Origin of the sequence: Sphingobacterium sp. JUb20 (assembly GCF_004342035.1) — a bacterium.
Lineage (GTDB): Bacteria > Bacteroidota > Bacteroidia > Sphingobacteriales > Sphingobacteriaceae > Sphingobacterium > Sphingobacterium anhuiense.
Window position 1 is genome coordinate 1 of the sequence record NZ_SLYV01000018.1, and the last position, 57,671, is coordinate 57,671.

At 36.4% G+C, this 57,671-nt stretch carries 50 protein-coding genes, 1 tRNA gene and 1 riboswitch (1 of these 52 running past the window's edge); of the genes, 29 read left to right on the plus strand and 22 right to left on the minus strand.

From position 1 onward, the window contains the following. Positions 1-137: 137 nt before the first annotated feature. Complete coding sequence (locus EDF66_RS23365; RefSeq protein WP_132845468.1) at positions 138-1,364, minus strand: NAD(P)/FAD-dependent oxidoreductase; 1,227 nt, start codon at positions 1,362-1,364, stop codon at positions 138-140. 141 nt (positions 1,365-1,505) lie between these two features. Between EDF66_RS23365 and EDF66_RS23370 the strand changes: the two genes are divergently transcribed. After that, complete coding sequence (locus EDF66_RS23370; protein WP_132768442.1) at positions 1,506-1,832, plus strand: hypothetical protein; 327 nt, start codon at positions 1,506-1,508, stop codon at positions 1,830-1,832. A 77-nt stretch (positions 1,833-1,909) separates the two neighbouring features. Here EDF66_RS23370 and EDF66_RS23375 read toward each other — a convergent pair whose 3' ends face one another. The 3 genes from EDF66_RS23375 to EDF66_RS23385 all read right to left on the minus strand — a co-directional run bounded on the left by EDF66_RS23375 (position 1,910) and on the right by EDF66_RS23385 (position 6,532). Next, on the minus strand, positions 1,910-4,519 hold the full coding sequence (locus EDF66_RS23375; protein ID WP_132845470.1) for a hypothetical protein: 2,610 nt from the start codon (positions 4,517-4,519) through the stop codon (positions 1,910-1,912). A gap of 257 nt (positions 4,520-4,776) precedes the next feature. Further along, positions 4,777-5,994 (minus strand): DEAD/DEAH box helicase, encoded by a 1,218-nt coding sequence (locus EDF66_RS23380; protein WP_132845471.1) that lies wholly within the window; start codon positions 5,992-5,994, stop codon positions 4,777-4,779. 238 nt (positions 5,995-6,232) lie between these two features. After that, positions 6,233-6,532: a DUF2892 domain-containing protein gene (locus EDF66_RS23385; protein WP_021189673.1), complete on the minus strand. Its 300-nt coding sequence runs from the start codon at positions 6,530-6,532 to the stop codon at positions 6,233-6,235. Between the two features lie 106 nt (positions 6,533-6,638). On the opposite strand from EDF66_RS23385, the gene EDF66_RS23390 reads away from it, so the two are divergent. Beyond that, entirely contained in the window at positions 6,639-7,427 is a 789-nt protein-coding gene (locus EDF66_RS23390; protein WP_132845472.1) for a sulfite exporter TauE/SafE family protein, read from the plus strand. A 63-nt stretch (positions 7,428-7,490) separates the two neighbouring features. Then, positions 7,491-8,333: an ATP cone domain-containing protein gene (locus EDF66_RS23395; protein WP_132845474.1), complete on the plus strand. Its 843-nt coding sequence runs from the start codon at positions 7,491-7,493 to the stop codon at positions 8,331-8,333. Between the two features lie 179 nt (positions 8,334-8,512). Here EDF66_RS23395 and ispE read toward each other — a convergent pair whose 3' ends face one another. The 6 genes from ispE to EDF66_RS23425 form a co-directional block, all read right to left on the minus strand. Continuing rightward, positions 8,513-9,328 carry a 4-(cytidine 5'-diphospho)-2-C-methyl-D-erythritol kinase gene (ispE, locus tag EDF66_RS23400; RefSeq protein ID WP_132845476.1) on the minus strand — a complete coding sequence of 272 codons (816 nt, stop codon included), beginning with the start codon at positions 9,326-9,328 and terminating at the stop codon, positions 8,513-8,515. Positions 9,329-9,373: 45 nt separating this feature from the next. Then, on the minus strand, positions 9,374-9,787 hold the full coding sequence (locus EDF66_RS23405; protein ID WP_243656124.1) for an NUDIX hydrolase: 414 nt from the start codon (positions 9,785-9,787) through the stop codon (positions 9,374-9,376). 96 nt (positions 9,788-9,883) lie between these two features. Further along, positions 9,884-10,612, minus strand: a complete 729-nt coding sequence (locus tag EDF66_RS23410) for a menaquinone biosynthetic enzyme MqnA/MqnD family protein (protein ID WP_132845478.1) — start codon at positions 10,610-10,612, stop codon at positions 9,884-9,886. After that, on the minus strand, positions 10,605-11,231 hold the full coding sequence (locus tag EDF66_RS23415; RefSeq protein ID WP_021189679.1) for a histidine phosphatase family protein: 627 nt from the start codon (positions 11,229-11,231) through the stop codon (positions 10,605-10,607). Before EDF66_RS23415 ends, EDF66_RS23410 begins: the two co-directional genes overlap by 8 nt. Positions 11,232-11,239: 8 nt before the next feature. Then, a complete protein-coding gene (gene mqnE, locus EDF66_RS23420; protein ID WP_132845479.1) occupies positions 11,240-12,439 on the minus strand; it encodes an aminofutalosine synthase MqnE in 1,200 nt (399 codons plus the stop codon). Between the two features lie 98 nt (positions 12,440-12,537). After that, positions 12,538-14,361 (minus strand): ABC transporter ATP-binding protein, encoded by a 1,824-nt coding sequence (locus EDF66_RS23425; RefSeq protein WP_132845481.1) that lies wholly within the window; start codon positions 14,359-14,361, stop codon positions 12,538-12,540. Between the two features lie 192 nt (positions 14,362-14,553). On the opposite strand from EDF66_RS23425, the gene EDF66_RS23430 reads away from it, so the two are divergent. The 4 genes from EDF66_RS23430 (at position 14,554) to EDF66_RS23445 (ending at position 19,853) form a co-directional block, all read left to right on the plus strand. Then, a complete protein-coding gene (locus EDF66_RS23430) occupies positions 14,554-15,723 on the plus strand; it encodes a pyridoxal phosphate-dependent aminotransferase (RefSeq protein WP_021189681.1) in 1,170 nt (389 codons plus the stop codon). A 12-nt stretch (positions 15,724-15,735) separates the two neighbouring features. Continuing rightward, positions 15,736-16,578, plus strand: a complete 843-nt coding sequence (locus tag EDF66_RS23435; RefSeq protein ID WP_243656125.1) for a prephenate dehydrogenase — start codon at positions 15,736-15,738, stop codon at positions 16,576-16,578. 403 nt (positions 16,579-16,981) lie between these two features. Continuing rightward, positions 16,982-17,096: riboswitch (SAM riboswitch) on the plus strand. Between the two features lie 228 nt (positions 17,097-17,324). Beyond that, positions 17,325-18,632: an O-acetylhomoserine aminocarboxypropyltransferase/cysteine synthase family protein gene (locus tag EDF66_RS23440; RefSeq protein ID WP_132845483.1), complete on the plus strand. Its 1,308-nt coding sequence runs from the start codon at positions 17,325-17,327 to the stop codon at positions 18,630-18,632. Between the two features lie 39 nt (positions 18,633-18,671). Then, entirely contained in the window at positions 18,672-19,853 is a 1,182-nt protein-coding gene (locus tag EDF66_RS23445; protein ID WP_132845484.1) for a homoserine dehydrogenase, read from the plus strand. Between the two features lie 595 nt (positions 19,854-20,448). Here EDF66_RS23445 and radC read toward each other — a convergent pair. Further along, positions 20,449-21,138 (minus strand): RadC family protein, encoded by a 690-nt coding sequence (gene radC / locus EDF66_RS23455; RefSeq protein ID WP_132845486.1) that lies wholly within the window; start codon positions 21,136-21,138, stop codon positions 20,449-20,451. A 188-nt stretch (positions 21,139-21,326) separates the two neighbouring features. Between radC and EDF66_RS23460 the strand changes: the two genes are divergently transcribed. Together EDF66_RS23460 and EDF66_RS23465 are read left to right on the plus strand one after the other, a co-directional pair. Continuing rightward, positions 21,327-21,785, plus strand: coding sequence for a peptidylprolyl isomerase (locus EDF66_RS23460; protein WP_132845487.1), 459 nt, complete (start codon positions 21,327-21,329; stop codon positions 21,783-21,785). A gap of 23 nt (positions 21,786-21,808) precedes the next feature. After that, positions 21,809-22,210 carry a DUF5606 domain-containing protein gene (locus tag EDF66_RS23465; RefSeq protein WP_132768468.1) on the plus strand — a complete coding sequence of 134 codons (402 nt, stop codon included), beginning with the start codon at positions 21,809-21,811 and terminating at the stop codon, positions 22,208-22,210. Positions 22,211-22,278: 68 nt separating this feature from the next. Here the strand turns inward: EDF66_RS23465 and EDF66_RS23470 are convergent, their stop codons facing one another. After that, entirely contained in the window at positions 22,279-23,319 is a 1,041-nt protein-coding gene (locus EDF66_RS23470; RefSeq protein WP_132845489.1) for a quinone-dependent dihydroorotate dehydrogenase, read from the minus strand. A 51-nt stretch (positions 23,320-23,370) separates the two neighbouring features. Here EDF66_RS23470 and EDF66_RS23475 point away from each other — a divergent pair, with 51 nt between their 5' ends. From EDF66_RS23475 to EDF66_RS23485, 3 genes are all read left to right on the plus strand, one after another. Beyond that, positions 23,371-25,287, plus strand: a complete 1,917-nt coding sequence (locus tag EDF66_RS23475; RefSeq protein ID WP_132845490.1) for an ABC-F family ATP-binding cassette domain-containing protein — start codon at positions 23,371-23,373, stop codon at positions 25,285-25,287. 71 nt (positions 25,288-25,358) lie between these two features. Continuing rightward, positions 25,359-26,171, plus strand: coding sequence for an SDR family NAD(P)-dependent oxidoreductase (locus tag EDF66_RS23480; protein WP_165902509.1), 813 nt, complete (start codon positions 25,359-25,361; stop codon positions 26,169-26,171). A 10-nt stretch (positions 26,172-26,181) separates the two neighbouring features. Further along, positions 26,182-27,582 carry an AMP-binding protein gene (locus EDF66_RS23485; RefSeq protein ID WP_132845492.1) on the plus strand — a complete coding sequence of 467 codons (1,401 nt, stop codon included), beginning with the start codon at positions 26,182-26,184 and terminating at the stop codon, positions 27,580-27,582. Positions 27,583-27,678: 96 nt separating this feature from the next. Here the strand turns inward: EDF66_RS23485 and EDF66_RS23490 are convergent, their stop codons facing one another. From EDF66_RS23490 to EDF66_RS23500, 3 genes are read right to left on the minus strand one after another with little or no spacing between them, the layout of a single operon-like run. Continuing rightward, a complete protein-coding gene (locus EDF66_RS23490) occupies positions 27,679-28,335 on the minus strand; it encodes an MgtC/SapB family protein (protein ID WP_021190497.1) in 657 nt (218 codons plus the stop codon). A gap of 14 nt (positions 28,336-28,349) precedes the next feature. Next, positions 28,350-30,725: an endonuclease MutS2 gene (locus EDF66_RS23495; protein ID WP_132845494.1), complete on the minus strand. Its 2,376-nt coding sequence runs from the start codon at positions 30,723-30,725 to the stop codon at positions 28,350-28,352. Between the two features lie 14 nt (positions 30,726-30,739). Next, complete coding sequence (locus tag EDF66_RS23500; protein ID WP_165902510.1) at positions 30,740-31,534, minus strand: DUF4296 domain-containing protein; 795 nt, start codon at positions 31,532-31,534, stop codon at positions 30,740-30,742. Between the two features lie 73 nt (positions 31,535-31,607). Between EDF66_RS23500 and EDF66_RS23505 the strand changes: the two genes are divergently transcribed. The 8 genes from EDF66_RS23505 (at position 31,608) to EDF66_RS23540 (ending at position 38,625) form a co-directional block, all read left to right on the plus strand. Then, positions 31,608-32,300, plus strand: coding sequence for a YggS family pyridoxal phosphate-dependent enzyme (locus EDF66_RS23505; protein ID WP_132845497.1), 693 nt, complete (start codon positions 31,608-31,610; stop codon positions 32,298-32,300). Beyond that, positions 32,293-32,745, plus strand: coding sequence for a GNAT family N-acetyltransferase (locus tag EDF66_RS23510; protein WP_132845499.1), 453 nt, complete (start codon positions 32,293-32,295; stop codon positions 32,743-32,745). Before EDF66_RS23505 ends, EDF66_RS23510 begins: the two co-directional genes overlap by 8 nt. 24 nt (positions 32,746-32,769) lie before the next feature. Continuing rightward, positions 32,770-33,570 carry a DUF3298 and DUF4163 domain-containing protein gene (locus EDF66_RS23515; protein ID WP_132845501.1) on the plus strand — a complete coding sequence of 267 codons (801 nt, stop codon included), beginning with the start codon at positions 32,770-32,772 and terminating at the stop codon, positions 33,568-33,570. 27 nt (positions 33,571-33,597) lie between these two features. Beyond that, positions 33,598-34,860 (plus strand): aspartate kinase, encoded by a 1,263-nt coding sequence (locus EDF66_RS23520; RefSeq protein ID WP_132845503.1) that lies wholly within the window; start codon positions 33,598-33,600, stop codon positions 34,858-34,860. Continuing rightward, a complete protein-coding gene (locus tag EDF66_RS23525; protein ID WP_132845505.1) occupies positions 34,861-36,042 on the plus strand; it encodes a class I SAM-dependent methyltransferase in 1,182 nt (393 codons plus the stop codon). A 53-nt stretch (positions 36,043-36,095) separates the two neighbouring features. Beyond that, on the plus strand, positions 36,096-37,088 hold the full coding sequence (locus EDF66_RS23530) for an LLM class flavin-dependent oxidoreductase (RefSeq protein ID WP_021190491.1): 993 nt from the start codon (positions 36,096-36,098) through the stop codon (positions 37,086-37,088). 62 nt (positions 37,089-37,150) lie between these two features. Continuing rightward, entirely contained in the window at positions 37,151-37,966 is an 816-nt protein-coding gene (locus EDF66_RS23535; RefSeq protein ID WP_132845506.1) for a hypothetical protein, read from the plus strand. Positions 37,967-38,082: 116 nt separating this feature from the next. Continuing rightward, positions 38,083-38,625: a DUF1345 domain-containing protein gene (locus tag EDF66_RS23540; protein ID WP_243656126.1), complete on the plus strand. Its 543-nt coding sequence runs from the start codon at positions 38,083-38,085 to the stop codon at positions 38,623-38,625. A 167-nt stretch (positions 38,626-38,792) separates the two neighbouring features. Here EDF66_RS23540 and EDF66_RS23545 read toward each other — a convergent pair whose 3' ends face one another. The 4 genes from EDF66_RS23545 to EDF66_RS23560 form a co-directional block, all read right to left on the minus strand. Continuing rightward, the gene (locus EDF66_RS23545; RefSeq protein ID WP_183912819.1) at positions 38,793-40,103 is read right to left on the minus strand and encodes an ammonium transporter; all 1,311 of its coding nucleotides are present in this window, start codon (positions 40,101-40,103) and stop codon (positions 38,793-38,795) included. A gap of 248 nt (positions 40,104-40,351) precedes the next feature. Then, positions 40,352-40,675: a thioredoxin gene (gene trxA, locus EDF66_RS23550; RefSeq protein WP_021190487.1), complete on the minus strand. Its 324-nt coding sequence runs from the start codon at positions 40,673-40,675 to the stop codon at positions 40,352-40,354. Positions 40,676-40,784: 109 nt separating this feature from the next. Then, complete coding sequence (dnaE, locus tag EDF66_RS23555) at positions 40,785-45,209, minus strand: DNA polymerase III subunit alpha (protein WP_132845510.1); 4,425 nt, start codon at positions 45,207-45,209, stop codon at positions 40,785-40,787. A gap of 226 nt (positions 45,210-45,435) precedes the next feature. After that, positions 45,436-46,887 (minus strand): PLP-dependent aminotransferase family protein, encoded by a 1,452-nt coding sequence (locus EDF66_RS23560; protein ID WP_132845512.1) that lies wholly within the window; start codon positions 46,885-46,887, stop codon positions 45,436-45,438. A gap of 86 nt (positions 46,888-46,973) precedes the next feature. Between EDF66_RS23560 and EDF66_RS23565 the strand changes: the two genes are divergently transcribed. The 3 genes from EDF66_RS23565 (at position 46,974) to EDF66_RS23575 (ending at position 48,957) form a co-directional block, all read left to right on the plus strand. Continuing rightward, positions 46,974-47,420 (plus strand): GNAT family N-acetyltransferase, encoded by a 447-nt coding sequence (locus EDF66_RS23565; RefSeq protein WP_021190484.1) that lies wholly within the window; start codon positions 46,974-46,976, stop codon positions 47,418-47,420. 85 nt (positions 47,421-47,505) lie between these two features. Then, the gene (locus EDF66_RS23570; protein ID WP_132845514.1) at positions 47,506-48,210 is read left to right on the plus strand and encodes an AAA family ATPase; all 705 of its coding nucleotides are present in this window, start codon (positions 47,506-47,508) and stop codon (positions 48,208-48,210) included. A gap of 12 nt (positions 48,211-48,222) precedes the next feature. After that, positions 48,223-48,957, plus strand: a complete 735-nt coding sequence (locus EDF66_RS23575; RefSeq protein ID WP_132845515.1) for a YggS family pyridoxal phosphate-dependent enzyme — start codon at positions 48,223-48,225, stop codon at positions 48,955-48,957. A 55-nt stretch (positions 48,958-49,012) separates the two neighbouring features. On the opposite strand, the gene EDF66_RS23580 is transcribed toward EDF66_RS23575, so the two are convergent. Together EDF66_RS23580 and EDF66_RS23585 are read right to left on the minus strand one after the other, a co-directional pair. Beyond that, complete coding sequence (locus EDF66_RS23580; RefSeq protein WP_206368298.1) at positions 49,013-49,534, minus strand: OmpA family protein; 522 nt, start codon at positions 49,532-49,534, stop codon at positions 49,013-49,015. 143 nt (positions 49,535-49,677) lie between these two features. Then, positions 49,678-51,861 (minus strand): glucoamylase family protein, encoded by a 2,184-nt coding sequence (locus EDF66_RS23585; protein ID WP_165902511.1) that lies wholly within the window; start codon positions 51,859-51,861, stop codon positions 49,678-49,680. A 160-nt stretch (positions 51,862-52,021) separates the two neighbouring features. Here EDF66_RS23585 and EDF66_RS23590 point away from each other — a divergent pair, with 160 nt between their 5' ends. From EDF66_RS23590 to EDF66_RS23605, 4 genes are all read left to right on the plus strand, one after another. Continuing rightward, positions 52,022-52,975 carry an acetyl-CoA carboxylase carboxyltransferase subunit alpha gene (locus EDF66_RS23590; RefSeq protein ID WP_132845519.1) on the plus strand — a complete coding sequence of 318 codons (954 nt, stop codon included), beginning with the start codon at positions 52,022-52,024 and terminating at the stop codon, positions 52,973-52,975. Between the two features lie 219 nt (positions 52,976-53,194). Next, a tRNA-Lys gene (locus EDF66_RS23595) sits at positions 53,195-53,267 on the plus strand. Between the two features lie 360 nt (positions 53,268-53,627). Continuing rightward, positions 53,628-54,440 (plus strand): EamA family transporter, encoded by an 813-nt coding sequence (locus EDF66_RS23600; protein ID WP_243656127.1) that lies wholly within the window; start codon positions 53,628-53,630, stop codon positions 54,438-54,440. 216 nt (positions 54,441-54,656) lie between these two features. Next, positions 54,657-55,151 (plus strand): SRPBCC domain-containing protein, encoded by a 495-nt coding sequence (locus EDF66_RS23605; RefSeq protein WP_132845521.1) that lies wholly within the window; start codon positions 54,657-54,659, stop codon positions 55,149-55,151. Positions 55,152-55,250: 99 nt separating this feature from the next. On the opposite strand, the gene EDF66_RS23610 is transcribed toward EDF66_RS23605, so the two are convergent. After that, positions 55,251-55,874, minus strand: coding sequence for a hypothetical protein (locus EDF66_RS23610; protein ID WP_132845523.1), 624 nt, complete (start codon positions 55,872-55,874; stop codon positions 55,251-55,253). A 176-nt stretch (positions 55,875-56,050) separates the two neighbouring features. Between EDF66_RS23610 and EDF66_RS23615 the strand changes: the two genes are divergently transcribed. Both EDF66_RS23615 and EDF66_RS23620 read left to right on the plus strand, forming a co-directional pair. Beyond that, the gene (locus tag EDF66_RS23615; RefSeq protein ID WP_132845524.1) at positions 56,051-57,118 is read left to right on the plus strand and encodes a 2,3-butanediol dehydrogenase; all 1,068 of its coding nucleotides are present in this window, start codon (positions 56,051-56,053) and stop codon (positions 57,116-57,118) included. Positions 57,119-57,626: 508 nt separating this feature from the next. After that, positions 57,627-57,671: the 5' portion of a DoxX family protein gene (locus tag EDF66_RS23620; protein WP_021191581.1), read on the plus strand. 324 nt of this gene lie beyond the right edge of the window; the window shows 45 of its 369 coding nt (coding positions 1-45); the start codon lies at positions 57,627-57,629; its stop codon lies off the right edge, out of view.

The window sequence follows — 57,671 nt, forward strand, 5'->3', positions numbered from 1 at the left end:
CGGATTAATTTAAATGGAATGAGCCCGGTGGAATACCGAGCTCATTATATCAAAAACACTGCGTAAATTAGTCCAGCTTTTTGGGGTCAGTCCAATTTCCGATAAGCCTTTTATTATTATTTAAATCTCAAACCAAACTATAAATCTCCATCGTTTGTTAATCTTCCAAACCCAAATATATCCGTACGGTCGTCTTTCTTTCCCAAAATTATATTTCGGATCACCTGTGCGGCAATCATACTAAATGTAATACCATTTCCGCCATATCCCAATGCATAAAGCATTCTTTTTTTACCGGGCCAGCTACCGATAAATGGCAAACCATCTGCTGTAGAAGAGAAAGTACCACACCACGCCATATTGACATCGATAGCAATATCCGGATATAATTTATTGAATTTCTTGACCAGTTTTTTAACTTTTCCCTTTAACAAACGGTCCCGTTTATCAGGGTCTCTAAATTCCTCGTCTTCCCCTCCCATCATGATACGATTATCTGCGGTTGTACGCATATAGAAATAAGGTTCCGCAGTTTCCCATATTAAACTTCTTTCTTTCCAAAATTGACCTGTATGAATAGGCTTAGAAACTAAAGCATAGGTTGAATTAAGATTCATAACCTGTTTTGGCAAAAATTGACCCGCCTCAAATCCTGCGGCAATGATCACATATTTACAGCGAATCTTAAACCCATTATTCGTCACTAGTTCATACCCATTTTTCACTTCATGATAATGATCGATCTGAACTGGAGAAAAAATTGGAAGTTGATGTTTTTTTTGATGATACTTAAGAATACCGGTCGCAGACTTATAAGTATCCATTTGTGCAGATGTATCATTATATAATGCGCCAAGACCTGCAATTCCATATTCCTTCTTTAATGCTTTCCTATTTAATAAACGAACAGGAAGGTCATGTTTCACCCTCGCCTCATATTCATCTTTAATACTACTCCATCCTGCTTGATCACTTGCCAGATAACATGTTGAGACACGTTTAAAATCACCCTTCACACCTGTTTTCTCAAATACTTGCTCGATATCTGTAATGGACCTTAAACTTGCACGATAAGCGCCAACTGCACGAGCTTCACCGATGTCCTTAATCATTTCATGAAGAGGAACATCAATTTCATATTGCAACTGTGCTGTACTAGCAACTGTACTGCCATTTGATACGATTCTTTTATCAAAAATAGCACACTTTATACCGTGTTCACAGAGCTCGTGCGCAACTAGTGTTCCTGTAATACCAGAACCAATAATTGCCACATCAATTTCATAATCATTTTCTAAGGGATTGTTATAATCGTAAAGCGCATTTTTAATAATCCAAAAAGGTAATCCTGCGTATAAATCCATAAATTGTATTTACAAATACAACATTGGGTTTGGCAATTTGTTTTTTCTTAAAAGAAAAACAACACCAACAAATGAAAATAATAATTCGTATTTCCTAAAATTCAATTAGATTTGAAGGATCATTAACAGTAAATCACAGACATGAATTATCTCTATTTCTTATTATTTTGGATTTGTCAGATCGTTTCAACTATTATTTTTAAATATGGCGGAATTCACCCAAAATACCACTGGTCAGCATTAGTTGCGGGTAATATAATTCTAATCACTGCAAGCTGGTTTCTCATTCAATTATTCAAAACATTTCCACAGCCGATTGTAATTGCCTTGTGTTCAGGGGGCACATTTTTAACAGTTCAGCTGGCGATGGCTCTTGTTTTTAAACAACCTTTGACCTGGATGCAGATCCTTGGTTCTACAATCATTGTAATAGGAATGGTGCTGGTGACCTTTGGTGGAAAAGAATAAGCAGTCTAAACCGATATTCTCCATAAATTGTATCAAACTCAGTGTTTTGCAATCGATGGAGAATATTTTAAGTAATTTTAAAAGCGAAGACCAATACTTAAATAAGGACGAAATCCTTCTTTTGAAAAACCTCCAACAGCCTGAATAACTAAAAGATCAGCAGGAATAAAATAAAAGCCACCGCCATACCCCATGTGCCAGCGACTAGAGGATTCGTTTTTCATCCAAACTCTACCCACATCGTGAAAACCAATAAGTCCTACAGTGCCAGGAACCAAATAGGAATCATAACTAAAAACTTTAAAACGTAACTCAAAATTATTATAGAGCATAGTTTGTCCACTGAAACGTTTCGAGTTAAAGCCACGAAGGCTATTTTCACCTCCTAAGTGCGCATATTGAAAGATTAATGGATTACCGATCAATGTTTCAAATCCAGTGCGATTGGCAAGAGTTATCCAGTCGCTTTCATTAGTCTTATAAAAGTTGAAAATAGATCTTAATCTTATAAATTGATTATCATTGCTATTTAGCTGTGACTTTGCCTCAATCAGATTATCCCAGAAAATACCTTTTTTGGCATTATCTTTTTGATCACGACTATCGTATTGAACAGATCCTAGAATTCCTGTAAAGAAAAACTTACCAAACACAGGTATAGCTGGATTTTCTGCGGCATACTTTTCAAAAAAATGTCCCTCATTAGCTTCTTCATGGCTCATAATAAATTCTGAAGAAGAACCCATCTTCCATTTCCAGTTTTCAGCAAATTCTCTCTTCAATAAAAAGTTGGCATAAATAACGTCATATCGGTTTCTATAATATTGAATCCCACGTTCTTTACGCTGTTCATAATCTGTATTATTTCCCAAACCAAAAAAGTTTTCTTGGTTTTTAGGTCCATCAGATTCCAATTGAATCAAGAGATCATTTTTATTCCATATCGATTTAATATCGGCATTGTATTTAAAACTAAAGGACTTGCGTCCAGTTGTATAATGCGCCCAAAATTCTTGTTTAAAAGCATAAGGTTCTTTTCGAAAGCCCTGTTTTTCGATCAAATAACCAGCCCCGAACAAAAGGCCTTTATCTACTCCATATTGTAAAGAAGCCAACACACCGGTGCGATCATATTTGAAACTATTTCGATCATAACGATGCACTAAGGTATCATTTGACAATTTTAGATTTATAAAAGGCGTGTTCTTAAAATTAGGTTGAACTTCCTTATCATCATAAATATAAACAAGTTTACCATTCTCAAAATTAGGGTCTATGCGGTAATCATCCTTCCCCTTACCCCCTATCAACCGAAGCTTTATTTTCGATTTATTTTGACCACGAATATCATATACATCTGAACCATCAAGCCCATAAATCCGTAATTCTTTTGTCTCCTTCGGAAGGAATGTTCTTTTAACAAGTTTCCTTCCTTCAGATCCATCTTTCTTTTTATTTCTGATTTCTAGCTCAAGCGAACCGTCAGTATGATAGTTAAAATAGAAAAACTCATTCTTAGCTGAAGTGGCGATATCAACGTTCTTTGCTAGATCACCATAATAATCTAAAGCAGTAGACATCAGATTATCTCTTCTAGCACGTATATGACCTTTAAGCTGTTCTCCACCCAATCGTACAATAGTATCTGGCATCTGTGCTATTGCTTCATCTATGACGGCATCAGTAACAACCGTTTGTACAAATTTGATCTCCTCTTTCCAATCCTTTCTATCCAAATGGTTTAAGAAATAACGGTCAAAATGTCTTTCATTAAAATTCCACTGACCGACATTGCGAATATGATCACCAAAAGGTTGCAAGTGCGCTTTCAGCCACTGCATGGATAGTAATACCGGAAGTATACCCGATGTTTTATAATACACTTTATCACGGTCTCTTGGTACTGGACTATACACTTTCTTATCGTCAATCTTTTTAGAATCCCATCGCCAATTATCCTCATGACGATCCCAATCTCCTAAAATGAAATCAAGTAGTCTTGCACGCAATGTTAAACGCTGATCCACTTGAATATCATTATCTTCCTCCAACTTTCTTTGCGCTTTAAGTGTATTGTCAGTTTTCGCATCTTCATCCTCCAAAGGTACTCTTGGCTCAAACATATAAGCTCTATTTTTAAATACAGCACGGTGTTCTTCTAAACCAGGATCATCACCAACAAAGACCAGTTCTGGACTAGCATGTGGGATTTTTAATACACGATTAAAAGTCGGTACAGTTAGCGCTCCAAATGGATGAGCAATCGAAATCTGATCCTGAACAATATCCTTTGCAATCGTATTTCTCAAATGTTCAGGCAGACTCCTTTCCGGAAATTTATTAATAGACCTCAAAACCCATTCTCTACCCGTACTGTCTCTTAAACGTAGCGATTGTGTTTGCATACCTCCACCAAGCTTGACAACAGTAAGACCGCCAAGTTCCTTTTGAAGATGCATGACCCGCATTTTAACCGGCGTATTGTATAGTTCACGATAAGAATCACCTAACCAGAAACGATGCAACTTACTCACTTGATCATATGTAGGATCAATCATGGCAACCGCCGAATCACCTTCCATTTTAAATGACGACTGCCCACATACATGAGATACATTAGTGATGAACAATAGTGTACTTACAATGCTGTAGACATGCTTTTTAAGATGAAGGTTTTGATTATTCATACGGTAATAATTAATACGAGGTCAATTTTGAAACTAAAATACAGTAAAAAATTTAATTGCACTTCTGCTTTTCAATAGAAGTCAACAAAAATCATCACATTTGGTTGTAAGAATAGTGTTATGGGACTTGCCTTATACTTTTTCTTTTACAAATTACAATATAACTGCAGCACTGCACTTTGGATGTTTTGCCATAAAAATGCCCCCAGAAAGCATCTAACTCTTCGGGGGCAAACCTAAATATCAAATTCTTTTAATTAATCTTTCTTAACGAATTTCTTGAATTTTTTCTTTTTAGAAGGTTTCTTCTTTTGATCAGAATAACGTGTTGGATCATAAACCGGTCCTGCAGAAAAACCTTCAGGTAAATCCAATTTTTCTATGCTTGAACCGATAAGCTCTTCAATTTTTGCAAACCGCGGCTGATCTTTCTGGTTCACAAATGTAATAGCTGTTCCTGTTGTCGCCGCTCGTGCTGTACGGCCGACGCGGTGGATATAATCTTCAGGGTCTGGAGGTACATCATAATTGATAACCAAACTGATACCGACGATATCAATACCTCTGGAAATAACATCTGTACCAATTAATACATTTATCTGCTTCGCTTTGAAACGATTCATGATATCTTCACGTTGTGCTTGCTCCAAATCAGAGTGGAATGCTTCTACTGCGATACCGCTTTTATACAGATCAGTACTCAACCGTTTGACAAACTCCTTTTTGGAAGCAAAAATAATCGTACTCGTATAAGTTGGATTAGTAAGAATATGCTGTATCAATGCCGTCTTTTGGTCATCATAAACCATATAAACTTGCTGATTAATTCCTTCAGAAGGTTTTGATAAGGCAATATTAATCTCGGTCGGATCATGTAAGATCTGCTTAGCCAATGTCCTGATTTTACCTGGCATCGTCGCTGAAAATAAAAGATTCTGTCTCTTTTTTGGCAAAAAGCTGATGATCTTCATAATATCTTCATGAAATCCCATATCGAGCATACGGTCTGCTTCATCCAATATGAAATGTTTTACTTTATTAAAATGAAGTTTTCCTGATGCTAAATGCGCTATTAAACGTCCAGGAGTAGCAACAATAATATTTGCTCCTTCCTTAATTGCTGTCCGTTGCTGTTCATAATCCATGCCATTTCCACCACCATAAACAGCAATTGAAGTTGCCCCCGTGAAATAGCCAAGCCCCATGATTTGCTGATCAATTTGCAAAGCGAGCTCTCTGGTAGGAACTAAAATTAAAGTATTTATATAATCGGATTGTTCTTCAGCTATTTTATGTAAAACAGGCAATAAATAAGAAGCTGTCTTCCCTGTGCCAGTCTGCGCGCAAGCGATCAGATCTTTATGTTGCAACACAACAGGTATGGCCTGTTCCTGTATGGGTGTTGCATCTTCATATCCCATGCTATCTAAGCCTTCTTCCAATGAAGGTGCTAAACCAAATTCTGTGAATTTCAATATTTTTTTCTTTTACTGTAAAAATCAGGATAATGTAGGCTTTTTTTTCTAATTTACCGCATAGAAAATCCAAAAGATTGATTTTTTACTGGAAAATTCATCAATTAGCTGGGAATTATTAAATTAATTTAATGCTAAATAAATAATTGAAAAAATCTACGTAAGGTAATGAATTAAAAAAGGTCCAATACGTTACATATTAGACCCCCTCTGTATAAACCTAAATTAGAAATGCGAATTAGTCTTTTTTCACAAAATAGCGATGCTCAATAACTTCTACACGTTCTACATCGTCTTCAATGGCTTTTTTTATTGCACATTTTCCAGTTATACCACGGTAAACTAAAGCACCACCCAAAGATAATCCAGAAAGTGCCGTTAGTGGATGTTTAATCAAATACCGAACACCTGCACCTAATATAAAACCTCCAGCCACAACAGAAAGGATACGTTCTGAAGTCTCAATAGTACCATTCTCACATTCTTCGTCTATTTTACTTTTTACTTTGCTTATTACTTTATCTACTATCGCGCCCATATGTATAAAATTTATAAGTTCTTCTGTAATTAATAACAAGCAGTACACTATTTTGTTTTTGTTTACTAATAATTATTCCGTTCTTTGGCCACACAATGTTGCAACGATGGAAATTATAGGGTACACTTTGTCTATTTTCATCGGTATCACCCTCGGATTAATCGGTGCTGGTGGTTCCATATTGACAGTACCAGTCTTAGTCTACCTATTCCATATACATCCTACATTAGCAACGTCCTATTCCCTATTTATTGTTGGAAGTACAAGTTTCATAGGAAGTTTCATCAAAACAAAGGAAAAATGTGTAAATTTCCGGGCAACATTATACTTCGGAATTTCCTCTGTTATCGTTGTACTTTTAGTCCGTAAAGTTTTACTGGTCCATATACCCGAAGTTATTCTAGAGATCAACCATTATCAGCTTACAAAATCAACATTAACCATGATCTCATTTGCTACATTGATGCTCGGATCTTCGTGGAGTATGATAAAAAACAAGAAAATTCAATCTAGCCCTCACCATCCAGTTAAACAACATACCATTAAGATGATTGCATGGGGCATTGGAATTGGACTTGTAACCGGTTTTTTAGGTGCTGGAGGAGGATTTCTGATCATACCGGCCTTAGTTATATTGCTCCATATGCCTATACGTATAGCAATAGGCACATCATTATCAATCATTACGATCAATTCTCTTATTGGTTTTCTAGGCGATATCGATCATATAACGATAGACTGGCATTTTCTGTTCAAGTTGCTTACCATAACAACCTTGGGTGTTGGAATAGGAAATCAACTTCAGAAAAAAATTCAAACAGATCATCTAAAGCCCATATTCGGCTGGTTTATATTTATTGTTGGTATTTATATTTTAATTAAAGAACTCTTTTAGCTACATTTAATAGCAATGGCAAGTAAATTGCAGGAGTACATTAAACTGTAACCATAATCTAATATGCTGGTAAAAAAATACTCTGGAGAACTAGTTCCATTTAATAGTGACAGCTTACGTCATTCTTTAACGCGATCTGGTGCCAACAATGAACAAGTTGAAAAAGTTTATACACAAATCAAAGAAAAACTATTTGACGGGATAAGCACAAGAGAGCTATATCAGTTAGCTTTTGAAGCACTAAAATCGCAAAGAAATTCTTTTGCAGCTCGATATAGCCTAAAAAAAGCACTTCGTGAATTAGGTCCTGAAGGTTTTTATTTCGAAAAATGGATCGCACGCTTATTTCAAGAATATGGTTTTGAAAGTACCACAGGACAAACAATCCAAGGCCACGCAGTTTCTCACGAGATAGACGTTGTCGCATCGAAAGGAAACGAGATGTTGGCCATAGAGTGCAAATTTCGAAATGATATAGATGCGAAAATTTCAGTGACAACTCCCATGTATTTCTTATCCCGATTTAAAGATATCAGTGATATATCCTATCATTTCTTCGGTCAAAATAAAAAATTCACGCAAGGATGGCTCGTTACCAATGCCTATTTAACTTCAGACTCCAAAGACTTTGGTAAGTACTATAACGTCAATTTTCTTTCATGGGACTATCCAATAGACAATAGCATAAAAAAAAGAGTGGATAAAGCTGTTTTTTATCCTGTAACCTGTCTCACAACCCTTACAGATGTAGAAGAGAAAACTTTATTACAGAACCAGATCATACTCGTGAAAGATATTATCAATAATAAAGAAGCACTCAAGTCGCTAAAATTAGACTCCGAAAAGTTAAGGTTAGTACTTGAAGAGGCTAGAGAATTAATTGACTATAAACTTGAAGAAGAGTAAAAGCAAAGCTTTAGTACGCACCTACTTAGCCTTCAAAACCAAAATAAAGTTCTTATTGTCGCCTTATTCTTTAAGAAATAAAGCGACAATAAGATATAAAATAATCTACTTTCAATAATCTACTAACAGAAAAAAATCAACACATTTCTTCCAATTCCATTAAGAAAATTAGATAACACTTATGATAGATCAATCGGATAATAAATATCACCATAAATTTTTAAATCATCCAGCACAACAGGATTTTCAAATATTCCAAACACAGAAGAACCTGAGCCCGACATCGCGGCATATAATGCGCCAGATGAATACATTGCATCTTTAAGTTCCTTAATTTTAGGAAATTGCTCGAATATAGTTAGTTCAAAATCATTGTTCAGATAATACTTCCATTCCTGGATTGGCAACTGAATAATGGACCTTAAATCAAACTCAGGAGTTTTGGCAACAACTCCGCTATAAGCCTCAACGGTAGATATGTGAATATTAGGATTCACTATAACAATATAGTATGCGCTCAAATTGACCTCAATAGGAGCAAAATCAGTCCCAATACCAGTTGCATACACCGGTTTATTTTCAATAAAAAATGGACAGTCTGCGCCCAGCTGCTTTGCATAATTTTCCAGTTGTACAACAGATAGTTGCAGCTCAAATTGATCATTTAGCATTTTAAGCACATAAGCTGCATCTGCAGATCCACCACCCATGCCAGCTCCGATTGGTATTCTTTTTAATAAATGAATAGCAACCGAAGGAATATCAAAATCTTGTTGAATTAAATGATATGCACGCTCACATAAATTCATACCCTTTCCAGGGATCACAATACCCTCCGACGAAAAAGTTGTACTACCGGAACTTAGTGGAACAATTTCAACAGCGTCATACAGGTTAACGGGGTAAAAGATCGTCTCTAAATCATGATAACCATCAGGTCGCTTACCTACAATATGAAGACCCAAGTTTATTTTAGCATTTGGAAAAGATAGCATAAAAGATATTTAATAAAGATCAGTGATAAAATTATGGATTCTATGTTAATATTCAAAAGTACCTGCTAACCAGATAGGAACTGTAAATTCTTCAATGAGATGTGCTAATTTATAATTTTTATAATTATCTACGGTCAACCAAGTTGCTTCTTCAAGCTCTGCCTGTGGTATTATAACTAATTTTTCCTTAAACTCAATTCTAAAAACGTCACCTCTAACGAGCGTATCAGCTTCATTAACTGCTTCGGTTTCATGAAAGCCCATATATTCTAAATCTCGTGATAAAATATCCAGATCTAATTCTTCTTTTAGCTCGCGAATAAGGGCTTGAGAAGATAGCTCACCTTTTTCAATTTTACCACCAGGCATCATAAAATAGGATGAGCCTTTTTTTCTTACAACCAAAAGCCTATTATCAGCATCAACAATCATTGCACCTGCTAAATAAATCTTATTCATAGTTTCTCGTTTTAAGATGCCATAAGTGGCATCATGTTATAAAGTAAAAAGCGACTATTTCCATAATCGCTTTTTATATATTCATTTCTAACACTATTATGTATCTAAACCTTTTAAAAGTGTTAAATATCTTTCAATAGCTTCTCGCTTTTTAGCTGTAAGATGATAGTTCAAACTTGATGTAAGATAATGATGGTAATCAAAATCTTTATATTCTGGCAATCCTGGAATCACAGCTTCAGGATGCGAAACTCCCAGTTTTAAAGCTTCATTAAATGAAGTGATAAATGCTTCCGGTAACTGCTTTTTACTGACCCAAACTGCGAACGCAAAAGGAAGACCTGTAAATTCTTTCCAGGTAAGTCCAAGATCGTAAACATAAGGGACTTCATTCTTTTTGCCAAATGTTCGGTCTCCTATCAAGACATAAGCATCCGCCTCATCTATATTGGCAACAAGTTTAACTTGACGCTTCCAGTGATGCTTTAACAACACGCGTGCTAAACCATTAGAAGTGCGTGATTGCTGATCCAGATATAATGTCTGGATTTCTTCAATCGGTTTATGGGAAAAAATAAAAACCGAATCAACAGCCCCATCTGTACCGATACAGTATTCGGTGATGATATGCGCTTGAGGAAGACTTAATAACGCCGCTATGGGAATAATCCCCAAATCAGCTTTATCATCAATTACTTTCTGGGCACATACACTCGGATTATCCAAGCTCAATTCGATCTGATCTAAAACTGCAGATTGTCTAATCCCATTTAAAAACGGCAATGTATTCGTATACGAAACTGCCGATACTCTCACTTTATCCATTTGTCAATACCTCTAGATGTTTCGTATTATAATAGTCAATGATTTCAAATTGATCATTATCATACGTTAATTTATATAAGGCAGTGTTTGTATGAGGAAATTCATCCATTTTTGAGGCATCTACACCTGTCAATAGGCAAAGAATAATACGTAAGGCACGACCGTGCATACAGACAAGTACGGTTTCTTCATGCTCTTGTTTAACCATATGTGCTATGGCATCACTTTGACGTAACATCAATGCATTAGGAGATTCCCCCTCATCTACACTGACATCCAATTCACCATTTTTCCATGCTGATACCAGCGCATTGAATCCACTCATGATAGATTCGTCTTGCTCTTTACCTTCGTAGATTCCCCAACTAATTTCATCTAAGCCCTCGAGCTCTTGCCAAGAAATACCATCTTTAATAAAAGATTCTACTGTTTGATGTGTTCTCAACAAGGTTGAGGTATAAATTTTATCAAACGGGATATCTTTATAAGCATCATAAAAAGCTTGAGCCTGTGCCAATCCCGTTTCATTTAGAGGAGAATTCACGCCACGTCCCTGAACAATACCTTTCAAATTCAGATCAGTTTGTCCATGGCGAATAAAATAAAAAGTCTTTTTCAAAATATATCTTAATTATTTACAACAGGAAGTGCATAATAATTCTTCTTCTTGCTATCGTCTTCAAAAACCACATCCTTGTAATCTGTGACAACATGATATAAGGTATCACGCTCTATTGGATGACGTCCTACCTTTCTAATCAACTCAACCAACTGTTGCGTCGACATACCGGGATTCTGTTCCTCCGCTCCTGCCATACTGTAAATCTTCGTCGTATCATCCAGTGTTCCATCGATATCATCAACACCAAATGCTAAGGACATTTGTGCAGTATCCCTTGAAATCATTGCCCAATACGCTTTTATATGATCAAAATTATCTAGATAAATACGTGCTATCGCATAATTTCTTAAATCTTCAATCACAGAAACCTCAGAAATATGTGACATTTGATTTTCTTTATTTCTAAATTTCAATGGAATAAAGGTTTGAAAACCGCCAGTCTTATCTTGCAACTGACGAAGTCTTTCCATATGATCTACACGATGCCAAAATTGCTCGATATGACCATAAAGCATGGTTGCATTGGTATGCATTCCCAACTTATGTGCCTGTTCGTGGATATCCAACCACTGTTCAGCAGTACATTTATCATGGGCAATCTGTTCTCTGATCTCCGGATGGAAAATTTCAGCCCCACCACCTGGCATCGAATCCAAACCACAAGATTGCAAATACTTCATACCTTCATAATGACTCAATTTAGCCTTTTTGAAAATATAATAATATTCCACAGGAGTCAATCCTTTAATATGCAATTCCGGACGATGTGCTTTACATTTTTTAAAGAACTCCGCATAAAAATCAAGATTTTGCTTCGGCACCACACCACCTGTAATATGTACTTCCGTTACAGCTTCATCATCATACTTCTTCACGATATCCATCATGCCTTCCACATCCATTTCCCATCCTTCAGCACGTTCCTTGATCATACGGGAATATGAACAGAATTTACAATCGTAAACACATACATTAGTAGGCTCAATATGAAAATTACGATTAAAAAATGTGATATCCCCGTGTCTTTTCTCACGAATAAAATTCGCCAAAACACCTAAATAACCCAATTCTGCTTTTTCATAAAGGTATACCCCTTCATCAAATGTGATGCGTTCCTCTTGCAACACTTTATTCGCTATAATTCTTAACTCACTATCCAAAAGCGGATTAGAAATTAAGAAATTTAATTTTTCTTTAGCATCCATTAGCATGTCTCCTAGTCTATAACAAATGTACCAAAAACAAGGCTAAATTCGTAGAATTTAGCCTTGTTTTTGGTACTGCAATATATGTTGAACAACAATTAATCTGTGAACTGTTGCATATCTATTAATTTCCGGTATAAACCCTCCTGCTGAATCAATTCACTATGGCTACCTGATTCCACAATTTGACCAGCATCAATTACGACAATTGTGTCGGCGCTCTGAATCGTACTTAGACGGTGTGCAATAACAACTGTAGTACGATTTTCCATCAACTTATATAAGGAATCCTGAACCAATTTCTCAGATTCAGTATCCAAAGCTGATGTTGCTTCATCAAGCAACATAATGGGAGGATTTTTTAAAACAGCACGGGCAATACATATACGTTGGCGCTGCCCTCCAGAAAGTTTAGCCCCTCGATCACCGATATTTGTTTCATAACCCAATTCTGTTTTTAAAATAAATTCATGAGCATTCGCGATTTTTGCAGCAGCTTCAACCTCTTCCTGCGTAGCAGAAGTATTAGAGAAAGTAATATTATTAAAAATCGTGTCATTAAACAAAATGGATTCTTGATTAACTACTCCAATCATCGTGCGCAAAGACTCTTGATCGAGATCTCTTAAGTCTATTCCGTCAAAAAGAATCTGACCGCCGGTTACATCCATAAACCGTGGTATCAGATCTACCAGTGTAGATTTACCGCCCCCGGATGGGCCTACAAGCGCAATTGTCTTACCTTTTTCAATAGTCAAATTGATATTCTTCAAGATGTTCTTTTCACCATAAGAAAAATCAACCTGTTGAAATTCAATCGCTTCTTTAAAATCAGTAACTTCTTTAGCATTAGGCTTATCAGTAACTTCACTTTTGGTATCAATCAATTCCAGTACACGCTCACCAGCAGCGATACCATTATGAATATTGCTAAATGCATCAGTTAATGCTTTTGCAGGACGCATAACTTGGGAGAATATCGCGATATATGCAATAAATTCCGACGCACCAAATTCATCACTACCTGACAAAACTAAATTTCCACCATATAATAAAATAATCGCCACCATGATTACACCTAACAATTCGGATACTGGCGAACCCATCTGTTGCCGTCTTGCCATAGCACGCATAATACCGGCATAACGATCGTTCTCATCATTGAAGCGTTTTTTAACAAAATTTGTTCCATTAAAAGCCTTAACAATACGGGCTCCTGATAAAGCCTCATCTAAAAAGGAAATCATATTCGCATAGGAGGTTTGTCCTGCGATAGCTTGCGCCTTTAATGTCTTAACAATCTTCGATATAAAAAATGCAGAAACAGGGATGACCAACATGGCAAAAAGAGTCAACTTGGTCGATATAGCAAATAGCATAACTAAATATGCAATAAGTTGAAGCGGTTCTTTAAAGGCTACTTGCAAAGTGCCTGTCACAGAAAACTGTACCACCTGAACATCTGAGGCTATTTTTGAAATAATATCTCCCTTTCTTTGTCCATTAAAATAACCTAAATGCAGATCCATCACATTATTAAAAACCGTTTTCCGTAAATTCAATAAAGTATGAATACGTAAGTTTTCCATGATTCTTTGAGATAAGTAACGGAATAAATTACTAATGAATACAGAAAATACAATAACGATACAAACATATTTTAACGCTCCATAAGGCCCTAATTCTTGATTTGCTAAACTTGCATAGTAATTAAAATAGCCAAGAATGTCAAATCCTTCAGGTTTTACTAATACTGTGTGAGCAGAAACTTGCTCCGTATTAAAAAGTGTTTGCAATAAAGGAGCTAACAAGGCCAAGTTTAATGTACTGAATACAACTGTAATTAATGTACAGATAATATACGGAATAGCATATTTCTCAATGGGTTTGGCAAAAGAAAGTAATCTAAAGTATGTTTTCATTTATGATATTAAGGTAGCAAAAATACTAAAATTACGCGCAATATATAAGGAATACTTTAAAGGAATGAAATCTTGCACTTGGATGATATTAAAAATTTAATTCAATAAACACCAATTTAAACGACATTATACTAGTATTTTAATAGAAAAAGCCTAATTTAGTCCTTGTAAATTGTAAAATACCAGAACATAATGCAAATAGAAGTTGCCAAAAGGTTGCAACAAACCGAAGAATATTATTTCTCAAAAAAATTAAGAGAGATTGATGAGCTCAATAAAGCAGGTGCTCGCGTGATTAATTTAGGCATCGGAAGCCCCGACTTACCTCCTCACCCTGAAGTTATTCAGACCTTGACGACAGAAGCGGCTAAAACCAATGTACATGGCTATCAGAACTATAAAGGTTCACCTATTTTGAGGCAAGCAATTGCAGATTGGTATCAACGTTATTATCAGGCAACATTCAATCCAAATACAGAAATTTTACCTTTAATAGGCTCTAAGGAAGGTATTGTTCACATTTGCATGACTTACTTACAAGAAGGTGATGAGGTTTTAATACCAAATCCGGGATATCCTGCGTATGCGGCAGCAGTACGGCTAAGTGGAGCCACGGCAATTACCTATGATTTATCTGAAGAAACAGATTGGTTACCTGATCTTAAAAAGCTTTCTGAAAACGATTTATCAAAAGTAAAATTAATGTGGATCAACTACCCGCATATGCCAACTGGTTCGAGTGCAAACGAAGGATTTTATCTTGAATTGATTGCTTTTGCAAAGGCAAACCATATTTTAATCTGCCACGACAATCCTTATAGTTTTATCTTGACAGACAGCCCTAAAAGCATTATGTCTATTGAAGGTGCAAAAGATGTTGCCTTGGAACTTAATTCATTAAGCAAATCCTCCAATATGGCCGGATGGCGAATCGGTATGTTAGTGGGTGCAGAGTCACGGATCAATGAAGTATTACGTTTTAAAAGCAACATGGATTCGGGAATGTTCTTACCAGCTCAATTAGCAGCGGCCAAGGCATTGCAGTTGGATCAAACATGGTATCAAGATTTAAATGCAATCTATCACGAAAGAAGACAGTTGGTTTTCGAAATCATGAACCTGTTGGGCTGTACATATAAAAAGAATCAGGTCGGTTTATTTGTGTGGGCCAAAATTCCAGATAATTACGAATCAGGCTACACGTTAAGTGATGAGGTGTTAGATCTATCACGTGTCTTTATTACTCCCGGAGGTATATTCGGAAGTGCTGGAAACACCTATATTAGAATAAGTTTATGTGCCTCAGTTGAAGTATTAAAAGAAGCAATTGCTAGAATAGAACAAGCAAAACAAACGAATTAAGATTGAAATAACATGATGAATATAGCCATTATTGGCGTCGGTTTAATTGGTGGCTCCGTCGCCATGAAACTAAAAGAAAAAAAATTCTGTGATCAGGTTTTTGGTATTGACAAAAGCGATGCTAATCTAACGAAAGCATTGCAAATAGGCTTCATTGATCAAAAGGCAACATTAGAGGAAGCTTTAGAAAAATGTAAAGTGATCATTCTCACAGCTCCAGTTGATGCGATAATCACATTAGCGCCCAAATTATTGGATCTCGTAAAAGATCAAGTCATCATTGACATGGGCTCTACCAAACTAAATATTTTACAGTTAATCTCGGAACACCCTAATCGTGGCCGCTATGTTGCCGCCCATCCAATGGCTGGTACCGAATATTCAGGCCCCGAAGCAGCATTACCAAATTTGTTTAAAGATAAAATGATGGTTTACGTTGAGGCATTTAAATCTGATGAAGATGCGTTCGAATTAACAGATTCCATTACCGAACAACTGGAAATGCGGACGTCATTTATGACTGCAGAGGAGCATGATACACACACAGCCTATGTTTCCCATATTTCTCACCTGACTTCTTTTGCTCTAGCGCTAACTGTTTTAGAGAAAGAGAAATCGCAGGGTCGAATATTTGAATTGGCAGGATCTGGTTTTGAATCAACGGTACGCTTAGCAAAAAGCTCACCGGATATGTGGACACCTATTTTCAAACAGAACAGAGTTAATGTACTCGAAGTGTTAGAGGAAAACATCAAGCAGCTGCAGGCTTTAAAAGATGCCATCCAAGATGAAAATTACACTCAATTACACAAATTGATTAAAAAATCAAATAAGATTAAACGTATTATTAAATAAAACCCACTTGCTCCAACTGGCAAAGGCGAATTATTGTTTCATACAAAGTAATGAGAAGAAAGCATAGGAACTCGCAAGGTTCCTATTTTCTTTTTTATAAAAAAAGATCACAGGATCATCGATCTGCTGTTGTCTGTTTAACACCGTTTGTTTCAGTTATATTGCTTTCAATTACTGATATGGATTTCATCCACGACGTATAAACATATCGGAATAAATAAATGCTGCCCCATCAACTACCAATACTTAAATAATAGTGAGAGCTTACGATCAATTACCAGTAGAATTAGAAGTATTTTCTAAGAAATAGCATAAAATATTTTGGTTTGTAAAAAGCAAGGCATATATTTGCAACGTAGTTCAAATAGAAATACATCTAATCAACACCTCTTAATCAGGTCTTGATTTATAAAGAAGTGGCGAGAGACTGGCTCAATGACCCACTGGCAACCTTCAAAATACGTTTGAAAAGGTGCCAATTCCTGTCCAAAGTAATATTGCTTTGGAGGATATAAATGAAACGACAAATGATAATAACATTACAACAAAACAAGAAGGTAAATTCTAGCACCAACGTAACAGATACAAATATTCCATCAAAACAGATGCGAATGCTTTTGCACATGTTTACGTTTTCTTGTTAATCAATCTTTTTTAAAATTTATTGATTTCAAGTACATATCCATGTGCACAATCTCACCCCTATTTTTTATTAACGAATCTTCAACTAATTAATTATAACTACAATGTCTACAAATAAAAATTTAAAATTCGAAACACTTCAAGTGCATGCTGGTCAAGTTGCCGATCCAACAACTGGAGCGCGTGCAGTACCTATATACCAAACCAGTTCATACGTATTTGAAAATGCAGAACATGGAGCAAACTTATTTGCATTAAAACAATTTGGAAACATCTATACACGTCTGATGAATCCAACAACAGATGTATTTGAGAAACGTATTGCTGCATTGGAAGGTGGTATCGCCGCTGTAGCAGTCGCTTCTGGACAGGCGGCACAATTCATTGCATTAAATAATATCGTAGAAGCTGGTGAAAATTTTGTTTCCAGCAGTAATGTATACGGTGGTACATATAATCAATTTAAAGTAGCATTTAAAAGAATTGGTATTGAAGTACGTTTTACTAAAGAAACAACCGCCGAGGAGTTTGAATCACTAATCGATGAAAACACAAAAGCTATATACTTAGAAACAATTGGAAACCCAAGTTACGATATTCCAGATTTTGATAAGATAGCAGCTGTCGCTAGAAAACATGACTTACCACTTATCGTAGACAATACTTTTGGAGCTGGTGGATATCTATTTAAACCTCTTGAACACGGCGCTTCTGTAGTTGTAGAGTCTGCAACAAAATGGATTGGTGGTCACGGTACAAGTATTGGTGGTGTCATTGTAGATGGTGGTACTTACAACTGGGGAAATGGTAAATTCAAACAGTTTTCTGAACCTTCAGAAGGCTACCATGGATTAGTTTTTTCAGATGTTTTTGGCGTTAATGGCCCATTTGGAAACATTCAATTTGCAATCCGCGCACGTGTTGAAGGACTACGTGATTTTGGACCAGCTATTTCACCCTTCAATTCATTCCAATTGATCCAGGGCTTAGAAACATTATCGCTTCGTGTTCAGCGTCATGTAGACAACACATTAGAAATTGCGAAATGGTTAGAAGCCCATCCGCAAGTGGAAAAAGTGAATTATCCAGGGTTAAAAAGCTCTCCTAGCTTTGCAAATGCGCAAAAATATTTAAAAAATGGATATGGTGCTGTTCTTTCATTCCAAATAAAAGGTGACGTGACAAAAGCCGATGCTTTTATTGATAGCTTAGAGCTAATAAGTCATCTCGCAAATGTGGGTGATACGAAGTCATTAATCATACACCCTGCGGCGACTACACATCAACAACTGAGCGAAGAAGCTCAAAAAGCTGCAGGTGTATTTGTAGGATTATTACGTCTATCTGTCGGTATCGAACATATTGACGATATCAAAGCAGATTTACAGCAGGCCTTCGATAAAATTAAATAATTTCAGATAGCACTATTATATAAAAGCGTAAAAAAAACTATGAGTAAGAAATTAACGATTGGAATGTTTGGATTCGGGGTTGTAGGACAAGGATTGTACGACATTATCAAGACTAAAAACTTAAATTTAGAAATTAAAAAATTTGTCATCAAGAATGCTGACAAAAAAAGATCATTACCTGCTGAATTATTCACAACAGATGCTGAGGCTATTCTTGGTGACCCTGAAATCAATACCGTAGTAGAATTGATCGATGATGCTGATGCGGCTTACGCACTGACTGTTCGTGCATTAAAATCTGGAAAAAACGTTGTTTCTGCAAATAAGAAAATGATTGCGACGCATTTAGAAGAATTAGCGGCAATACAACAAGAATATGGAACAAGTCTACTATATGAAGGTGCAGTATGCGGAAGTATTCCAATTATCCGCAATTTAGAAGAGTATTATGACAATGAATTATTACATGCCGTGACCGGTATTTTTAATGGCTCCTCTAATTTTATATTGTCTAAAGTCTTCAACGAAAATCAACCTTATGCAGATGCGTTAAAAGAAGCGCAGGACCTAGGTTTTGCTGAAACTGATCCTACATTAGATGTCGGTGGTTTTGACCCTAAATACAAATTAACGATCGTCGCTGCTCATGCTTATGGTATCAATGTAAATCCTGACGATGTTTTCAATATCGGTATTGATAAATTAGGAGCACAAGATATTCGCTTTGCAAAAGAGAAAAATTTTAAGATCAAATTGATCCCTACTGCCCGAGAAATAGATCAAAATAAAGTGGTTCTTTATGTTATTCCTAAGTTTATCAGTTCGGAAAACATTTTATTCAATGTTGAAAATGAAAATAACGGTGTCCTTGTAAAGGCTGCATTTGCAGATGAACAATTTTTCTACGGTAAAGGTGCTGGAGGTCATCCTACCGGATCGGCAGTATTATCTGATATTACAGCGCTACGTTATGACTACAGATATGAGTACAAGAAGCATTTAAATACAGATGCATTATCATACAGTACCGATCATGAAATCAAGGTGTACTTGAGATATGAAGATGACAGCCTAGTTGAAAAATTAGGTTTCACAAAAATTATTGAAAGATATTATGCTCCTGATTTTAAGTACGTTATTGGAACAATAAATTTGAAGAAAATCACAGATCTTAAATCTGAAATAAACAAAACAGGAAATTTTATAGCTGAAATTGCCTAACTTAATAAAAAGTACCGAATACCAACCAACCCTAACACTTGCTAATCACAAGTGAAAAACGTTGGATCTACTTGTAGGTTCAACGTTTTTTTATTTATCATCACCCCAATCACTTCTATAAACCCCGTGCTGCAGCTACTACAAATCATGACTTATATTTAACAATTTAGATCTTTAATTAATGGCATTACTTACCACATAATCAGGTTCAAAAACCATTTAAACTGCTATTTTTTTGTTAAAAAATAGCATATTTATAACTATAATAAATATGTGGCAGAAAATTTGCTTAATATCGTTAATATCACTATATTGTGATGTTACTAAAAATATTATAAATTATGGCTAAGTGGTTAACAATTCTACTGATAATGGTAGGCAACTTGGTTTTTGCAGATACCAATACAATTAATGCACAAGAACACTCGAATTCTAGTTATATAATTCTTGCGGTTGTTGCTTTATTGGCAATAATCTATATTCTATATAGAAGACAAAAAAGAAAATTTAACGATTAAGGGCATAAGCGGAAGTGAAACTTCCCTTTATGCCTTAGTGTTTCCATATCTAATATCATCCTCCCGCCAATCATAGGTCATTCTAAAAGACCTTCATCACGAAAACTATAATACCCATTGTCTGTAAAAATAATGTGATCATTGACCTTAATATCCATTATCCTAGAAGCCTCCGCAATCTTTTTTGTCAGAATTTTATCCGCCTGACTTGCTTCACGCGAACCTGAAGGATGATTATGAATTAATATCATAGAATGAGCTTTACAATTAAGGGCATTTCGTAGAATAATGCGAACATCAACTGGAGTAAAATCATTGCCTCCACGGCCTATTAATTGTTTATCCAGCACTTTACAGGCTGTATTTAAATACAAAACCCAAAATTCTTCGTGAGGAAGATCTTGTAACTGGTACCGAAAATATTCATAGACCCGCAGACTACTGTTTAACAAAGGTTTTTCAATATATTCTGATTCCTTTCGTCTACGTCCCAGTTCAAGTGCAGCGACAATCGTAATCGCTTTAGCTTCTCCTATACCTTTAAACTCACAAAGACTCATTACCTCTAGTTTGGAAAGACTATGCAAATTGTTTTGAACACTGGATAAAATACGTCTGCACAATTCAACTGCAGTTTCTTGCCTTGAGCCCGAACCAATAAGAATAGCAAGCAACTCTGCATCAGACAGTGAACGACGACCTTGCTCCAATAATTTCTCTCTAGGACGATCTGCCTCCGCCCAATCTCGAATGACCAGTTTGCTCATATCACAATAATAAGGTATAAAATAGGTTTATATAATCTACTAATTTAATCATAAATTTAAAAACTTAAAATAATTAGTATCAATTATTTAAATAAATTTTATCATTTCAAAGCAGACATGAGCGTGCTTTCTTTTTTTCAAATCGTTTTGAAATCTTATATTTGTAATTGAACATTTATTTTAATAAAATGAGTAAAGCGATTATTAAAACAGAAAAGGGCGACATGACTGTACAATTTTATACAGCAGATGCTCCAAATACCGTTGCAAATTTCATCAAATTAGCTAAAGAAGGATATTACGATGGATTAAGTTTCCACCGTGTGCTACCTGACTTTGTTATTCAAGGTGGATGTCCAAATTCACGTGAAGGTGCTTCTGGTATGCCTGGAACAGGTGGCCCAGGTTACAAAATCGACTGTGAGTTAACCGGTGAAAACCAATACCATGATAGAGGCGTATTATCAATGGCACATGCAGGCCGTAACACTGGTGGATCTCAATTTTTTATCTGCCACAGCCGTAACAACACTGCTCATTTGGATAGAAATCATACTTGTTTTGGAAAAGTTATTGAAAACGTTGATATTGTAGATGATATCCGTCAAGGTGACCGTATTTTAAGTATTGAAGTTATCGAAGACTAGTTCTCAACAAGAAAAAGTGTATTATGAATTTAAGAGCATTAGTTTCTGTAACAGGAAAACCAGGATTGTTCAAATTAGTTGGACAAAATAAAGGCGGATTTATTTTAGAGACTCTCGACAGCGCTAAAATTAAATCGGTAGTAAGTTTATCTTCTACGAAAATGGCAACATTAGAAGACATTACAATTTATGGCGAAGAAGAGGAAATTCGCTTATTGAATGTTTTTGAAACAATCAAAGAAAAAGGATTAACTGTAGATCCTAAAGCAGATGGTCAAGCATTACGTGATGCTTTCCGCGAAATTGCACCAGGTCATGATGAATCTCGCGTCTATTCGTCAGATATTAAAAAAATCTTTACATGGTACAATATCATTAAAGATTTACCTTTATTTGAAGAAGAAGCACCGGCTCCTTTAGTATAATTTTAGGATAAAAAAAGAGAGGGTCTTAACATATGTTAAGACCCTCTCTTTTTTTTATCTTTAGTTTTCTACTTTCCTGCTTGAACAATTCCTTTACAGATATCCGATATCAAAGCTGGTCCCTCATAAATAAATCCTGTATAAATTTGAACAAGACTGGCCCCAGCATCAAGTTTTTCAATTGCATCTGCCGCAGAATGAATCCCGCCAACACCAATAATAGGAAAAGATCGGTTTGATTTTTCTGAAAGATAGCGAATGACTTCTGTCGAGCGCTTGGTCAAGGGAGCTCCACTCACCCCTCCCATTTCTTTAACCAAATTTTCATCACTTTGAAGGCCCTCTCTAGATATCGTAGTATTTGTTGCAATGACACCAGCAATACCCGTTTCTTGAACAATTTCAACAATATCATCCAATTGACTATTTGTCAAATCTGGAGCAATTTTAAGAAGAATAGGTTTCTTATTTAATTTTCGTTTATTCAATTCCTCGAGCGTATTTAAAATATGTTTCAGAGGCTCCTTTTCCTGCAGATCACGAAGTCCAGGAGTATTTGGAGAACTGACATTGACAACAAAATAATCAACATAATCAAAAAGTGCATTGAAACAATAAATATAATCATCTACCGCCTGTTCATTTGGAGTGATTTTATTTTTACCGATATTTCCACCGATTAAAAGTCCTTTACGATCTTCAGTAGCTAAATGTTTAAGACGATTAGCCGCAACGTCAGCACCTTGGTTATTAAAACCCATACGATTGATTAATGCCTTATCAGGAATTAAACGAAACATCCGTGGTTGATCATTTCCTGGTTGAGGTCGTGGCGTTACAGTACCAATTTCAATAAAACCAAAACCAAAATTGGCCATATCAGTGATGTATTCGGCATTTTTATCAAAGCCTGCAGCCAATCCTACAGGATTTTTAAATTTAAGGCCAAATACTTCGCGAGCCAAATTCGGATTTTCATAGGTATACAGACTGCTTAATAATTTTTTAGCACCCCAGATTTTTGAAAACATTTTTAATCCCCCAGTCACCGTATGATGAGCAGATTCAGGATCCATTGAAAAGAAAATAGGTTTTACCAACTTGTACATATGCACAAAGGTAGGCAAAGAAGAAGAAATTTCATTACTTTTGCAATCGAAATGATATCAATAAATAACTTAACATTCGAAATAGGCTCTCGCGCATTGTATGATGAGGCCAACTGGCATATTAAACCTGGAGATAAGGTAGGTCTAATTGGAGCCAACGGTACCGGTAAATCTACTTTGTTGCGATTGATCGTAGGACAGTATACGCCTACTTCAGGAAGTATATCGATGGCAAAGGACTTAAAAATTGGTTACTTAAATCAAGATTTATTATCTTATCATTCTGATAAAAGTATTTTACATGTAGCAATGGAGGCGTTTGAGCGCCAAAATCAATTACATACTGAAATAGAAAACTTACTCCAAAAATTAGAAACAGACTATTCTGACGATATTCTAAATAAATTAAGTGACAAGCAGATGGAATTCGAAGCTTTAGATGGCTATAGTATCGAATTTAGGGCTCACGAAATTTTAGCGGGTTTAGGTTTTTCAGAAGATGAGCAGAAACGTCCGTTAGCGACCTTCTCCGGTGGATGGCGCATGCGTGTCATGCTGGCAAGAATCTTATTGCAGACTCCAGACATTTTATTGCTGGATGAGCCTACCAACCATATGGATTTACCTTCTATTAAATGGCTGGAAAATTACTTGCAAGGCTTTGAAGGTGCTATCGTCATCGTCTCACACGACAGGTACTTCTTAGACCGTATTATTAAAAAAACTGTAGAATCCCGCAAAGGTAAATTAACGCTGTACGCTGGTAATTACAGTTTTTATTTGGAAGAGAAAGCACTAAGAGGTGAAATTCAAGCTGGTCAATTCAAAAATCAGCAAGCTAAAATCAAACAAGAAGAACGTTTGATCGAACGTTTCCGTGCGAAAGCCTCAAAAGCAAAGATGGCACAATCCCGTATTAAGGCTTTGGATCGAATGGAAAGAGTGGAAGATGTTGATGATGATAACCCAACGGTAAACTTTAGCTTTAAATTTTCAAAACCATCGGGAAGACATGTTGTTACCTTAGAAAATGTATCGAAATCTTATCCAAACCTCGAAATTTTAAGAAATACGGAGGGGATCATTGAAAAAGGTGATAAAATAGCCTTGATCGGTGCCAATGGTAAAGGTAAATCGACCTTGTTGCGTATTGTGGCAGGTGCAGATACGGAGTATGAAGGGAAATCTGAACATGGCCACAATGTATTGCAAACGTTCTTTGCACAGCATCAATTGGAAGCCCTGCATCTGGAAAACAGCATAATAGCAGAGATGCAAGCTTTTGCGCCCAAACATACAGAAACCGAATTACGTTCAATCTTAGGCTGTTTTCTATTTTCCGGTGATGACGCATTCAAAAAGATCAAAGTTCTGTCTGGAGGCGAAAAATCACGTGTTGCACTAGCAAAAGCATTAACAGCTGATGCTAACTTCTTGGCACTAGATGAGCCTACCAATCACTTGGATATGCAATCGGTTAATATTTTGATTCAAGCGCTTCAACAATTTGAAGGTACCCTGATTGTCGTTTCTCACGATCGTTACTTTCTGGATAATGTTGCGAACAAAATATGGTATATTGAAGATAAAGAAATTAAAGAATACCCAGGTACATACCAAGAATTTGAAGAGTGGAATTCAAAACGTGTGATCAAACCTGAAGAAAAAAAGGTCGAGAAAAAAGTTGTAGCAGAAGAACCTAAAAAAGTCAAAGCTGCTCCTTCTGAAGATAAATTCAAACTGATCAGCAAAAAGAATAAAGAACTAGCGGCATTAGAGGTTAAAGTAGCTGAAAAAGAAGTTCTTCTAAAAGCACTGGAGACAGAATTAGCAAAAGAAGAGATCTATTCCAACGCAATCAAATTACAAGAACACACGCGTAATTATAATTCCTCTAAAGCAGAATTAGAACAATTGCAAAAAAATTGGGAAGATTTAGCTGAAGAAATTATGGAATTGGAAGATTAATTACACTCACTTAATAGAAAGGTATACAATAGGCAGGCTTATTGTATACCTTTTTTTATGATGAAGGAATTGTGAAAATAAACTGGATCGAAAATATCTTATACCCGAAAGTATTTTTAAATAGAAGGAAAGCAACAAAGTATTTCCAAGGAAAAACTATTTTAATCACCGGAGCAAGTGAAGGTATTGGAAAAGCCTGTGCAACACTTCTTTCCAAATTCCAGGTACACCTCATTTTAGTGGCTCGATCACAAGAAAAATTAGAAGAAGTAAAAGCAATTGCCATCCAAAACAATTCCACTGCGTCCATCTACGTGACAGATCTATATCAAGAACAACAAATAGATCAACTTATTGAATATATTCATGCAAGACAGATAACGATAGATATCCTTATTTCTAACGCAGGTAAATCGATTCATCGCAGTTTGACAAAATCCTTGCCGCGCTACCATGATTTTACAAGAACAAACATGCTGAATTATTTGGCTCCAGTGAAATTGACATTAGCACTAACTCCTCTTCTATCACAACAAAAAGGTCAGATTATTAATATTTCTGCGCTCAATGTTCTGCTCCCACCTGCACCACATTGGGCTGCATACCAAGCATCAAAAACAGCATTTGATCAATATTGCCGATCAAACCAATCTGAATGGAAAAAAATGAATGTAAAGCTAAAAACAGTCTACTTACCATTGGTAAAAACAGAAATGATAGCGCCTAACGATCGTTATAAAAACTTTCCTGCCATGCAAAGTAGTGAAGCAGCCTTACGTATTATAAAGCTCATCTTTGGTACGGGCAGTTATTCTAGGCCATGGTGGTCTCCCTTTCCTATAACAATCGGATTTTTTATTCGAAAAATATGGGATAAATTTTAACCATATTCCTATGAGATTACGACAAAAAATTGATTTCGCTATTCAAGTATTTAAATCCATCCTATATACGCTTCAATCAGGTATTAATTTATTTACTTTATTGAAATCAATTCGGAAAGCAAAAGATTCCTACTTAAATGATGGTAATCGTACCATAACTTACGCAGCTCTGTATGATGAAACCTGTCTTACGATTGAAAAATTAAAAATAGTACCCAAAAACAAGCTATCTTCCCGAGTCATTCTCATCGCAGACAACAGTTTCAATTTTATTAGCTATCTATTTGCCCTTTCAGCACTTTCAAAAGAGGTAATTATCATGAGTTCCCAATTATCCGATCTCCAATTAGAGAAAATTTTGGAAAATTATCCCCAAGTTCTTATGCTAACAGATAACAAAGACCGATTAGCAAATCTACGTACAAAGTCTTTGATCTATTCTTTTGCGGAAATTAATGCATGCGTCATCAATAAAGTCTCTCATAAAATAAGACGAAACAATGGTAAAATAACAATTTTAAGTACAGGTTCTTCAAATATTCCAAAACCCATTGAACGTAAACTCAATATCTCAAAAATATGGAGTCCATTTACAGAATTAATTTCAAAACTTGGGCTACTTAACTATTCCTCTACTTTCATTACAGTTCCATTTTATCACGGTTATGGTCTTGCAAGTTTGATTTTAGCACTATTTTTAAAGCACAACCTACACTTCACCACAAAATTTAGCGCTAAATGCATTACTCAATTCACGAACAACAGAATAGAATGTTTGGTTCTTTTACCTTCTATGATTCCCAAATTCATTGAAATAGATCAAAATGCACTGGGCCTGTTCCGATGCATTATTTCCGGAGCAGATAAACTAGAAGCAACATGGGTATCATGTATTCTAAATCAATATCCCGAGACGAACATATATAATCTCTATGGAACCACAGAATTGGGAATCTGCAGCATTGCTACCCACACGGATTTAACAAACAACAACAATACGATTGGCCGATTTCTAAAAGGTATCGAATACCACTTGCAAGCAGATCAGCAGCTCAAAATAAGATGTCCATGGATACACGATCAGTGTAAAAATCAATATGTAAGTACTGGAGATCGCATACACCAGGATAAAAACGGATTATTATATTATCTTGGCAGAACAAACTCTTCATTTAATATTGGCGGAGAAATTATTCATTTCAGTGAATTAGAAGAAAAAATAAACAGTTATAAATCCGTTGCCAAAACTAGAATTCTCGTATCTAAAAATGAAATGATGATAAGCGAATTGAATTTAGAACTTACCTTAAAAAAAGATTCGGCATTTAATGAAGCAGAATTTAGAAAATGGCTCAATAGGACATTCCCTAAATACTTGCAACCAAAGTCCCTTCACTACAACGATAATTAATCCGTTCGGCTACAATAAAAAACCCTCAACACAGCACATCTATTACCGCCTATATATCAACAAATTAAAGATATATTTGTAAATAAAAAATTAAGATTAATTATAATAAAATTCCTTAATCGGCTCAAAATGGATGAGTCTTTCATTGAATTTATTAATGTTCTCCATCTTACCAGATAAGTCATAGATCACAGCCAATTCACCACCTAGCTTTTCAATAGTTTTCCGATTGAATTTCACCTTAAATTTTAGAGCCTCATTTTCGAAATTCGTAACCTGTTCAAAGTCACAATCCATAAATCGTACATGCACAGTACGAATTAAATAATACCGCGATAGCATCAATTCAATTTCCTGAAATAAGGATAAGATAATAACCATGAAGAAAGTAAAAAACATTGCTAATTTTGTTTCTCCTATTCCCGAGATCATACCTAACCCTGCTGTTGACCATATCACGGCGGAAGTCGTTAAACCTTTTACCGACAGTTTTCCTTTAAAAATAACACCCGCACCGATAAAACCAATACCAGTAACGATATTAGCGGCAATACGATCATCACTCCCATTGCCACCCATCATTTTTGAAACAACAGTAAAAACAGCTGAACCAAAACAGATCAAAACAATCGTTCTAAATCCAGCTGCTTTATTTCTATATTCCCGCTCAAAACCTATTATAGCGCCACAAAATATGGCAACCAGCACATTCCAGATGTATTGATTATCAAAGAAATTCAACAAAGAGTCCATAATTGACGAACGTATTATAAATATGCATAAGTAATACCATCACCACCGCGGTCCTGATGTTCGTCTTCAAATCGGGAAATATGGCTGTATTTTCTTAAATAATCACGTATAAACTTGCGTAGAATACCATCCCCTTTACCATGAATAATTTTTAAAGAAGGGTAACCGATCATTACTGCTCTATCCAATACTTTCTCCAACTCATATAGCGCATCTTCGGTGCGCATACCGCGAAGATCAATCTCAGGATTGAAATCAGCTACAGCATGTGCAGAAAGTGTCTTAGATCCAGCTTTTGCTGCTTTCTTCAAATCTTTACCCGCTAACTTGACAACATTTTTGCGCTTCTGCACCGTTCTCAGTTCACCCATCGCTAGAATAAGATTGTTTTTTGCAACCTCTAATACAACAGCCTCATTTTCCGAATCGATAATCTTTACCCAATCGCCAACAGCAATTTCTTCTGTTAAATCAGCGGTAGCAATAGGTTTCTTCTCGATCTTTTTATCCTTAGGTAGTATGGTCGAGAATGAACGATCCAAATTGGCACGAATTTCCTTAGTCTTTTCTTTATCAGCCTGAGCAGACTTAATCTCTGCTACTGTATTTTCAATTAATTTATTGGAGTTTTTTAAGAGTATCTGGGCTTCTTCCTTTGCTTTTTTGAGAATTGTCTTTTTATTCTCCTCCAAATAAGATTGTAAATCCTCGTATTCAGATTTTATTCGGATCAATTCCTTTTCTCGTCTTGTTATAGCAGCTTTTGTATCAAATATTTCCTTCTTCTCGCGCTCCAGATCTACCAAAAGTGTATCTACTTTTTTCTGATGGTTTCCAACCTTCTGTTTTGCTAAATGAATAATCTCTTTATTCAATCCAATTTTTTGCGCAATTTCAAAGGCGTAAGAACTCCCCGGTTTTCCGATCTGCAAGATATAAAGCGGTTTCATGGCGACATTATCAAATAGCATCGAAGCATTTTCTAAACCAGGTGTTTGATTTGCAAATACTTTCAGGTTCGAATAATGCGTCGTCACAACACCGCGAATGTTCTTTTTATTTAAAGTTTCCAAAACAGCCTCAGCAATGGGTCCTCCAAATAATGGATCAGTACCCGTACCAAACTCATCAATTAAAATAAGCGTTCGAGCATTCGCAAACTCTGTAAAATACTTCATCTTAGAAAGATGAGCGCTATAAGTACTTAAATCACTCTCTATCGACTGATCATCACCAATATCTGCAAAAATTTGCTTATAAATCCCCATTTTGGAGTGCGCATCAGCGGGTATTAACAATCCGGATTGCAACATGAGCTGCATCAATCCTACTGTTTTCATACAGACAGATTTACCTCCAGCATTAGGTCCTGACACCACTATAACACGCTGTACATCGTCAATCTTGATATTGAGAGGAACGATTGTCCCGCGGTCGTGCCCAGCATTTAGTGTCAGTAAAGGATGGCGCGCATTCACTAAATTTATTTCAGCCTCTTTGGATAATTCAGGCATTTCCGCCTCAATATCTAACGCAAAAAGTGCCTTCGATCGAACAAAATCTACCTTAGTAAGTAAGCCATCATACGAAAGCATCAACGGTATATGCGGTCTCAATTTGGTTGTTAACTCGACTAAAATACGTATAATCTCACGTCGTCTTTCAAACTCCAAATCTCTAACCTTATTGTTCAGGTGAAATACTTCTTCAGGCTCTATGTAAGCAGTTTGTCCCGTAGCAGATTCATCATGAATCAGTCCTTTCACCTTACGTTTATTCTCAGCTAAGATAGGAATACAAAGACGGCCGTCTCGAATAGTCAAATTACCGTCAGCTGTCCATCCGCTGTTCTGCGCGCTTTTAAAAATGATATCAATTCTTTTACGTGCTTCCTGCTCTGCTTTCAAGATGCTTTGAGAGAGATCAAGCAACAGGCGTGAAGCATTGTGCTTCATTTTACCCCGATCATCAATGATCATTTCAATATCACGGATAATCTGCTTTTCAATAGGAAGATGTTCAAACAGTAATTCTAAATTAGGATACTGCCCCTCCCGATCATTGAAATATCGGATGATAGCATAAACAGTTTTCAACGAAAGAAGCACACGATGAAACTCCTCCTCCATTAAAAAGGCGCCTTCGACTTTAGCTTTCTCAACTAAAGCACGAATAGGATATAAATGATCAACTGGCAAAGCATCATCAGTTGTTAATAAATCTTTAAATTCATTTGTTTGACGTAAAAACTTGTCTATCTGATCAAATCGGGTTTGTGGCTGTATCTTATCAACCAAATTACGCCCCGACTCACTGATACATTTTTGTTTTATCAATTCCTTAATCTCGGCAAAACCGAGCTTATCACTTGCGTTATTAGGATAAATCATGTTTCTATTACTATTTATTTAACCGGTTCTGGAGAAAGAATCTCCTTTTTTTGTTTGACCTTTCGGTCAAGTAAAAGAGGTTGTTTGACCGGATTTCTCACCTCCTTTACATCAGTTTTAAGAGGTATATCTTCAGAAGCCTTGACCGATTCAAGTTTAGGTCCCTGGCCATTTCGTATGGATTTGGCCTCAACTTTCTTAGTAGCAGTCGAATCGCTTCTGGAAGTAGCTGGTACAGACATATTTTTAAGTAAGAATGTACCTAGATTCAAATTACCTTTTAAACCCGATTTATTATAAAATTCTTGCGCTGCCTTTTTGTAATCCCATTTTACACTATCTTGTTTATAATTTAGGATCAGTTTTTTCTGCGACTCATAAAGTTCTTTAAAATCATTAATGCGAGTTAAACTATCTTGAAAATGTGCATTCTGTATAGAATCTTTTCGTCGAATAGAATCCATTCTGACCTGGTCAGTTTTGATATAACCGTCATTCATATTTTTCAGATTCTTACCGACCTCCTCATATATCTTGTTCATCACTTCGGCATCACTACCATAAAAAGAAAGATTTTTCTTAAAAGAAGTGGAATCTAAATCATACTTTTTGAACGTATTGTCATATAACGGAAATATAACGCGCTTTGCACTATCCGAGTTTAATGTTGATAGATAAGCATCAGTTATATAAATCTCCGTTAGGACCTTCACAAAATCCTTTTTTGGAATAATATCTTTCTCATTTGTACTTTTACAAGAAACAAATAAAAAAATCAGAGCAAGTACATTCAGTATTAATCGTTGCATTTCGTAATTTTGTACAAATTTATAAAAAGGCCTGACATTTGTCACCCTTTGAATTCTTAAATATACAATTATCATGAGTATTGCAAGCAACCTAGAAGCGATTAATTTAGAAGTTAAAGCGCTCGGCGTTCAACTAGTCGCTGTATCAAAAACAAAACCGAATGAAGATATCATGGAAGCCTATGAAGCTGGGCAACGTGTTTTTGGTGAAAACCTTGTTCAAGAACTTGTTGAAAAATATGAATCTTTACCAAAAGATATCGAATGGCATCTTATTGGTCACTTGCAAACAAATAAAGTTAAATACGTAGCTCCCTTTGTGACCTTAATCCATGCTGTTGATTCTTTCAAACTCCTGAAAGAAATCGATAAACAAGCCGCTAAAAACAAGCGTGTGATCGACTGCTTACTTCAGGTACACATTGCTGAAGAAGATACTAAATTTGGTTTTGACCATGCAGAATTAATCGAAATGTTACGCGATGAGGAATTTTTAGCTTTAAAACATGTCAACATCCGTGGCTTAATGGGTATTGCAACCAATACAGAGAATGAAAAAGAGATCAAAGAGGAGTTTTATGAGCTAAAATCATTATATGATGGTATCAAGGCAAGTTTCTATCGTAAAAACGAAAGTTTCGATACGCTGTCGATGGGTATGTCTTCTGATTACAAATTAGCAATAGAAAAGGGATCTAATATGATCCGGGTGGGAAGTACTATTTTTGGAAAACGCGTCATCAAACATTTTAAAAACAATGACTAAAGCAATTATTAGAACTGCTGTTGAAGCAGATTGTCCTGCAATGCTGGAATTAATTAAAGAACTTGCCATATTAGAAAAAGCACCCAATGAGGTAACGGTCTCTATGGAAGAGTTTATTGACGCCGGATTTGGACAAAACCCAATATGGGGAGCTTTTATTGCAGAATTTGATGGGAAAATCGTCGGAATTTCACTATATTACATTCGTTATTCCACTTGGAAAGGAAGAAGGCTCTATCTTGAGGATTTAATTGTGACAGAAAGTATGCGTGGCTATGGAATTGGCAAACAACTTTTCGAAGAAACTATCAATTACGGCAAATCTAAAGGATATCAAGGCATGGTTTGGCAGGTTTTGGACTGGAATGAACCTGCTATTCAATTCTACCGAAAGTATAAAGCGGACTTCGATGCCGAATGGATTAATGTATCGATAACATATTAGAACAGAAAAGGACGGTTAAATTACATGAAACCAAAATACTATTTCAACCCCTCGATCATTTTTGCATTAATTGCCATTACTTCATGTACTGGTAACGATACGGCAAAAGAACAAAAAAAAGCTAGTGGTGATACGCTTCATTATGACATGAAAGAAGTGCATCGGTATAGCAACTTTTTTGTGAAAGAAGGTGAAAAAATAGACACAACATTCTTCAGAGCTAAATATCCACAATTCAAGGATACCGTCATCAACACATTACTCAATCAATCGATTAATTTAGAAGGTGTTTCTGAAATCAGTATTTCAGCCAAAAGATTCGTCGATGCATATGATGAATATGTAGAAGAAAATAGTGGCAGTTCTTCTGCAGCCTGGTTTCGGGATTTACAGGCAAAAGTATATCAAAATACCCCTAAGTTTATCAGCATAGAAACCAACCAAACCGAATATACCGGTGGTGCTCATGGTGACCATTTTACTCTTTTTACACATTATGATATCAATTCAGATCAAAAAATAACATTAAACGATATCATAAATGAAGAAAATCAGAAAGAATTGATTAAAATTGCAGAAAAATACTTTCGCAAACTGGAAAATCTATCTGACAAAGAATCTTTAAATGACAAGTTCTTTTTTGAAGCTGGCAATTTTGCCCTTGCAAACAATTTTGCTTTAGACAAAGAAGATCTACTTTTCTATTACAATGTATATGAAATTAAACCCTATTCTGGGGGAAACACAGCACTAAAAGTGCCATATAAGGATATAAAACACTTGATTTCAAACAAGGGTCTAGAATATATCAATAGTATTAATTAGCAATCAACCTCAACGTAATCCTATCCGATGCAAGTTTTTAAATTTGGTGGCGCATCAGTCAAAGATGCTGAAAGTGTAAAAAATTCAGCACATATTATCTCTAAATATAAAGTGGACGCTTTATTGGTCGTCGTATCGGCCATGGGTAAAACCACCAACTTATTAGAAGACGTAACAAAAGCATATCACCAAAATACAGGTGAAGCATTTGAAATACTTGAAAAAGCCAAAGCATTTCATTATAACATATTATCCGGTTTATTCGAAGATTCCAATCATCCCATATTTGATGAAATCGCCAATTGTTTTGTCGAAATCGAATGGATATTAGAAGAAGAACCACAAGATTCTTTTGATTATTTATTTGATCAAATCGTTTCTACGGGTGAAATCGTTTCTTCCAAAATTCTAGCGGCTTATCTCAATCACATTGGTGTAAAATCCCAATGGTTAGATGCCCGGAACTACATCATGACCGATAACACCTATACCGAAGCGCAGGTTAACTGGGAAAAGACAGAAGCTATTATTCAAGCTGAGATCCCAAAAATCCTTAGCAAATATATCGGGGTCACACAAGGATTTATAGGCTCGACATCCGAAAATTTCACGACAACATTAGGTCGTGAAGGATCAGACTATTCGGCAGCAATCTTTGCAGCATGTTTAAATGCTGAACATGTGACAATCTGGAAGGATGTACCAGGTGTACTCAATGCCGATCCAAAATGGTTTGAAAAAACTGAATTGATACCTGAATTATCTTATACAGATGCAATTGAATTGACCTATTATGGAGCAACCGTTATTCATCCGAAAACAATTAAGCCACTTCAGAATAAAAATATCCAATTAAATGTGCGGTCGTTCCTAAATCCGGAAGTGCCAGGAACTAAGATCAAGAGCACAAATGTATCTTTACCTGTACCATCGTTTATTTTTAAGGTCAATCAAATTTTGGTATCCATTTCACCGCGTGACTTTTCATTTATTGTAGAAGATAATCTGCGCGATATTTTCAATTTGTTTCACCAATTCCGCATTAAAATCAATATGATGCACAACAGTGCAATCAATTTTTCAGTTGCTGTAGACGATACCGGTCAAAACATCCTGGAAGTACTGGACGAATTAAAGAAAAAATTCAAAGTCAATATTGAAACTGGCCTAGAGCTTATCACCATCCGTTACTATAACCAAGAAACAATCAATAGAGTTTTAGTGGATAAACAGGTGATCAGCGAACTGAAAGATACCTATACTTGCCAGCTTCTTGTAAAAAAAATATAGATGAATACACTTATCCTTCAAAAGGAGGTTCAAGATTTTATTAATCAAAATGAATCAGAATCTTCCGCTAAATTAGCACTAAAAAAATCTCCTTTTGAAGGAATTACCTCGTCTGAACTTGCAACACAAATAGATGGCAGACAGCGATGTCGCAAAAAAATTCCGCTTTGGGCAGAAACAGCGAACATATATTACCCCGATAAATTAAACTTAGAACAATGTTCTTCGGAAAAAACAGCGATATTCAAAGCATCACTAATTCCGGAAAACGTCACTTTAATCGATATCACGAGCGGCTTTGGTATTGATGATTTTTACTTTTCAAAAAAAGCTAAAAAAGTAATTTCCTGTGAGATCAATCCGCAACTTGCACTCATATCTCAATACAATGCCAAGCAATTACAAGCTAAAAACATAGAAGTTATCGCTTCAGATGGAGTAGACTATATTGCTAAAAATAAAGATCTTAACATAGGGTATATATACATAGATCCTTCCCGCAGGGTGGCGCAGCAAAAAGTTTTCATGTTGAGTGATTGCGAACCCAACATCGTTTCCTTACAGGAAAACTTTCTACAAAGAGCAGCCCATATCATGATAAAAGTTGCTCCTCTTCTGGACATCACAGCAGCATTGTCTGAGCTAAACCATGTCAAGCAAATCTATGTGATTAGTCTCCAAAATGACTGTAAAGAGCTACTTTTCATTCAAGAAAGAGATTTTTCTGGTCAACCTGAGATTACCGCTGTCCGTATTTTTGGTGACAAAACACAACAATTCACATTCACACAGGAAGAAGAAACTGAAATGGTCACTTCATTTTCAGTACCGCTGCGTTATCTTTATGAACCGGATGTGTGTCTTACTAAAGCTGGTGCTTTTAAGAGCATAACCAAAGCATTTGATCTCAAAAAACTGCACCAACATACGCACCTATATAGTTCAGAAAGTTACCAAGAAGATTTCTTAGGAAAAATTTATGAAATCATCGAAGTTATTCCGTTTTCCATCTTCAAAAAATCAAAAGAAAAATTAAGAACAAACGCTGTAGCTAGAAATTTCCCTTTAAAAACAGAAGTACTAAAAAAGAAATTTAAAATTATGGACGGCGGTGAATTACATAGTTTTTTTACTACAGATCATACAGGAGAACTGATTGTCATCCACGCGACACGAAAATAGTAAAGCGACAATACCATTACATATTTTCCTAAAATAAAGCATAATTTTATTATATGAGAAATATTGCTTTATCAGCTTTAGATCTTGCGCCAATCAAAAAAGGTTGCACAACGTCAGAAGCATATAACAGAACCATAAAAATAGCGCAACATATTGAGCAGTTAGGATATAAAAGAATCTGGGTAGCAGAACACCACAACATGGAATACATTGCCAGTTCAGCAACCTCGCTCGTTATTCAGCACATCGCAGCAAACACCAAAACCATTCGTGTTGGATCTGGAGGTATTATGCTACCGAACCATTCGCCCCTTGTCATTGCAGAGCAATTCGGTACCTTAGAGACTCTTTATCCAAATCGTATTGATCTTGGATTAGGCAGAGCTCCTGGAACGGACCAAGAAACAGCAATGGCATTACGTCGCAATAATTTTAATACAGCATACCAATTTCCACAGGATGTTGCGGCACTGCAACAATATTTTAGTGACAGTAATGTTGACTCCAAAGTAAGAGCTTTTCCGGCCGAAGGTCTAAACGTTCCTTTATATATTTTAGGATCCAGTACAGACAGTGCCTATTTAGCCGCCAGCCTTGGACTACCCTATGCATTTGCTGCACATTTTGCACCGGCACAACTTGCTCAAGCAAGTGCCATCTACCACCAGAACTTCAAACCGTCAGCTAGTCTTTCAGCACCATATTTTATTGTTTGTGTCAATGTAATTGCCGCGAAAACAGTAGAAGAAGCCGAATTACAGTCAACAAGTGTGAAAAATTTATTTGCGGGGATTCTAACCAATACAAGAGCACCATTGTCACCTCCAACATTTGAGGTTATTTACAAAGGGATTCCAAGTATTGAGCAAGCCGCAGACAATATGCTTTCCTGTAGCTTTATAGGAGACAAAGAGACCATCAGAAAGGAATTGGAACCGTTCATCGAAAAACTACAAATCGATGAACTTATGGCCATATCTTATATTTATGATGATCAAAAATGTCTTGACTCATTCCGCATATTGAAAGAAGCATTAACAGATTAAGAAAGTTTATTTACATCGTGCATTAAAATTTCTATATTTAATTATTCAAATTATAATGCACGATGAAATATTTAAGCCTTACAGCACTATTTATAACACTTATTTTTCAGTCCTGTCAAAATCAGAGCCCGGTTAATAAGACAATTCCTAATGACACTGCCGCTAGTGACATAACAAGCGACACAAATACGGTCAGCAGCCCAAGCATCAAAACCTCTCCAAATAAAGAAGCATCCATTTTCATGATAGATACCTATCGGATTTATGACGATTCAGAAGATCCGAGCAAAATTTTAAATGATGGATGGCTAGATCTTTATGAGGAAAAAGGAGAATATTACCTTGCAAAGGTCGATTATAAAATAGAAGATGGATTCAGTGAGTGTGCGGGAGTACCCACGAAAGGAGTAATTTCAAAAAGAAATTCCATCCTATTTCTCAATTTCCCTTTTTTAAAAGCAGGAAAAATTGAAAATCTAAAGATCACCAAAGCTGAAATATGGCCTAAAGAAACTGTTCAGTATAATTTTAACAACCAGAAATACTTGTTAAAAGGATATGGTGACATTGTAGGAACCAATATTCAAACAAATGACCAAAACCATGAAGAAGTCTTTCATGATGTTAAAAATTATAAATTAACATGTTCATTCAACGGAAACTCAGAAATAAACATGTTCAAAGCTGACCAATTTAATGACACTTTTATCAAAACATTATTTGTAGGAGATATTGATCGTGATGGAAAACTTGATTTTATTATTTCAACCCCGACCGATTACGAAGAAAACAGCATTATGCTTATCCTTTCATCTCAAATAAGAGATAACGATATGGAGAAAAGCAGCTATAAGCAAGATGTCCAATTTGATTGTTAACGATGAAAATAAAGGCGATCATACAGGATTTCAATCCGGTTCAAAAATGTATATTTTCATTTTCCTTTAGCATCCTAACAGCTGTTATTTGCTATTGTCTAAATATAAACCTCTTAATGAGTGCTATACTTTTTTGGATTACCTTTAGTTTGAGTTACAGCGCGGTATCGTGGTTTATCTTTTACCAGATGCCCGTAAGCCGAATTGTTAGAAAAGCGGCATCCGAAGACGGAAGCCGTCTATTTGTATCCATTTTCATTTTAATGGCAAGTTTTGCCTGTTTGTTCGCTGTACTTCTCATTATTATCACAGATAATACGACTGATATGCCCAAGGGCGCAAGCATCAGCATCTGTGTATTAAGTATGATGAGCTCTTGGTTTTTGGTACATACGACCTATGTCTTCCATTACGCACATCTGTACTATGCAGACGGTGCCACTGGTAAAGGATTGGATTTCCCAGGAGATGAAAAACCTGATTATATGGACTTTGCATATTTTTCATTTGTGCTCGGTTGTACATTTCAAGTTTCTGATATTGAAGTTTCGTCACGAAAAATTAGAAGAGTGGTTCTGTTTCATGGATTACTCGCTTTCGCTTTAAATACATTTGTTGTTGCATTAACAATAAATATTATTTCCGGCCTTATACATTAACCAAAAAATTTGTACTGGCTACAGACCCTTTCTGGATCAATACAAAAAAATCAAATAGCATATCGTTCTAAAAGCGAAGCCTTGTTACAAAATGCCCATTTAAAAAGAAAACGCACCCATCGAGCGATGGTGTGCGTTTCTAATTGAAAGGGAATTGAAAGGAATCTTTATAATTTCTCTGCATGTTGTGAAATATCCATACCTAATAACTCCTCCTCCTCAGATGCACGAAGGGGTGAAATCAGATCTGTTATTTTCAACAATAAGAAAGCAACAATTAAAATAAAAGCAGCGGACGCAAACAAACCAATTATATGCGCCTTAAATAGGGTTATTTCACCAAAAAATAAACCGTTATGCTCAACAACACCATTAATTTGTTTATGAGCAAATACACCCGTCAAAATCATCCCTACAATACCTCCAACACCATGACAAGGAAAAACATCTAACGTATCATCGACCTTTGAACGGGTACGCCAATCGACCACAAGGCGACTTACAATTGCGGCTACAGCACCAATTACTAATGAATGCGGAACAGTTACAAATCCGGCAGCCGGCGTAATCGCAACCAGACCCACGACTAGACCAATACAAGTTCCCATTGCAGATGGTTTAGTACCACGGATAGCATCAAAGAAAATCCAGGTAAGTGCAGCTGCTGCTGAAGCCGTCATTGTTGTTGATAGTGCCGTAGAAGCAAGGCTAGAAGCAGAAAAGGCAGAACCTGCATTAAAACCAAACCAGCCAAACCACAGCATACCGGTGCCGAGCAATACATAGGTTACACGTGCAGGTGTATGATGACCAGGCTCTCTACCCTGTTTTAAATAGATCGCTGAAGCCAGTGCTGTTAAGCCCGCTGACATATGTACGACAGTTCCTCCGGCAAAATCCAAAACACCCAGCTTAAACAATAAGCCATCAGGATGCCAGGTAGCATGTGCCAAAGGAGCATATATGAAGACGAAAAATAAACAGATGAACAAAATATAAGATGTAAAACGGATGCGCTCTGCAAAAGCCCCCGTAATAAGCGCCGGTGTAATGATCGCAAATTTCAATTGAAACATAGCAAACAGTGCAAATGGAATCGTTGGAGCACCCACCCAAGGTTTACCATCAATTACATGATCAAACATAAAATACGTCATCGGATTACCGATGAAACCTCCGATACTATCTCCAAATACTAAACTAAAACCAAAAACAACCCAAATAACACTAACAACAGCCATACAGATGAAACTTTGAAGCATCGTTGAAATAACATTCTTCTTTCTAACCATTCCACCATAAAAATATGCTAAACCCGGTGTCATAATTAGCACTAATGCCGTTGAAGTCAACATCCATGCTACATCAGCTCCATTATATTCATAATTTCCATCATTTTTAGGTAAAGAAGGAAAAAATAGTGCCATTAAAACTATTATTACCATAAAATAGAAAGGAATCGCTGTTTTTTTAATCATTTTTAATTGTTTTTTTAATCAATATCCAAATTAAGGTAAAAATTACAGTAAAAACAATATTTATTTCAAATATTTTCAAATAAAACATCAAAATTCTACAAAAACACAAACAACAACAGATATATAATGCATTTTACTCAATATAAAACAGAAAAAGGGGGTAGAAACTTAATTCTACCCCCTTTAATAAGACTTATATAACAAAAAAACTACATTTGTCTACTTGATATTATCTTAATAATACTTGCTTAAGCACCAATTTGCTTATCCAGTTTCTCACTTAGCACTGATTTTGGCACAGCACCGATTTGTTTATCGACAATCTCACCATTTTTGAAGAATAATAACGCAGGAATATTACGAATTCCAAAACGAACTGAAATTTCTGGGTTTTCATCAACATTTACTTTTCCGATTACCGCTGTATCAGCATAATCCTTAGCCAACTCTTCTACAATTGGACCTACCATACGACATGGACCACACCACTCTGCCCAAAAGTCAATTAAAACTGGTTTGTCTGATTTCAACACAACTTCTTCAAAGTTGCTATCTGTAATTTCTAAAGCCATATTTTTATTTTTTTAACCGAAGTTATTTGATAATTATTATTTACTCATTTATAAGAACAAATATAATAAAGATGTCCGTAATATAAGTGTAATATTAAATTGACACCATTTAATTCAATCGATAATTTACACCTTCAAACTGCTCTATAGCCTCTAAGAACTCATTTGTCAAGTTGATACGCTTTAATTTCGCAGGCATCTCAATAGAAATTTCATCCTGCGGATCCCAAATTTTGAAACGCAGTTGACAATTCGGAACCACCCCTTCGATCTCATTTGAATCCAGCACTTGCTTCATCTCCTCCAAAAATAGATCATTTAATGCTGGCAATGCAATATTAATGGTGAAAATTTTAGCCATTTTCTCTCTCAAATCCGACAAAAGCTGGATACCCTTGATCTCAAAACCCCAGTTCCCAACTTGCTTAAACCTTTCTTGCACCAAACCTCGGAGCTGCACAAAATAGCCTTCTTCGAGATACCCCTTGAACTTCACATAATCTTCACCAAATACCATTATTTCATAAGAATCTGAATAATCCTCAATAATAAAAGAACCAAAAGGCTTACCCGATTTTGCAATACGATGGTTGGCAAGAGCAATAATACCACCGATAACAACCTCCTTATTTTTTATCCGATTAAAATCCAACAAAACATCTTCTTCAACTTCAGAAGCCTTAACCTTATTGATTAACTGCAGATCACTCACTTTGTTTTGACAGAAATGCTTAATCTCAAACTTATAGTTATCCAAGGGATGACTAGTCAGATAAATACCGATTACCTCTTTCTCGTACTTTAATTTTTCGATCAAACCCCATTGTGGACAAGAAGCCAATACAGGTTCTGGAAGCTCAGCCGCACCATCTCCACCAAATAAACTTACCTGAGCCGAATTTTCATTTTCCTTGAATCGCTGTGCAAACTTAATCGCTTTTTCCAAACCCGTGGAATTATCTTCACTGTGAAAATATTGAGCACGGTGCATATTTTGAAAACCATCAAATCCACCCGCATAAGCTAAACTTTCAAAAGCTTTTTTATTAGCGGCACGCAGATCAATCCGTTTTGCCAAATCAAAGACCGATTTATAGGGTCCCTTTGCACGTGTCTGTACAATCGTATCAACCGCTCCTGCTCCCACACCTTTAACAGCTCCCATTCCAAATCGGATCGCACCACGATCATTCACAGTAAATTTATAATGTGACTCATTCACATCTGGAGCCAATACTTCAAGTCCCATGCGCTTACACTCCTCCATAAAGAAAGTAACCTGCTTGATATCATTCATGTTATTTGAAAGTACAGCTGCCATGTATTCCGCTGGAAAATGCGCTTTTAGATAAGCAGTTTGATAAGCAATCCAAGCATAACAGGTCGAGTGCGATTTATTAAAGGCATAACTTGCAAAAGCCTCCCAATCTGTCCAAATTTTTTCTAATACTTTCGGGTTATGTCCCTTTTCAGCAGCCTGAGCAACAAACTTAGGTTTCATCTTATCCAAAACCGCTTTTTGCTTCTTACCCATAGCTTTACGCAACACATCGGCATCACCTTTGGAGAATCCTGCCAATTTCTGAGAAAGAAGCATCACCTGCTCTTGATATACAGTAATACCATATGTTTCCTGCAAATATTCCTCACAAGCATCTAGATCATAAATAATAGGCTCTGTCCCGTGCTTACGCTTGATAAAACTGGGGATATACTCCATTGGTCCAGGTCTATAAAGGGCATTCATAGCAATTAAATCCGCAAAAACCGTTGGTTTCAGATCTTTCATATGCTTCTGCATACCCGGAGATTCATATTGGAATACCCCAACCGTTTCCCCTCTTTGGAATAACTCGTAAGTCAATTGATCATCAATAGGAAATTCATCGGGATCTAACTCCAGGCCATTACTCAACTTCACGTTAGCGACCGTATCCTTTATTAAGGTCAATGTTTTTAACCCTAAAAAGTCCATTTTCAACAAACCTGCAGATTCAACAACAGAGTTATCAAACTGTGTCACATACAGATCTGAATCTTTTGCTAATGATACAGGAACAAAATTAGTGATATCGTCAGGAGTAATAATTACCCCACAAGCATGGATACCTGTATTACGCATTGAACCTTCCAATACGCGGGCCTGCTTAATCGTTTCCGCTTCAAGACCCGCACCTTCCGATATGGCGATCAGACGATTAACAGCTTCCAGTTCATCTGCGCGCAAAGTCTCTTTCAACGCTTTTTCATCCATATTGAAGATCTTTGCCAGCTTCAAATTTGGAATCAGTTTTGCAATTTCATTGGCTTCCTGCAAAGGCAGATCCAGTACACGAGCCGTATCTTTAATAGACGATTTGGCAGCCATGGTACCATATGTAATAATCTGGGCTACTTGCGAAGCTCCATATTTATCAATTACATACTGCATCACGCGACCACGACCCTCATCGTCAAAGTCAATATCAATATCGGGCATCGATACACGATCGGGATTTAAGAAACGCTCAAATAGCAAATCGTATTGTATCGGATCCAAATTTGTAATCCCTAAACAATATGCTACAGCAGATCCAGCGGCAGAACCACGACCTGGACCAACAGAAACGCCCATTTTACGAGCTTCAGCAATAAAATCCTGTACAATCAAAAAATACCCAGGATAACCGGTCTTCTCAATGGTAGTTAACTCAAAGTCCAGGCGCTCCATGATATCGTCCGTTACACCCTGCTTGTAACGACGCTTAGCTCCTTCTATTGTTAGATGTCTTAAATACTTATTTTCCCCCCTCTTACCATGATCTTCCTGATCTTCTGCAACCTGAAATTCCTCAGGGATATCAAAAGCCGGTAAAAGAACGTCACGGTATAAAGTAAAGATTTCAATTTTATCGACGATCTCTTGAATATTGATAATCGCATCTGGTATATCCTTAAATAGCTTCTTCATTTCTGAAGCAGGCTTGAAGTAATATTCCTGATTAGGTAATCCAAACCTAAAACCTCGCCCCCTTCCTTTCGGTGTGCTCAACTTTTCACCATCCTTCACACACAACAAAATATCATGGGCGTGAGCATCAGGCTTATTGATATAATAAGTATTATTCGTCGCAATCAGCTTTAAGTCATGTTTACGAGCCAAACTGACTAGCGTCGTATTTACGCGGTCTTCATCCTCCTGACCATGGCGCATCATTTCAATATAAAAATCATCCCCAAACTGATCTTTCCACCAGATCAAAGCTTCTTCAGCCTGATTTTCACCGATATTAAGCACTTTATTAGGCACCTCTCCTTGAAGATTCCCAGACAGGACAATTAAATCCTCTTTATATTGCTCAACAACCTTTCTGTCAATACGAGGCACATAATAAAACCCTTCCGTATAGGCTACTGAGGCCATTTTAGCCAGGTTATGATAACCTTTTTTATTTTTCGCTAAAAAGACAATCTGATAACCATTATCTTTTCTTTTCTTATCAAAATGATCATCACATACGAAAAACTCACAACCGACAATAGGTTTGATTATTTTCTCCGTAGGACTTTCTCCAGCAGCTTCTAATTCTTCATTTTTTGCTTTCGCCGCTTTATTATGATCGCCTACTTTAGAAACAAAATGAAAAGCACCCATCATATTACCATGATCGGTCAATGCAACAGCTGGCATGCGATATTTCGCAGCAGTATCCACCAAATTAGCTATAGAAATTGTTGATTGCAGGACCGAAAACTGAGAATGATTATGTAGATGTGCAAAATCGGCATTTTCAAAATCATTCAGCACATCATGATCAATCACAACTTCCTGACCACCACTTGGCTGACTGCGCTTTCTAATTTCATCTGAAGCAGCCTTCAGATTCACGTGCTTTAAACCAACAGTTGGAATTACTGATGGGTTCTGCTGTTTAAAATCTACAAAATATCCGGTATCAGTCTGTAACTGATCAACAGTAAAAACTTCCCTTCTAACTAATTCAAAAAAACAACGTGTAGTTGCTTCCACATCGGCAGTTGCATTATGTGCTTCAGCAAAGGGAACTCCAAATAGATACGAATGAAGTTCAGTTAAATTTGGTAATTTAAAACGACCTCCACGTCCACCAGGCAATTGTAGCAAAGCAGCTGTAACCTCAGTACAGGTATCCAAGATAGGCATTTCACCCATAGGAGATTGAACATCATAACGATAGAACTCGCTACCCATAATATTCAAATCAAAACCAATATTTTGACCTACAATAAATTTGGCTTTGGCTAATGCTTCATTAAACTTAACCAGAACATCTTGAATGGGAACACCCTGTTCTGTCGCTAACTCGGTCGAAATACCATGAATTTTCTCGGAGTCATAAGGAATATTGTAACCATCCGGCTTGATCAGATAATCCTCATGCTCAAGCAGATTACCCATTTCATCATGTAATTGCCAAGCTATTTGAATACATCTGGGCCAATTATCAGTATCTGTAATCGGCGCATCCCAACGTTTGGGTAATCCTGTTGTTTCCGTATCAAATATAATGTACATACCTTAATTCTTTATTCTTTCCTAAACAGCTAAATATCAACAACTAAAAGACTTTCAAACAGATTAAAACAGACCTGTTTAAAAGTTTACTAATTTACAAATTTATTCCTCACTAAAGCTGAAAAACAAGTCATTTTACTAAAAAAAATAAGCTCATTTTTCATCTTTTCGCACCCCTCTTATCCTGTTCAAAGAAAAACTGCGTTGTGCAAAAAAAGCAATGAACTTAAGCCATCATTTTAAAAGCTTTTACTAATTCACTAACAGCCTGATCTAATTCATTTTCAGACAAGGATGCAAAGCCAAATCGAAATGCATTTTGAGTTTCATCGATACGAACAATTTCAAGCGAACAGTTCAAAAGTAAATCATTCACCAAAAACGGAGGCTTTAACCGCACCCAAATGGCCATTCCACCAGCAGGCAAGGAGAAATAAATATAATTACCTAATCGATCCCGTAAAAGCTGATCCAAATAATCCCTTCGTATTTTATAGCAACGTCGTGCTTTTTTCAAGTATCTGTTCAACTCTCCCTCTTTAATCAACTCGGCTAAAGCATGTTGCATATAACCATCTCCTCCCACATCAATTATCTTTCTATAGGCAGTGCACTGCGCAATGAATTTTTCTGGAGCAACCATAAAACCAATACGGATCGAAGGATCTAAGATTTTGGAAAAAGAACCGATATAGATAACATGCCCCTGATGATTACTACTGGCCAATGGTAAATAAGGAGATGAGGTATAATGATAATCATAGTCATAATCATCTTCAATAATCACAAATCCATACTGTTCAGCTAATGCTAATAATTTCATTCTACGCTCTACAGAAAGCGTTACTGTGGTGGGATAATGATGATGTGGTATAACATATATCAAGCTGATTTTTTTCAACTTACACCACGCTTCCACAGCATCCGTATCAATACCATCCTCATCAACCGATACCGAAATAACCGATGCACCGGTATCTTTAAAAACCTGATTTGCCAACGGATAGTTGGGTTCACCAACAAGCACATGCGAACTATTATCCAGTAAAAGTTGTGCCGCCAAATATATACTCATTTGCGCTCCATGAGTAATCAGCACATGTTCCACCCCCATAGTGAGACCTCTAGATTCGATTAGATGATTCGCCAATTGCTCGCGAAGCTTGAGCACACCTTGCCCCGTACCAATATTTGCAATCTTCGAAATTGTTTTTCGGTTTGTAAAAGTCCGATAAGTCTTCAATAAATCATCAATTGGTGACAATCGTATATCAGGATATCCGTCATCAATAAGCACCTTATCAAATCTTTCCGCGATTTCAACTGACACTTCTGGCTGAGATTTTTTATAATAAATGGGAAGATCTTTTCCGTACCCCGTACGCACGAATGGCCTATTCCATTTTTGGGCCTTTAAAATTGGGATAAAGTTTGAAACAGCAACATATTTACGCGGTTCCACAATAATCCAGTCCTGAGACTGGAGCTCTTCGTAAGCAGCGATCACTGTTTTACGGTGAACAGCAAGATTTTTTGCCAATTCACGACTGCTGGGCAGATGTGCCCCAGGTTTTAAAACCCCATCGCTGATCGCATTAATGATTGAAATCGAAATCTGCCTGTATAGGGCAATATTACTCGATTTATCAATGGTTGTAATATGTTCAAAAGGAAGCATACTGGACTACTTAATTACTTAAAACTGGAGCACAAAGGTAGTCCTATTTAAGAGTAATTTTGTCATAACAATTAAAAAAAGAAAATATGAAATCAGAAATTAGACAAGCAACATTAGCAAACCTTGACGAAACAGCAGTATTATTTGATTTATACCGTGTTTTTTATCGTCAGCAACCAGATCTTGAAAAAGGAAAAGCTTTTCTTAAAGAAAGATTTGTAAATAGCGAATCGACGATCTTCTTAATCTATGTGGATAATCAAGCAGTAGGATTTGTACAGCTTTATAAACTTTTCCATTATACCAAACTAGCTAAACAATGGTTATTAAGTGACTTGTATGTACACCCGGACTATCGCGGCCAAGGTCTATCGATCGCGCTTATTGATCGCAGTAAATTATGGTGCGAAGAAACAAATGCTTGTGGGCTAATGCTGGAAACAGAAAAAACAAACATAGTCGGCAATAAGTTATATCCAAAATGTGGATTTGAATATGATGGATTACACAATTATTATCATTGGTGGAAATAAGCATACTGGAATGGCGAACGTAAAACGTTCGTCATTCTTCAAAAATTAAACTCAAGCTTTATTCAAAAATTAATAAATTGCCACCATGAATATTTCCGATCTGATTATTACTAAGAACGAGCAGACTGAACTGGCTAATATTTTTCTTAATCAAGAGAACAATGCTTCCATACAGCAGTTAATAAAAGAATATACCTACAGCGAAGAGCTCCTTCAATATGGACTACCTGTAAACAATAAAATCCTCTTGCATGGAAGTTCCGGATGTGGTAAAACAACAACCGCCAAAGCAATCGCGCAAAAACTGGGAAAATCCATTTTAACACTAAACCTCAGTACAATTGTCTGTTCCCGCATTGGCGAAACATCTCAAAACATTAAGCAAATATTTGATAAAGCGGCCCGCGAAAAGGCTGTGCTATTCCTAGATGAGTTTGATCAAATTGCAAAAGCAAGAGGTAATGACGACAAAGATGTTGGGGAGATGAGACGCCTGGTAAATACACTGATTCAACTCATCGATTATTTACCACAGACCGTATTACTGATCGCCGCAACGAACCATGTATCCATTATTGATAAAGCATTGCTGCGCCGATTTCAATTACAGATCAGCTATGATTTACCATCACAGTTAGAATTAGACAAGTATTATGATAAGCTTGTCGAAAAATTCCCTGCAGATATCAAACTGTTTCAAAGAAAATACGAGATATCCTACGCAGAAGCTCGCGATCATGCTTTCACACAAGTTAAGGCAAGTCTGATAGCAAAATTGGAAAAACAATAAAATCACGATGATATGACTAACACAACCTTAGAGAATCTGAAGGTAATTGAAGATAAAATCAAAGCATGCTGCCTGCTAAACAATCGTGACCCCAAAGAAGTCAAACTATTGTTAGCGACTAAAACAGTTCCGGCAAATCGTATAAAAACGGCTTTACTCGCAGGATATACATTAATTGCAGAAAATAAAGTTCAAGAATTAAGGGACAAATATGACGATTTAAAAAATATTCCGCATACCAATCATTTTATTGGCCATTTACAAACCAATAAAATCAAATACATACTCCAGCATGATGTCACTTGTGTGCAATCTATAGATCGGTTTGATCTAGCCCAAAAAATAAATCAAAGATTACAACTTGAAAATCGAACGATAGACATTTTAATCCAAGTGAATACTTCCATGGAAGAAAGTAAATTTGGCATATCACCTGATAAAGCCATTGATCTGATACGACAGTTAGCCATATTAGAAAATGTAAAAATTAAAGGGCTCATGACCATTGGTCTATTCAGCGCAGAAGAAGATAAAATTCGTACCTGTTTCCGATTATTGAAAAACCTCCAGCAAGACATTATCAAAGCTGAAATCCCTGGCGTCGAAATGACAGAATTGTCCATGGGTATGAGTGGCGATTATGAAATTGCTATTGCCGAAGGAGCAACAATTGTACGCATAGGGACAGCAGTATTTGGAAAGCGGATATATCCAGACTCCCACTATTGGGACGAAAGTAAAAACTAATATCACAAAAAAGGCTTTCCAATGAAAGCCCTTTATATCCTGTTATAATTAAGAATTATTTTGCATCCAAAATAATAACCTCAACTCGTCTATTCTTTTGACGACCTTCTGGAGTTTTATTATCTGCTACAGGTTTAGTCTGACCAATACCCTTCGCCGCGATTCTAGACTCTGCAATTCCAGCATCTACCAAAAACTTTTTAACCGAGTTAGCTCTCTTTTCAGCTAACCATTGATTATACTCCACAGTACCTGTCGCATCTGTATGCCCATCAACACGGATCTTACTTTTATTTTCTTTTAAAAGTGTTGCCAATTTACTCAATTCCGCTTTAGCTTTTTCTGTTAAATAAGAAGAGTTTGTCGGAAATAGCAAATCTGATGAAATCGTAAATTTAATTCCTTCATCTGTACGAGTAGCATCTTCAAAATCACGTTTAACGTTTTTCAATCCATCATCAGTACCATCAATACTAACAACAGCACCTGGATTAACAATTACAGCTTGTTGTTTACATGAAAACAAAGAAATTGAACAAAGCAAAGCAACAGCAATACTATTTATTTTTTTAATCATCGAATGTTTAGATTATTTATGAAAGCAAAAACTAACTGTAAAGATATAAAAAAAAGTGAACTCAAGAAAAACAGAAAGGGATACAGATCTTAGACATAACGCTACAAGATCTTGTATCCCTTTAATTCGTGCAGCAGTTTCGCTTATTTCTTATGATAGATCTTTTTAATAGTTGCATTAATCTCCGGTATCTGGTTATACAATTTCCAGATCAATCCAGATTTTGCATTCTCCATTAAAACAGCCACACTCGCCTGATTTTTCGCATTAAAACCATCGGAAACATCATTATTTTTCAAATCAATCCAAGATCTAAAACCATATTGGGTAAACAGCACCTTAGCATATTGATCATAAAATTTTCGCAAAGATTTTTGACCGATCTCCTGTTCGAAAGCAACAGCCGAAATTGCGATTGCTGGATTCACTAAATAATGCCCCACGCTATCGCTCGGATTCTGTACTCCCCAAATATCTGTATAACTAGATCCCAAGTTTAATTCATTATCCCTTCTTTTATAAGCTAAAATATAATTACTTGCTAGCTCACCATAATCGACATAACCATCGTATTTTCCTCTCGGATCTAAGGTTAAAAATGGTTTATAAAACTCAATTAAACTTTTATTTAAATCGCCAATTGCGATTTTTTTACCATACATCATATGTTTTTCAAAGATCAAACTATCTTCAAAGGATACTGGGGTAGCTGGTTGCACCTGCGGTATCATAAGCCCACCATTCATATGCGAAGCCGCACCTTGATCAACTGTCGATGGAGATAAACTAAGCAAACTATCCGCTAGAGGTAATTTTTTAGCATATCCATTCAGGTAACTCGCTTCCGTCAATGGATAAGTCGGAGAAGACATCGCTAATAAATAAGCACTTAAACCATCATTCAAGCCGTTTAAAACTTTAGACTGATAGGTGCTATCTACAGCTGACCATCGATCCATCAGGGCATCAGGGTTTGACTTTGATGTTAGCTTTTGCCAATTCACCCGTTTCCACAATTTCGTTACATCCTCTCTAAAATTCTGTTCATCAGCAACATCTTTTGAGAAGTATTCCCGAGCAACAAGCAATCCTTCCATAAGTTTTGCCGTCGCCTTAACATCATACATCTGTACGCCATCAGTGTAAAATGGTACGCCTTCCCTTCCATCATAAAATGCCGTAAATACACCCTCATGATGCTGAGCCTTATTTAAAAACTTCATCATCCTACTCAAACGCAACAACAAAGCTTGACGCGAAATAACATTGTTTTCAGCACCAACCAATAATGAAAGGATCGCATAACCCGATTCTTCTATAGAAACGATCGCCTTTTTATTTGATTTATTAGGTAGAAAAAGACCACTGTTGATGTCATAGTTCTCAATAAAATAATTGACATTCGTCAATTTAATCAAATTAGATAGTTCTAAATCACTTGCAGGTTTGGTTTGAACTTCTTTTACCGAAGAAAATGGAGATTCCAGATAATCATAATCTACCCAGGCGATCTTATAGTAATATTTTTTATTATATTCTTCGACAAGATCATAGCATTTTTGCATAAAAACTGGTCGAATGGCAATCGCTTTAAAATCAACATTATCTGTCGATCTGTAAATTTTTATATACCGGATACTTGGTGTTAACGGCAGTTGCCATTGAAGCTCTACCTGCTTATCAATACTGGAGACCTGTGACAGAATAGCTCCTGAAGACAACTTGACACGTGAAGGATTTTTAGGCAAAAACTCCAATTGATCTAAAAACAGCTGATGCGTCATCTCATCAGTTCCGTTTTGATGAAAAACCACTTCAGAAACTGCTTCCCCTGCTTTTAAATTTCCAAATTTTGACAAGGGTATCTCTATATTAAGCCAAGTATCATGATCAAAATCATCTATAAATGGGGAAAGTTCTAAAATATTAGTTTCAGAACCATTTTGAAGCAATTGAATTTTCGGAAGAGTTTTTTCTTTCGTATGCGGTGTTTGCACATACATTTTAATTGTCAGCACATCACTGGCCTGGACCTGATAATTGATCTTATGGCGATCATTTAGTAAAGCAACCTTCCAATTTCCAGCATTTGATGACAAATAACGGAGTGAAAGTGAATTTCCTGGAGTAAAAAATAAAGAATCTGTAGTTGGTAAATTTTTCTTTACATTCTGTACCCAACTGTCTCCCGAATATTCCACCAAGCTTTTAGCATAGTTACCTGACAAGAGACTGTTCTCAAACACAACTTCAGGATAAGTTTGTGCAGACAAGGTTGTTGCAGTAGAAATAGATAAACCGATTATGAATAGTAATTTTTTTGACATGCGCATAAATTGATAATAAACATCAAACAAAAAGTAAGCCATCTATACTTTAATGAATCACAAATGTAATAAAGGATTTCCAATGTAAATGTCATACGTAATTTTAATTTCGGAAAAAATGCACTAATTTAGCCATCTGATTTTTTCATAACAACTTTATATGAAAACTACATTTGAATTTGAAAAGCCAATTGCAGATTTGCAATTGCAGATAGAAAAAGTGGAACAAGTTGCCGTAAAGACGAAAGTCGATATGAGTGCAACTGTGTTAGAGCTACAAGAAAAACTAGCGAACGCTGAAAAAGAGATATACGGTAATTTGTCTGGTTGGGAAAATGTGCAGATGTCGCGTCATCCGGAGAGACCTCAAACATTTGATTACATTAACATGATCTGTGATGATTTTATCGAATTACACGGAGATCGTACTGTAAGAGATGATAAAGCCATCGTCGGTGGATTTGCATCGATCGGAGGTCAATCAGTTATGGTTATCGGGCATCAAAAAGGAAAAAACACCAAAGAGCGTCAATACCGCAACTTTGGTATGGCTAACCCTGAAGGATACCGTAAAGCTCTTCGCTTAATGAAAATGGCAGAAAAATTCAACAAACCTGTCGTTACATTGATCGATACAATGGGTGCATACCCAGGTTTGGAAGCTGAAGAAAGAGGTCAAGGAGAAGCCATAGCACGCAACTTACTGGAAATGTCGGTACTAAAGGTGCCTATTATCTGCGTAGTAATCGGTGAAGGTGCTTCTGGTGGTGCATTGGGTATCGGTATCGGTGATCGTGTATACATGCTAGAGCATACCTGGTATTCTGTCATCTCTCCTGAATCTTGTTCCTCTATCCTATGGAGAAGCTGGGACCACAAAGAAAAGGCGGCAGAGGCACTAAAATTAACCTCAAAAGACATGCTTGGCAATGGCCTTATCGATGGTATTATCAAAGAGCCACTAGGTGGAGCACATCAAAACCCTGAATTAGCGGCCGAGTTATTAAAAGCAAAATTGGTTGAAGATTTAGCGATTTTGATCGCCAAAGACGAAGATGTTTTGGTGGACGAACGTATAGCGAAATTTAGCAAAATGGGCGTAGTAGTTGAATAGTACTACCATTCACAACAAAATAAAAGGGACACTTTAATAAAAAGTGTCCCTTTTATTTTGTTCCGCCCCTCTCCAGTAAAGAAAATAGAAAAAATAAGATTTTAAAAAAGAATACGTTACAACATATTTCAAAAAAAACAGCAAATATATTTGTTCCCTTTGCTAGATTTTTCTAGCTTTGCATCACTCCAAACAACGAAGGAAACTTCATAAGAGTAAGATTCCGTAGCTCAGCTGGTAGAGCAATACACTTTTAATGTATGGGTCCTGGGTTCGAATCCCAGCGGGATCACAAAAGAAAAGCTAATCATAAGATTAGCTTTTCTTTTGTATAAAAAGGTTAAATTCGAATATCACTCCCTGCTTCTATCAATCAATCATTGGAACTTGTAATGCTATAAATGATACGATCATCAGCTATACCATTTACAATAAAAATGAACTTGATGTAGTCGTCTGTTGACTGCTGTTATGTAGAAATAAGATCTAAATATCAAGAGAAAGAGTGCATAATCATACGAGTAATTCCAATGCTCAATATTAAAACAAACGAAGCGTAAGGAATTCATTAAGTACAAGTGAAAACTTACCTGACAAATAATTTATTCTAATGAAAAAATCAAATAAGGCCATATCAGCGGCATTACTATCTATGGTCAGTGTCCAAGGTGGTGCCTCTATCGCTAAACAGCTTTTTCCTGCCATAGGAGCAACAGGAACAAGTATGTTGAGAATTGGCCTGTCTACCGTATTGCTAAATATTATAAATCGTCCTAAATTCTTTCAATTCACGAAACAACAATGGTTATATTGCGCTATTTATGGAATAGGAATTGCCGCAATGAATCTTATTTTTTATTTAGCCATCCAACGCATCCCCTTAGGACTGGCTGTAACGGTAGAATTTATAGGCCCACTTTTTCTAGCTTTATCTTTATCCCGAAAATGGTTAGACGTCCTTTGGGGACTAATCGCTTGTGCCGGTATTTTATTTATCGTGCCATGGCAAAGTAACAACATTGATTTAATCGGACTTCTTCTCGCATTTCTAGCGGGTATATTTTGGGCAGTCTACATTGTTATGGGAAGCAAAGTGACCGGCATTATGCCAGGAAAAGACGCTGTAAGCACGGGAATGCTATTTGCAACCCTAATTATTATCCCCTTTGCCCTATGGGATGGTGGTATTTTTAGTCTTACCCCAATGCTGTTTTTAAAAGGACTTGGCGTCGCTGTACTTTCTAGCGCTGTACCATTTTCACTAGATTTAGTGGCTTTAAAAAGACTTCCAGCAAAAACATTTAGTATTTTAACAAGTTTGCAACCGGCATTTGCCGCCCTATCAGGTATGATATTCTTATCAGAACGTCTTACACCGTTACAATGGATTTCCGTTGCTTGCGTTATAAGCGCAAGTATGGGCGCTACTATTTTCAGCAAAACGAAACAACAGATCGAAGAATAATTAAGAACGACCTACCCTATATACAAACAATATCACAAAAGCGCCATCTCCTGATAGCGCTTTTTTTATGTCAATCGAATAAGAAATAAGTTATAGAAACAAATCGACCATAAACTAAAAGAAATAAAATCAATGAAAATCCGTTAAAATAAACAGATATATTATTTTATCTTTATTATCGATATCATATCGTCACTCAAATCTAAATTTAGTACCATGAATAATTTCGATTGGACATCATTTACAAAACGTATCGCGATTAAAGCCTCTCTTTCCGAGATTTATGAAGCTTGGTCTGTTGCGGCGAATTTAGAAAGATGGTTTTTGGAACGTGTCATTTTTCGTGATGCAGCAGGAAATCAGCTTGAACAGATCAACACAGAAAAAAGCGGCATGCAGTACGATTGGTATTGGTACCTGGATCCGACGCCCATGCATGGAGAAATTCTTAAAGCAAATGGAAAAGATTTTCTCCAGTTTACTTTTGAAGGCACCAGTCTGGTCGATGTGACATTAAGTACACTTCATGAGTATGTTATCGTAGAATTACGGCACCATCATATTCCACAGGACGATCACTCAAAGCAATACATCCGTCTGGGATGCTCTAATGGTTGGGCATTCTATTTACATAATTTGAAATCAGTATACGAAGGAGGTCTCGACCTTCGTAATAAAGACCCTAGAATCGGTAATATGATCAATAACTAACAAACACCAATAAACCAGCTTTCAACTAAAGCCAGTCAACCATTTATCACGGCACTACGGAGGAACAACGCCGTATATGCTGGTCGTTATCATCAATACCTAGTCCTGCAGCAATTCCATTTCTCTTTTCAAGTTTTCTTTTGCCCGTACTTCAAAACGATTATAAAAATAATCTGTTTTAAAAATCCGGTCCATGGACAGAAAATGAGTTAATGCTTTCTTGCGACCAGGGTGGTACTGTACATCTGGATAAATCTGATATTCCAAGCGGATATTTGTATAGTATTTTGCATATTTCTCCCATGGTTGTCCTAAAATAGAAAGATCAGCATCAGTAAAATAATTTGTGTCCTGATCGGTAGAAATTAAGTGCGATTTTGTCGCCAGGATCTGTTCGGTGCATGTCAAGATAATTTCTTCGGAAACAGCAATCTCTTTCATCCGTTTTACAGCAAAATGAGCACTTTCATCTTCATTATTCTGTTTTGACGCATCGTAGATAATATCATGATAATAAAGTGTAAACAATAGAGCTTCCCAATTCTTGATCTTCTCTTTTACAGCCGTAAGTTCAAGCAGCAGATTTTCAAGATGATCTAAAGTATGGTAATGTCTGAGAGTATCACCATAATAGGCTTCTACCTCCCTCCAAAAGGAAGCGATCAATTGCTCATCTTTCGTATAATTTTTCAATAGCCCCACAAATGTTTCTTTAAGTATCATCGCTTTTAGATTATCATCATGTTACCGAGCATATCTGATGCCACAGATGAATAAGTTATTATTCAATAAATGAAAATGATGACATTCATCAATTTATGTGACATCTATCACCTCAAACATCTTGGCACGCCGGCAGTATTTAAGTAACTTAGTATGAAATAAAAAAGCATAACAATATGGATAATACAATGAAAGCAGCACGATGGTATGCCGCAAAAGATATCAGGGTAGAATCAACGCAGATCCCAGCTCCAAAAGCGAAACAAGTTAAAATTTCAGTTCAGTTTGCAGGAATCTGCGGCTCCGACTTACATGAATATGTCCATGGTCCACAGCTCATCCCGGTAGCCGCCCCCTATCCGCTCAATGGGCACCAGGGCACAACCACATTAGGACATGAATTCTCCGGAATTATAGATGCCGTGGGCGAAGGTGTACATCATTTAAAAATTGGCGACCGGGTAGTCGTAGAACCAATCTTTAAAAACTTTGATAGCCCCTTTATTGCAAACGGAGAGTACAACCTGTCAGAACCATTAGGCTTTGTTGGCCTATCAAGCAATGGCGGATTTGCTTCTTATGTTGTAGTAGAAGATTATATGGTGCACAAAATACCAGACACTATGTCCTTCGAGAAAGGTGCATTGGTAGAACCCGCAGCAGTAGCAGTTTATGCGGTCATGCAAAGTAATCTAAAAATCGGCGGAACTGTTCTAGTTTCTGGAGCCGGTCCAATTGGTTTATTATGTGTTCAGGCGGCCCTGGCAGCCGGAGCTAGTACCGTTATCGTAACCGATATCGCCGACAAACGTCTTGAAAAAGCAAAATCTATAGGCGCTACACATATCATCAATGCGAAAGAGAACGGTATACCCGAAAAAATTAAGACCATAACAGGTCTCGGAGTAGATGTTTTCCTTGATTGCGCAGGTGTACAAGCCTCCTATACAACGGGTATCACGAGTTTAAAAAATGGAGGAACCGCTGTATTAGTAGCACTATTTGGAAAACCTGTTACAACTGATGCGCTCGATCAAGTACTTCGTGAGATCACCATTAAAGGAATTATTGCCTATCGCAATATTTTCCCGCAAGTCATTGCACTGATCGATAGCGGTAGGATGCCAGTAGAGAAATTGGTTACACGCAAGATTGTTTTAGATGAAATCGTCACGAACGGATTTGAAGCCTTAGTTAACGATCCTACAGAAGTTAAGATATTGATTGATATACAAGCAAGCTAAGTTTAAAAACAACAGCCCAAAAGTTGGCTTGAAAATAATCATTAGGAATAAACAGCAAAGCCCAATCGAAAGATTGGGCTTTTTAGCTTTCAGACCAAAGAAAACGACTTTAAACCCTATCCGCTAATTATTAAACATTACATAACCTCTAAAAACTACCAACCTCGTGATCAACACCATTAACTGATAAAAATTCACCGATAGCCAACCGCACGTGATCACAATAATTTAAAATTTTTGAAAAAAAAACTTGCGTAGCCAAATAACTACACTTACATTTGTAGTCAAATGACTTCATAATTTTAAACTAACCAGTACTATGGAGATTTGTAACATAAAAAACCGATATATAATTGAAGAAATCGTATAGCGATGTACTTTTTTAATACCAGAACCGTAAAGATCAAACAATGGATCGAAAACTAACATGCGATAAATAAGGTATTAAGTAATACCGCTCAAGTATAAACAGATCAACATACGAATTGTACCGAATAAAAAACACAGTATGAAAAAGAGAGATAAAATCATCTATTGGTTTTCTACCATTTGG

Coding starts and splice junctions, on each gene's coding strand:
- EDF66_RS23365 (WP_132845468.1), bottom strand. CDS start 1,364: ATGGATTTATACGCAGGATTACCTTTTTGGATTATTAAAAATGCGCTT.
- EDF66_RS23370 (WP_132768442.1), top strand. CDS start 1,506: ATGAATTATCTCTATTTCTTATTATTTTGGATTTGTCAGATCGTTTCA.
- EDF66_RS23375 (WP_132845470.1), bottom strand. CDS start 4,519: ATGAATAATCAAAACCTTCATCTTAAAAAGCATGTCTACAGCATTGTA.
- EDF66_RS23385 (WP_021189673.1), bottom strand. CDS start 6,532: ATGGGCGCGATAGTAGATAAAGTAATAAGCAAAGTAAAAAGTAAAATA.
- EDF66_RS23390 (WP_132845472.1), top strand. CDS start 6,639: ATGGAAATTATAGGGTACACTTTGTCTATTTTCATCGGTATCACCCTC.
- EDF66_RS23395 (WP_132845474.1), top strand. CDS start 7,491: ATGCTGGTAAAAAAATACTCTGGAGAACTAGTTCCATTTAATAGTGAC.
- ispE (WP_132845476.1), bottom strand. CDS start 9,328: ATGCTATCTTTTCCAAATGCTAAAATAAACTTGGGTCTTCATATTGTA.
- EDF66_RS23405 (WP_243656124.1), bottom strand. CDS start 9,787: ATGAATAAGATTTATTTAGCAGGTGCAATGATTGTTGATGCTGATAAT.
- EDF66_RS23410 (WP_132845478.1), bottom strand. CDS start 10,612: ATGGATAAAGTGAGAGTATCGGCAGTTTCGTATACGAATACATTGCCG.
- mqnE (WP_132845479.1), bottom strand. CDS start 12,439: ATGGATGCTAAAGAAAAATTAAATTTCTTAATTTCTAATCCGCTTTTG.
- EDF66_RS23425 (WP_132845481.1), bottom strand. CDS start 14,361: ATGAAAACATACTTTAGATTACTTTCTTTTGCCAAACCCATTGAGAAA.
- EDF66_RS23430 (WP_021189681.1), top strand. CDS start 14,554: ATGCAAATAGAAGTTGCCAAAAGGTTGCAACAAACCGAAGAATATTAT.
- EDF66_RS23435 (WP_243656125.1), top strand. CDS start 15,736: ATGATGAATATAGCCATTATTGGCGTCGGTTTAATTGGTGGCTCCGTC.
- EDF66_RS23440 (WP_132845483.1), top strand. CDS start 17,325: ATGTCTACAAATAAAAATTTAAAATTCGAAACACTTCAAGTGCATGCT.
- EDF66_RS23445 (WP_132845484.1), top strand. CDS start 18,672: ATGAGTAAGAAATTAACGATTGGAATGTTTGGATTCGGGGTTGTAGGA.
- radC (WP_132845486.1), bottom strand. CDS start 21,138: ATGAGCAAACTGGTCATTCGAGATTGGGCGGAGGCAGATCGTCCTAGA.
- EDF66_RS23460 (WP_132845487.1), top strand. CDS start 21,327: ATGAGTAAAGCGATTATTAAAACAGAAAAGGGCGACATGACTGTACAA.
- EDF66_RS23465 (WP_132768468.1), top strand. CDS start 21,809: ATGAATTTAAGAGCATTAGTTTCTGTAACAGGAAAACCAGGATTGTTC.
- EDF66_RS23470 (WP_132845489.1), bottom strand. CDS start 23,319: ATGTACAAGTTGGTAAAACCTATTTTCTTTTCAATGGATCCTGAATCT.
- EDF66_RS23475 (WP_132845490.1), top strand. CDS start 23,371: ATGATATCAATAAATAACTTAACATTCGAAATAGGCTCTCGCGCATTG.
- EDF66_RS23485 (WP_132845492.1), top strand. CDS start 26,182: ATGAGATTACGACAAAAAATTGATTTCGCTATTCAAGTATTTAAATCC.
- EDF66_RS23490 (WP_021190497.1), bottom strand. CDS start 28,335: ATGGACTCTTTGTTGAATTTCTTTGATAATCAATACATCTGGAATGTG.
- EDF66_RS23495 (WP_132845494.1), bottom strand. CDS start 30,725: ATGATTTATCCTAATAACGCAAGTGATAAGCTCGGTTTTGCCGAGATT.
- EDF66_RS23500 (WP_165902510.1), bottom strand. CDS start 31,534: ATGCAACGATTAATACTGAATGTACTTGCTCTGATTTTTTTATTTGTT.
- EDF66_RS23505 (WP_132845497.1), top strand. CDS start 31,608: ATGAGTATTGCAAGCAACCTAGAAGCGATTAATTTAGAAGTTAAAGCG.
- EDF66_RS23510 (WP_132845499.1), top strand. CDS start 32,293: ATGACTAAAGCAATTATTAGAACTGCTGTTGAAGCAGATTGTCCTGCA.
- EDF66_RS23515 (WP_132845501.1), top strand. CDS start 32,770: ATGAAACCAAAATACTATTTCAACCCCTCGATCATTTTTGCATTAATT.
- EDF66_RS23520 (WP_132845503.1), top strand. CDS start 33,598: ATGCAAGTTTTTAAATTTGGTGGCGCATCAGTCAAAGATGCTGAAAGT.
- EDF66_RS23525 (WP_132845505.1), top strand. CDS start 34,861: ATGAATACACTTATCCTTCAAAAGGAGGTTCAAGATTTTATTAATCAA.
- EDF66_RS23530 (WP_021190491.1), top strand. CDS start 36,096: ATGAGAAATATTGCTTTATCAGCTTTAGATCTTGCGCCAATCAAAAAA.
- EDF66_RS23535 (WP_132845506.1), top strand. CDS start 37,151: ATGAAATATTTAAGCCTTACAGCACTATTTATAACACTTATTTTTCAG.
- EDF66_RS23540 (WP_243656126.1), top strand. CDS start 38,083: ATGAGTGCTATACTTTTTTGGATTACCTTTAGTTTGAGTTACAGCGCG.
- EDF66_RS23545 (WP_183912819.1), bottom strand. CDS start 40,103: ATGATTAAAAAAACAGCGATTCCTTTCTATTTTATGGTAATAATAGTT.
- trxA (WP_021190487.1), bottom strand. CDS start 40,675: ATGGCTTTAGAAATTACAGATAGCAACTTTGAAGAAGTTGTGTTGAAA.
- dnaE (WP_132845510.1), bottom strand. CDS start 45,209: ATGTACATTATATTTGATACGGAAACAACAGGATTACCCAAACGTTGG.
- EDF66_RS23560 (WP_132845512.1), bottom strand. CDS start 46,887: ATGCTTCCTTTTGAACATATTACAACCATTGATAAATCGAGTAATATT.
- EDF66_RS23565 (WP_021190484.1), top strand. CDS start 46,974: ATGAAATCAGAAATTAGACAAGCAACATTAGCAAACCTTGACGAAACA.
- EDF66_RS23570 (WP_132845514.1), top strand. CDS start 47,506: ATGAATATTTCCGATCTGATTATTACTAAGAACGAGCAGACTGAACTG.
- EDF66_RS23575 (WP_132845515.1), top strand. CDS start 48,223: ATGACTAACACAACCTTAGAGAATCTGAAGGTAATTGAAGATAAAATC.
- EDF66_RS23580 (WP_206368298.1), bottom strand. CDS start 49,534: ATGATTAAAAAAATAAATAGTATTGCTGTTGCTTTGCTTTGTTCAATT.
- EDF66_RS23585 (WP_165902511.1), bottom strand. CDS start 51,861: ATGTCAAAAAAATTACTATTCATAATCGGTTTATCTATTTCTACTGCA.
- EDF66_RS23590 (WP_132845519.1), top strand. CDS start 52,022: ATGAAAACTACATTTGAATTTGAAAAGCCAATTGCAGATTTGCAATTG.
- EDF66_RS23600 (WP_243656127.1), top strand. CDS start 53,628: ATGGTCAGTGTCCAAGGTGGTGCCTCTATCGCTAAACAGCTTTTTCCT.
- EDF66_RS23605 (WP_132845521.1), top strand. CDS start 54,657: ATGAATAATTTCGATTGGACATCATTTACAAAACGTATCGCGATTAAA.
- EDF66_RS23610 (WP_132845523.1), bottom strand. CDS start 55,874: ATGATACTTAAAGAAACATTTGTGGGGCTATTGAAAAATTATACGAAA.
- EDF66_RS23615 (WP_132845524.1), top strand. CDS start 56,051: ATGGATAATACAATGAAAGCAGCACGATGGTATGCCGCAAAAGATATC.